Here is a 57,671-nt window from a genome sequence, read left to right on the forward strand (position 1 = left end):
TCCTCACTCGCTTGCTTTATGCCGATTTGGCAACTTTGTGCAAATCTACTCATTCCCAACTGTTTACGTTCCAACCTCTCTTATTCTCCTTTGGCTGCTTTAGAGCTTTATGTTAAAAATCCTAACTCATAGCTTCTTCCCCCGCAACTCTATGACTTATGCCCCGCAAAGCACAGAGACGGGGAAAAAAGAGCGAGGGGTTAACAGGTTAACAGTTAACACCCCAAAAATGCATGGTCCCCCCACACACATATAAAAATAAGTATATATATATTATATTATAATAAGGTACGCGCGAGGGGGAGTATCGAAAAAACAGCTGTTAACTGTTAACTCTGTTAACCCCCAGGCATAAAAAGGCAGAAAGCCTCTCAGCAAAACGATACTGAGAGGCTTTCTGCCTTTTTTATTTGAGACTCTATAAAACTTCCATTTCATTTCTCTTCATAATAAGAGGATAACGCTCAGGATGCTTTAAACTCTCTATTTCTAAATCTACATCCAGTTTAGGCCACTCTATGGCATTCCTTCCACTCATCTGCACATCAAGAGCATCAGAAATACATGCATTCTTCATCCAAGGAATCCGATTATAAGATATGAAATAATCGTTTCCTTTCACAGAAAGCATAATGCCTTTATCATTTATCATCAAGACGCTTACCTGTGTGTCTTGCGAATTTGATTTTAAAATCGTCTCCATAATCTTTAAGTATTTTTTCTATAAAACTTAATTCTTTAGTATTGAATCCGAAATTTTCTGCTAGTTCAATATTGGGTTCAAGCCAATACTTAGCTTCATTTTCGGCCTTAACGACATGAATATGCATTCTCTTTTCCTCATTGGAATAGATCTTGAACACAAAGCCATTTATTTCTTTAAATTTAGGACTCATATCCTCTTTATTTAAGAAGTTATATTTCTGCGGGCAAAGTTACGATATTTTTATGAAACTTCCAAGAAAAAAGACATAAAAAAAGCACTCCAAGGAGCGTGAACTCCTCAAAGTGCCCTGATCATAATTATATTTCTAATATTGGTTTTTACGCAATAAAGAAGTCATTGATTACTCAATAACTACGGTTGTCCAACCATGCTTGTCCTCGATGGTACCATACTGCATTCCGCGGAGCGTATCATAGAGGTGCTTAGAGATAGGACCTGGCTTCTCACCGAAGTTGTAGCGCTTGCCTGTATCCAAGTCATCAATGTAGCTGATAGGACTGATTACGGCAGCAGTACCGCAAGCACCAGCCTCCTCGAAAGTATCCAGCTCATCCTCAGGAATCTGACGGCGCTCCACCTTCATACCGAGATCCTCAGCCAACTGCATCAGACTCTTGTTGGTGATAGAAGGGAGGATAGATGTACTCTTAGGAGTAACGTATGTATTATTCTTGATTCCGAAGAAGTTGGCAGCACCACACTCATCCATGTATTTCTTCTCCTTGGCGTCGAGATAGAACTCGCATGCATAACCCTTCTCGTGAGCGATATTGTTGGCTCTGAGAGAAGCAGCATAGTTTCCACCAACCTTATAGATACCTGTTCCGAGAGGAGCAGAGCGGTCGAAATCACGGATGATGACGTATGGGTTGGTAGAGAATCCACCCTTGAAGTATGGACCTACTGGAGTTACGAAGATAAGGAAGCAATACTCCTTAGAAGGATGAACACCCACCTGAGCACTTGTACCGATGAGCAGCGGACGGATATAGAGCGTAGCACCACTCTCGTAGGTAGGAATCCACTCCTGGTTGAGGCGAACCACCTTCTTCACCATTTCCTCGAACATTTCTGTAGGCACCTCTGGCATCAGAATGCCGCGACATGTGCTCTGCAAGCGCTTAGCGTTCTCGTCCATACGGAACACGCGCACCTTACCGTCTGGGCAACGATAAGCTTTCAAGCCCTCGAATGCCTCCTGGCCATAGTGCAGACAGGTTGCAGCCATGTGCAATTTCAAATACTCATCAGAGCAAACTTCTATTTCGCCCCATTTGCCGTCGCGATAGTAACAGCGAACATTGTAGTCAGTCTGGCGATAGCCAAATGACAAATTAGACCAATCTAAGTCTTTCATAACATCTATATTTTTAATGTTCTACTAATATTTTAGATGCAAAAGTACAAAATAATCTATTAATCTGCAACTCTTTTATAATATTTTTAATGAAAACGTTATCTTTTTATTCATTTCTGCCATTTTGAGGCATCATTTTACCATTTTAGGGGGTTCTTTTATTGTAATTGAGAGATTGTATTTCTGAAAATGAAAAAGCTGCACCCATTCTTCGCAAACAGGATGCAGCTTACTAACTAACATTAACTTTAAATCAACTATTCTTTAAACCTATCATCTTATATTGCTATATAACCAATAGGGGAAGCGGGGTTAACGGGTGTATTCCTCGGGAATCTGAGGCATCGCTCCATTCTGGGTACAAACGTAGGCACTTACCTTTACGGCAAGTTCGTGAGCCTCCTGAATACTCTTGCCCTTCAGAATGCTGGCACAGAAAGTACCGGTGAAGCTATCGCCTGCACCTACGGTATCAGCCACCTCAACCTTTGGAGTCTCCTGGAATGATTTCACGCCTGGAGCGAAGACATAACTGCCGTTTACACCGCAGGTCAACACAAGCATATCGAGATTATACTTGCCGAGAATCAGCCAGCACTTGTTCTCGATATCCAAACCTGGATAACCAAAGAGACGTCCGATGGTAATCAACTCCTCATCGTTAATCTTCAACACATTGCAGCGCTTCAAGCTCTCGGTAATCACCTCAGGAGTATAGAAGTTCTGACGGAGATTGATGTCGAAAATCTTCAGACAATCCTCTGGAGTATGGTCGAGGAACTGATAGATGCTCTTACGGCTAACCTCACTGCGCTGAGCCAGAGAACCCCAGCATACAGCACCTGCATTGGTAGCAATCTCCCTGATATCACTGGTGAACGGGATATTATCCCAAGCCACACCCTGCTTGATATCGTAAGTAGGAACGCCCTCCTTGTCGAGCTGCACCTGAACTGTACCGGTAGGATAATCTACTTCAGGCATTACATACTTCAACTTCTTCTCATCGAGAATGCGAAGGGCTGTTTCGCCCAAGGCATCCTTACCCACAGCACTCACGGCTACAGAATGCAAACCATGCTGACCTGCGTGGTAAGCGAAGTTGGCAGGAGCACCGCCGAGTTGAGAACCACTAGGGAGAACGTCAAAGAGGATTTCGCCCAAACCTACACAATATTTTGTATTTAAATTCTTTGTTTCCATAATTACATCTTATTATATACGATATAAACGATTGCGGATGATTTATATTATAACTTGCGGATATAAGTGAAGAGATAAAGTACACCAACTGCCATGACAGCCACAGCACCAGCCTGACCCCAAGTATCGCTGGCAAAGCCCATAATCAACGGGAAGACGGTACCACCGAAGAGTCCCATGATCATCAGTCCACTCACCTCGTTCTTCTTGTCAGGCATGGCAAGAAGTGCCTGAGAGAAAATCATGGAGAAGACGTTTGAGTTGCCGTATCCCACGAGGGCGATGGCGATATAAAGCATCGTCTTGCTCTCGCCTACCCACATGCCTATCATACTCAGAGCCATCATCACTACGCTGATGACGAAGAAAGTGCGGGTCTTCATCATGCGGAGGAAAACAGTACCGGTGAAACATCCGATGGTACGGAAGATGAAGTAGAGCGATGTAGCGAAGGCAGCCTCGTTCAGCGTCCATCCCAGACGCTCCATCAGAATTTTAGGAGCTGTGGTATTGGTACCTACATCAATGCCTACATGGCACATGATACCGATGAAGGAAAGCAGCACGATAGGTTTGCCAAGCAACTTGAAGCACTCGCCAAAGCCGGAAGCCTTACCCTCGTTCTTCTCCTCCTCGATAGGTGTACCAGCCAGGAAGAAGGTAGCTGCGATTCCGATAACCATATAGATTGGGAAGAGAATTCTCCAGCCTAAACCAAAGGTAGGAATGCTTGCCATGGCGCCCCACATAGCGATGTATGGAGCCAGGAAGGAAGCTATCGCCTTGACAAACTGACCGAAGGTCAATGTGGATGCCAGGTTCTGACCTGATGTCACCACCGAAACCAGAGGGTTCAGGGATGTCTGCATCAAGGCATTTCCGATGCCGAGCAATGAGAACGACACGAGCATCAGCTCAAAGTTTTCGCCAAAGATGGGCAAAAGGAGTGAGATAACGGTAACGAGCAAAGACAGGAGTACTGTCTTCTTTCTACCTATCTTATTCATCAGGATTCCCGTAGGAACCGAGAAGATGAGAAACCAGAAGAATACCAGCGATGGGAACAGATTGGCTGTTGCATCATTGAGGTTGAGATCTTCCTTTACGTAGTTGGAGGCGATACCTACCAAATCTACAAATCCCATGGCGAAGAAACAGAGCATCACCGGGATGATTGATAACTTTGATGATTTATTCATAATTGTTAGCGTTATTGTTTCTATTTTGCTGGTGCAAAGGTAGCGATAAACGATACAATATATCATAAAATATCGTTCATCGGCTACCATTTATGTTGCATTGTTACATCAGTAACACTCTTAGAAACAATAGTGTTATAGATTCAGTTCTTAACAGATGAGGTTACTTGATGTCGTAAACCTGATACTTACCCTTTCCCTTTACAGTAACCTTGTTGTAAGGCTTGCTTGGGAACACGAGATTGGTCATAGACATCTTGCCGTCAGCATCCAGTGCCTCGATGCTGCTCTTGTCAATGAAGATGCGCAGCTGGCTGATCTTGCCATAGGTTGGAGCCTTGGTGACTGCAGCGAAGTCCTTGCTGAAATCTACCTTACCGCTCTTGGTTCTATCCATTGAGAAGGTTTCTGCCTTGGCATCGTAGTTCATCACTACCTTCTCGCCCTTGTCGTTGCTCAAAGTGATAGTAGCATTTCCCTTCAGATTCACTACCATCTCGCAAGATTCTGTGAGTTTCTTGCCAGCCTTCTTGCTTCTTGCCGCAGTCATCTCTGGAGATGGAACCACGCTGCAATAAGTTTCACCCTTATACTCGAAGAGACCTAAATCGCGAGGAATAGAGTTGCCTGAACGGTACTGCTGGGTAGGAACCTGATTAGCATACTGCCAGTTGCTCATCCAAGCGATAGCCACACGGCGACCTTCTGGTGCGTTATCAAAAGTAACTGTAGCATAATGATCCTTTCCGTAATCCATCCACTTGGTTACCTCAGGCTTGCTCTCGCAAGTAAACTTATAACCATCGAAATCGCCTACGAAATACTGGGTTGCTGAACCACCGGATGGACCACCAGGATTGATGTTGCAGATGAGCATCCACTTCTCCTTATCGGTGCCACGAACCTTCAGCTTCATCAGGTCTGGGCATTCCCAAACACCGCCGTGGTTACCATACTTCTCACCAAAAGAGCTTTCGTATTTCCAGTCCTTCAAGTTATCTGAAGAATAGATTTCCATGTGCTGACCGGCAGCCAGAATCATATTCCACTTCTTGATGTCCTCGTTCCAGAACATGTGAGGGTCACGGAAATCAGGCACAGTGCTGGTGATGATCGGATTTCCCTCATATTTGGTAAAGGTCTTGCCGTTATCTGTACTGTAAGCCATGCTCTGGGTCTGGTTTTCTGCAGCAGAAGTATAAAGTGCAACCACAGCATCCTTTCCGAAACCCGAGGTATTGTTCTTGTCAACCACGGCAGAACCGCTGAAGATGGTACCTACAGCATCTGGCTGGATAGGAGTACCCTGGAACTTCCAGTGAACCAGGTCGGTGGAAGTAGAATGTCCCCAGGTCATATTCTCCCACTGTGATCCGTAAGGATTATACTGGAAATAGAGATTCCATACACCATCCTTATAGAACATACCGTTAGGGTCGTTCATCCATCCGTAAGCAGGAGTGTGATGGAAATCCGGACGATACTGTTCGCGATTCTTCATATCGAAAGCATCAGAGAACTTCATCTCCTTCCAGCAAGTGAGGGCATTCAGTCCTTCCTTACTATAATCGCCATTGACATGGATATCGAGAGCCAGGCCTTTCAAGCCAGCAAACTCATCCATATAGAGAGGTACGTAATAATCTACGTGGTCTTTAGCCAACTTCACATTGAGGGCTTTCACCTGCTTGTTGTTGGCAATCACCTTAATATTGGCTATCTCTGCATTTTCCTGCACAGGAAGCAAGAGACACTTTTTGCCCTGATTCTCTACGCTAATGCGATAAAGGCAATGGTTATTGCTCAAGAAGGAAGCCTGCTGGGCATAACTGGCGGTGAAACCGCAAAGAGCGACAAGCGCTGAAATAAATATCTTTTTCATTGTCTAAGTGTCTGAAATTATTATCTAAAAATACCGATAGGTAATTACTCATATCCCTTGTTCTGCTTATAAAGACCAGGAATGTAATACAGCTGGTTATATGGAACCGGATAGAACTCGTTCTTGCCAGGAGTAAACTTGGCATCCTTCAGGTATTGAGCGTATGTCTGCTCTCCATACTGATCTTTCTTCTCAGATTCGAAATACTTGTTCAATGTCTCAGAAGCAATGCCCCAGCGGCGCAGATCGAAGAAACGGCCGTTCTCCATCGCCATCTCCAGGCGACGTTCCCAGCGCAGGCACTTTCTTGCGGTCTCCTTATTCTGGAAATAAGACTCCGGATAAAGGGCTATATCACATTGATCCTTGGCATATTCAATATGCTTATCCACAGAATTCTTGGCTCTCTGACGGATATCGTTGATGATGGTACGAGCCTCAGCCAGACGGCCCAACTCTATCAAAGCCTCAGCGCGCATCAACATGATGTCGCTATAACGGAGCACATAGTCGTTCATGGCAAACGCCTGCCAAGAGCCATTGAAAGTTTCACCCTTAGAACGCTGTGGTACTTCCTTCAGAGAGGTATAGTAACCATAAACGTTTGGTGTACGAGAGTTGGCCGTAGTCATCGTGTATCCTGACTCATATTTATATGGGAAGGTAGGCATTCCTACTGTATGGAACAAACGTGGATCCCATTTCTGACTATTAGGCTCACCATTTACAGGATAATCACAAGTCTTGTTGTAGTCATCAAACTCAGGAAGTCCGTTCTTGGTCTTGAAGGCATTCACCAAGTTCTGTGAAGGCTTGTGGAAATCCCATCCGCAAGACCACATACCCCAACAGCCATTCAGCACGTTAGACCAGTTGCCACGTCCGAAGGTGGTATGGTCCTCGCTATAGTCGGAAGCCTGGACAGCAAAAACTGACTCCTTGCTGTTCTTATTGTCAGGCAGGAAGATGTCGCCGAAGTCTGCCATGTAACCATAGTCTGAATTCTTCACCACATCAGTATAGTCGACAACCTTCTGCATATACTCCTTATTAATATGGTCAACACCATCGGTTGCCTCATATCCATCACCCCAGGCAATGGTAAGATAACACTTAGCCAGATAACCTGCGGCAGCAATCTTGTTGACACGACCGCCATCCTTCTGCTTAGCAGGAAGTACATCGTATGCTGCCTGGAAGTCAGCTATCACCTTCTGCCACAATTCCTCGTAAGTAAACTGAGTGTTTGATGTGCTCTCTGTTGTTTTATCCTCATAAACCTTCTCGTCTATCCAAGGAATCTGACGATACATGCTAAGTAACTTGAAATAGAAATGAGCACGGAGGAAGCGAACCTCAGCCTCACGCTGCTTGGTTACCTCAGCACCCAGTGTGCTCTCACCATTCTGCTGTAAAGAAACCAAAGCACGGTTGCAACGGGAAACGGCACAATAGAGACGATACCATAACTCGTCGAGTTCGCCCTTAGTAGAGGTCAAGGTACTCCAGATCTCCACATCGTGATAACCGGTGTCACCGGTGCCACCGCCACCCTTCAAGCAATCGTCTGAAGAAAGGTCACCGTATGGCCAAAGGTTGAATGGGTAAGAATACCAACAGTCGCCCAACATCGCATAGGCACTGTTTACCATCTTGTCTGGCTCGCTGAAAGCCTTGTCTTCATCAACCACAGCTGTTGGGGTGTAATCCAGGAAATCATCACAACTGGTGAATGTTCCTACCAGTGCTGCTGCAAGCACCATTGTATATAACTTTTTCATCTTAGAATTCTCTTTAAAAATATGAAACATTTTAGAAACCTACCTGAAGTCCGAATGATACGGATGTTGAAAGCGGATAGTTCCAGTTTGGATTCTCTGGGTCTGAACAGGTCAGGCTATTGCTCTTGATGGTCAAAAGATTCTGACCTGAGAGATAGACACGGGCACTTGTCATCTTCAACTTAGAGAGGATGCTGCTTGGGATGGTGTAACCCACCTGCAAGGTACGCAACTTCAAGTAAGATCCATTCTCAACGTAGTAAGAGGAAGCACGACCCTCATCGGCTGTGTTCATGGTGCTCAGACGTGGGATAGAAGAACCGGTATTGTTGGTATTCCAAGCATCGAGCAAACGGGTTCCCTTGTTAGAACCACCATCAGTAATAGCCCAGAAGTCGGTCTGGAACTTTTGGTTGTTATACACATCCTGGTCATAGACACCCTGCCAGAACATACTGAAATCAAAGCCCTTGTAGTTGAGAGCAATATTCAAACCATAAGAGAAGGCTGGCACAGGGTCGCAAATCCAAGTCTGGTCATCTGAAGTAATTCCATTTTTACCATCTAAGTCCTTGTATTTCAATCCACCGACACGTGCGTTTGGCTGTCCAGACTTATCTACTTCTTCCTGATTCTGGAAAATTCCATCGGCTACATAACCTACGATAGAACCATATGACTTGCCACTCTGCACCAGGTTTTCCGTAGATGTGTGAGCGTAAGCACCTGTTGTTGTTGCTGGCAAATAAGTAACCTTGTTGCGGAAGAAATCCAGATTGCCGTTCACGTCGATGCCAAGTCCATTAGCCAAGGTCTTGCGATAGCCCACGGTGAACTCCATACCCCAGTTGCGGAGCGAAGGACCATTCTGCCATGAATTTCCACCTTCACCAGTTGCACCCAGATAAGCAGGATTAATCAACATATCCTTTACATTCTTTATATAGGCATCCACTGTACCATAGAGGGTGTTGCCAAACAGGGTGTAATCCAAACCTACGTTATACTGGGTAGCAGCCTCCCATTTCAAGTTAGGGTTAGCCAACTGTGTGGCACGATAACCAGAAGGGAAGGTACCTGAACCTTGCAGGAAGAGGTCGTATGCAGTAGAGGTTACACGGTCTAATCCGTAATCCACTACATAAAGACCAAACTGTGCATTGTTGTCGATAGCCTGGTTACCTGTCTGACCCCAAGAGAGTCGCAACTTGGCATCATCCAACCAATCCTTCTTCAGGAGATTAGAGAATCTGAAACCGAGTGATGCAGCAGGGAAAGTACCCCAGCGATGTGCCTTACCGAAACGTGATGAACCATCATGACGGATGGTGAAGGAAGCCAGGAGGAGATCATCCCAGTTGTAGTTCACCTTTCCGAAGAAAGAAGCCAGGCGATAGCCTACCTTTGCACCCGAGTTACGCATCGTTCCTGTTGCAGCATTTGGCCACATATAATCTTTATCTTCCAGCGCATAGCCTTCTGAATAGGCTGAGAAATCGATAACCGACTGCTTGGAAAATTCCATACCACCGAGTACATCAATGTTGTGCTTGCCTATCTGGGTAACATACTGGGCGGTGTTAGACCATGTCCAGTTAGTCTCATTGTTATTCGAGAGCGTAGTCTTGGCGATGTCATTGTTGACAATATCGGAATGATAAGTATTCGTCATCGCATTGATAAACGATGTCTTGAAATCCAGACCGAAGTTAGAACGCAGGGTCAATCCCTTGACAGGTTTCAATTCTACGAAGGCATTACCGAAGATGCGCCAGTAGTCGAGGTGGTTATTGCGGTTCTGATACTGCTCACGACAAGGGTTCTGACGGTCGGCCATACTTCCTACAGGACCAGCGAAGGTCTTGCCATCTTCTTCGTAAACCGGAACGATGGAAGGCATCTTCAAGGCATTCTCCATCGGATGGCAATCTACCTGAGAGGTATAAGTCAATGTCACATTCTCACCTACGGTAACAATCTTGTTCAAATTCCAAGAGGTATTCAAACGAGCTGAGATATTCTCAAAGTCGGTATATTTCAAGACTCCCTCATTGTTCTTGTATCCCAAGGAGAACATAGCGCTATGCTTGTCATTGGCATGAGATACTGAGAGGTCGTAGTTCTGAGAGAAACCTGTGCGAGAGATTTCATCGAGCCAGTCGGTATCTGAGAATCGCATGGTCTTCTTGGCATTGATGTAGCCATCATATCGACCATTGATAGTATAGTTCTGATACTGGTTGGTAGCAGGATTCCAAACGGTGATTGGAGTACCAGAGGCCGCATTCAAGTCGATGCCGTAGTTGGCAGCATAAGCTACAGGATCGAGTCCATCGTTCAGGGCTGCCTGAGCCATCGCAGTAGCATACTGGCTGGAGTTCATCAGCTTCATCTTCGACTGGTTGGAATAGAACTGTGCAGTGAGGTTGGCAGAGAAGTCAACAGCAACCTTGCTACCCTTCTTACCTTTCTTGGTGGTGATGATGATGACACCATTCGATGCACGGGAACCATAGATAGAAGCCGAAGCGGCATCCTTCAAAACCTGCATACTCTCAATATCATTTGTATTGAGGGTATTCAAAGCCATATTGGTAGGCACCCCATCTATGATATAAAGCGGATCCTGAGAAGAGTTGAAAGAACCGATACCACGAATACGCACGGTTCCTGAACCAATAGGAGAACCATCGGTAGTAACAGTCATACCAGGAACACGACCCTGCAAAGCACGCATCGGGTCAGTCTCTGAACTTGTCTTCAGGTTCTTGGTTGAAACCACAGCCACGGAACCGGTCAAGTCAGCCTTCTTCTGAGTGGTATAACCTGTTACAACTACTTCCTGCAAGTCGTTGGCATCTTCCTGAAGTGTTACCTCCATATTGTCTGAAGCCTTTACTTCTTGCGTCTTATATCCAATATAAGATATAACAAGTGTGGAACCAGGAGCACATTCTACATGAAAGTTACCATCAAAGTCGGTAACAGTACCAGTCTTTGTGCCTTTCACCATGACAGATGCACCAATGACTGTCTCACCAGCAGCATCTTTCACAATGCCATTTACATTTACCTGTTGTGCACTAGCTACGGTGCAAACAGTACAGAGCGCAGAGCTCATCAGTAATCTTGAAAGATTGTTCATACTATTATAACGTTTTAAGTTTCAAAATTGTTTTATTTTAATTTCTGCCGCAAAATTAGGCAAAGATTGGATATGAGAATAAAAAAAATCGTTCCTGCAACAATAATTATGTTACATGAAACGATTTTCTTATCTTTTGCTAAGATTTTAAAGTACTTATTTTAAAGGAGTTAGAAAACTATTTCTTTTTAGATGCCTGTTCATTTCTAAAATCGGTAGGAAGAACTCCAAACTGCTTCTTGAAACAGGAAGAGAAATAGCCCGGTAACGCAAAGCCTACTTCTGCCGAAACTTCAGAGATTGTCTTGTCTGTTTGCTGCAAGAGGGTATAGGCTCTCTGCAGGCGCATCTCTTTCAAGAGCTCGGCAGGCGTTTTTCCTGTCATAGCCTTCACCTTGCGATAGAGCTGCACCTTGCTCAACAGCATCTGGGCTCCCAAATCATCCATCTTCATATCAGCATTGCCCATATTTTCAAGGATCTTCTTCTTGAAACGGTCCATGAAGTAACGATCACTCTCATCCAGATGATTCAGTTCAGCAACCCAACCCTCCTTGTTCTCGATGAAGCCACGAGCCACGGTTTTCTGTTTCTGCAGCTTCTTTCTATATACCTTATATATATAGTAGATGACAAAGAGCAGAACCAATACGATGACGATGGCAACAATAATCATCCATTTCTGAATACGGGAAACCTCTGAATAAGAATCAAGACTGTCAGAAATCTGATCCAGATTCTTCATCTTGGCTTCCAAATCCTGATATTGTAGAGCGATGGCATCGCAATTTTCAGGGGTAGCAAGAAATGATTTCATCACATTATCCTTCTTATAGGGTTTACCCTGAAGGATATTCATAGCCAATTCCATAATCTTTTCGCCCTGGGTAGGATAGACATAAGAAGCAGCAAAATGCCCCCTCTTCACTCTATCCACTCCTTCCCAGATACCAGGCAATCCATCAATGCCCACTATCAGCATCTGCTTGTATATTCCTCGTCTCTCTGCTTCCTGAAAGGCTCCTATGGCACTGAGGTCATTATGTCCGAACACACCATCCGCATGTCCGCCTTTATCCAGATATTGTTTCATCAACTCCTGGGCACGCTCCATCTTCCAGTTACTGTCCAGGGTAACCACCTTGATTCCCGGATAATTCTTCATCACCTCGTGGAAACCACGATGGCGCTCAATGACAGGGGAAGCATCCTTCAAGCCCGTAATCTCAACAACGGTACCTTTTCCATCCAGTTTACTGGCAAGAAAACGGGCTACTTCCCTACCCGCTTCTACATTATCACCACCGATGGAAGCTGTATAATGGGGTGTCTTTACCTTTCTGTCGAAGAGGATAACCGGGATATGCGCACGATAAGCTCGCTCGATGGCAGGAGTTACATCATTCACATTATCAGGAGCCACAACGATTAAATCTACCTTCCTGGCTATCATGCTGTCTATCTGGCGAGCCTGGCGCTGCCCGTCATTCTCTCCCGTGGAAAACAGCAGATCAACATTCTTATATTGATACTGCGCCAGTCGCATCTCATTATTCACCTTCTCGCGCCAAACTCCGCCGCAACATTGCGACACACCAATCACCATCTTCTTCTGGGTGCATGAATCCAGAAGAAGAAGCATACTACTAAGTAATACTATTAAGATAATATAGAGTCGTTTCATTGATTTCATACTTCTTCCATCCGTTTAAGTTCCCACCCCTCAAACTGCATGATGATGAGATGGAGTTTTGTGCCTTGGCGCAAAGCCTCAACCCTTGGAGCCTCAGCATATCGATGAATCTGTTCTACAGCCTCACGCCACTGTTTCTCTGCCTTGGTCATAGGCTTGCCATCTTCCGTAAACTCACCTTCAACTATCGCAGAGAAATCTTTCTTAGAAAGAACCTTCAATTCCAGAATGTAGCTATGCTGACTGGCATAATGGGTAAGGTCTGGCAAAAGGAAGAAATCACAATAGCCATGATTCAACTCCAACTCTGGAGCCGTGATATAATAATCATTCAGATTCAGATAAGCCATGAAGAATCCCTGCAGGTTTCGCTCAGCCTCAATGCCATCACGCACCGATGAAACCTTGGCATAGGCATCTGCCATGAAGCGCAATCCTTCTTCCCACTTACCATCGTATGCCATGTCATAATAGTAATCGGTGAGCTGGTTGACATCCACATAAGCCTTTGCCTGATACTCCTCTTCCAGATAACCATAATACTGCTTGCGGACATTATTGTTTGGAATGCCCAGAATGAGCTTGGAGCCACGAGTTCCCTTGATGGTCAACATGCCATAATAGAACAGAAGACTTGGGAATATCTCTGCCTTTGGAATCTGATACGCAGAAAACGACTCATAAAGCTGGGTAACAATCTGCTCCTCTTCTGCTATCTTGCGGATAATGCCCTTACGCTCTCCATCCAGCTTGTCAAACTGCAAGAGTTTCTTCATCTTGCCGTAATCGGTACGGGTATTCGGGTCAATCATCTCTTCAGGCGGACATCCGGCATCCATATAATTGCGAAGGTAATAAAGAACCATATCACAATTAAACATACGAGTTTTCTTCTTCAATGCCTGTTTAGCAAAGCAATAATTATCATACCATGGCTTCATATCATTGACGATGGCATCAATATCACTATCGGCAGGAATACTACCATGTTCTTTATAATAGGTAAACATCTCCACCACATCAGTGGTAGAGAAGCCCAGCATCTCATCAAACTCCGGCTTGATAGAAATGTTCCAACCTATATTGAATCCACTCGTCACATCATCCAGGGTTACAGGGCTCACACCCATCATGAAGATACGCTCAAAATTACCCTTGAACTTTTTGAAGACATCACGATAAAAGCCGTCGGCATGGGTAATCGCATGATACACATTCTCACCACGTTCGTTGAGTATGACATTCGTGAAGTTGTCATACTCATCGATGATGAGATACAGATGATACTGGTGCGCCTTGGCAGCCTTGAATATCAGTTCCATCTTTTCCTCGAAATCTTCCTGCGCCAGGATTTCTTCCATCTCTGCCTGATAATATTCTGAGTATTGACGGACAAAAGCATCGAGGTTGATGCTGAGATAAGAATTAAACTTCGTCTCAAGCTTGTCGATATTACCCGTAATCTGGGAGAAATCGAGGAACAGCACCTGATACTTTCCCTGCAAAGGAGTAGGATGCTGGCCTATCCACAGATTTCCAAAAAGACTCTGGAACTTATGGCTCTGCGTACAGTCATAGTAAGAATAGAGCATACTCAAGAATATGCTCTTACCAAAACGACGAGGACGGATGAAGAAGAGATTGCGAGGCTGCTTCTCCAGCTCCGGGATAAACATCGTCTTATCCACATAATATAGATTCTGCTCTATTACCGTAACAAAATCTGCCACCCCATAAGGTAGTAGTTTTACTTGCTGTTCCATCATGATCTATCTTTAAAAACACTATCTGTGTGCAAAGATAGCATAAAAAAACGAAAAAGCCACAGTTTGCTTTTACAAACTGCGGCTTTTATTATATTTTATCCGAAACACACGTTCCTACCATACGACTTTCTTGTTGCCCATAATATAAATGTGTCCTTTTTGTGGCACAAGGACTTTTCTTCCCGAGAGGTCGAACAGAGTACCCTTGCCAATTCGCAAGGCGAGGTATGTGATGAGGAAGAGGCTATCTATTACACCTTCGGACCTGGGAAGGCGCAGAAAGTTACAGATGTCATCAAGAAAAAAAGTCCTGAGACATCATAAGAAAATGCTTCATTACCAAAATAAACGTCTCCAAAAGTGCGTTTCTCAAATTTTATTTGTACTTTTGCCGTGTCATTCAGAACTTTGTTTTATTTTTGCAGCACGATAATAAACAAAATGTCTGGATATGGCAAGCATCCCAGTGCACCAACAGAGTAGCTTAGGTACTCTGATAAAGAAGATAAATGATAGTGCTGCGTTAATTAAATAAATCAGATTCAACATGTCGTTTCTAACTCGAACATATCCTTTTAAACAGAGTAAACACTTGCTAAAAGATAGTAGCATCTTTGGCTTCATCATTTGGGTAATTTTATATTTTCTGCAGCCATTTGGACTCTGCTTATATCAAGGTAACAAATGCTTTGTTGCTACATTATTCGGACTGGTAACTTTTGGATGCCACATAACATACGCTGCAACGATATTGAAGTATTTGCATCAAACTATCAAGCCCTGGCGTATCTGGCATGAAGGAGTAGCTATACTCGGACTGATTTTCATCATTGCCTTCGGTAATTTCCTCCTATTCTCGTACTTGTTTCATTATACGATTACATTCAGTCTGTTTCTCTTGTTTCTAAATTGGACTATTATCATAGGCATATTTCTTACGACATTATCTATCGGAATGCAATACAACAGAACATTACGAGAGAGAATGGAAGAGTTGTTGCGCAATACAACAAAGGAACAGGAAGAAGTATCTATTACCATCCATGATACTAACGTAAGAGGAAACGATCTGTCGATTGCCATCAACGATCTACTTTATATCGAAGCACAGAAAAACAATGTATCCGTCTGTTTTCTAAAAGAAGGTAATGTTGTTGCTGTTGATATCCATACAACTCTAACCCATGCTCTTGAAGAGTTGAAAGAGTTTGAGAACATTTTCCAATGTCACCGTTCTTTTGCTGTCAATGTGAATAATATCACTTCGGCACGAGGCAACTCAAATGGTTATCAACTGACTCTCGGAAATTGCACAAACATCATACCCGTTTCCCGAAAATTTGTGCCCAAGTTAAAGACTTATCTTACATAGTTATTTGTCCTTCAACTTAGTTATTCGGCATCTTAACTAGCTTTCTATCATAAGTTTTAGTTGTATATCCTAAGAATTTGGTAACTCCAGTTTCATGCAGTATCTTTGCGGCATGAAACATCGAATAATACATATCGCATTGCTGCTGACTTCAGTCTGCAACCTGGCTGCACAGACCATCATATCAGGCATGGTAAAAAGCGGTCAGGAACCGCTTGCTGGTGCCAATGTTTTCATCATGGGCACAATTGATGGATGCCTGACAGATTCTCTGGGCAGGTTTTCCTTTTCCACATCAAAAACCGGAGAAGCGTCTATCAAGATTACCATGATTGGTTTTGAAGAATATATGCAGACTGCAGATGCCTGCAAGTTACATAATCTTTCTATCCAAATGAAAGAAAAAGCTACGGCAATCCAAGAAGTTGTAATATCTGCCAGCACTTACAGTTTCGGGAAAAGTGACAACTTCAAGACTATGGATGCCTTAGATGTTGTGATGGCAGGTAATTCATGCGGGGACATTGTTGCAGCCCTGCAAACTTTACCCGGCACTCAAAAAGTGGGAGAAAACGGAAAGCTCTATGTCCGTGGTGGAGAAAGCGAAGAATGCCAGACTTTCATTAACGGAATGCACGTCCTTGTTCCATATAGTACAAACACAGAAAATACTGATGTACGTGGACGATTCTCTCCTTTTATATTTAAAGGTATCAACTTTTCTCTTGGTGGATATAGCGGAGAATATGGACAAGCACTTTCCTCCGTTCTCCCTATGGAAACATCAGATGCTGCAACAAGTGACAAATATGGAGTCAGCGCATCATTGGTTGACTGGAACATCGGTGGCACCAAGGCATATTCCCACAGCAGCTTATCCTTTAATGCCGCACTAACAAGTTTGGGAATCTACAATCAGTTATTTTCAGAAAGGCTTGATTTCAACAAGCCTTATCTAAAACTTTCTGGCGAATCACAATACAAGAATGAGTTCCGAAATGCCGGAATATTGAAAACATACGTTGGCTATGATTTTACATCTGTAGGACAGCATATAGACAACCAAAACCTTTCGCTCAAAGAGAATAATATCTATGCCAACACAACCTATAAGGCACAGTGGGGTGCTGGCTACACGCTCTTTTGTGGTATGGCAAGCTCATCGGTATTCAACGATATAGAAGATGCGAAGATTGCTGGTGACCGATATTACAACTTCAGGAATGAGATACATCTGAAAACAGGAATACGCAAAATTTGCTCGGATGCACTAAAAATATCGGCAGGAATGGAGGACTATCAGCGAAACAGCCTCATGGAGTACGAAAACGATTGCTACAAGTTGGATTATAATATTCTTGCTGCTCATATTGATGCCCAATGGAGGATGATGCCCCATGTGTTCCTGAATATTTCGACAAGGACAGAATATATGGCTCATGCCAACTGGCTGTTTATGCCAAGGGCTACACTATGTTATATTCCTAACAAGAATTTTCAGCTTTCATTTGCTACCGGTCGGTATAGCCAGATTCCAGAAGATGACTATCTTGCAACAAACAAGAAATCTCTTGGACAAAGTACGGCAGATCATGCTATCCTATCCATACAATATAAGTCGCCTGGTACACTCATACGAATAGAACCCTACTGGAAAAAATATCAGCGATTGCCTTTATGGGAAAAGGGTATTTACCAACCGAAAGGATATGGAAAGAGTAAAGGTATAGACATTTTTGTAGAAGAGCATTCGCTTTTCAAACATCTGACCACAGCATTTTCATATTCCTACAACGATTCCAAGCGATTCTATCACGAATACACAGAAGAGCGAATACCTGACTACGCCTCAAGGCATAATCTGAGATTGACAGCAAAATATTCATTCGGCAAAGCAATCATTGGGCTGACTGAATCGTATGCAAGCGGACGTCATTTTCTGATTGGCAAGACACCACATTATAATAGCGTAGATATAAACCTTACTTATCTGCTAAGTCCCAAGGTCATTATCTATTCTTCTCTGAACAACATCCTCGGCCGTACAAACATTTTCGGATATAATACTAACGGACGTTCGATAGTTCCTTCTAGAGACAGATTTTTATATATAGGCATATTTGTTTCACTTAAAAATAATAAAGCATATGACATTTCAAACTTTTAAACGATTCGTATTGATGTCTGTCTTCTTCATGACAACATCTGTAGTTATCTATGCCCAGCAATCCACAATGCAGGGGCTTATCGGACAGTCGCTTGCAAAACTTCAGCAACCGACATCAGAGAGCATACTTAATTGTATTGCAGAGATGAAGCGTATTGATGATATGTTTCCTGATAGCATCCAGCCCAAGTTTCAGATAGTTTTGCAAAGTCTCAATTATTCCGTGATGAATCCGCATGCTCCACAAACAGAAAATCTTCTAAAAGAGACTGAAGAAACTATTGCCAAGATGGAGAATATAAAGCATGCTGACCCGTCTGACATCTGTACCCTTCGCGGTTTTCTCTATATGGTACGCATCGTACAGAATCCTGGACAAAACGGTCAACGCTATTATCTGGAAGTGATGCAGGATTACGAGAAAGCTCTCAAACTCAACCCAGATAATCAACTGGCCAAACAATTGCAGCAAAAGTTTTTTGAGGGAATGAAACAGCAAACCGGTAAATAAGAAACAGAGGTTGTTTTATCCACGGACAATCTCCCCTGAACCGAAAAAAAGAGTCGCAACCTAAAATATTATCAGGTTGCGACTCATTACTATTTACATTTAAACCTACAATTCGACTATACAATATCTACATGATTACAAACCAAGTTTATGAACCTTCAGGTTCTTGAACTCAGCCTTGCCATCCTGGGTGTAGAGCTTCACATTCTCGTATGGAGCTACAGGGAACACGAGATTGGTCATGGCGATACGGCCGCCATCTACGAAGAGTTCTACAGATGACTTATCTACGAAAATATCAACATGATAGGTCTTCTTGCTATCCTCGCAAAGACTCAATGGAGCCCAGGTAGCCAGAGCGAAATCGTTCTTGTAGTTGATGGAGTTGGCAATGCGGGCAGGCTCCTTGCCTTCAGCTGCACGCTGCTTGTCCCAAGCCAACTCGATATCGTGAGGAACTGCCTGCTTGCCGAAATCGGTCAAACCACTCTCAGTTCTATCCATTACCACCTTGCCCTGCTTCATATCGAAGTAAATCAGGGTGCGCTCACGCTTGTTGTTTGAAATCTCAATACCGGCAATGCCGTTGGCATCTGGAGTTACATCGGCCTCGATTTCGAAAGCACCATTCATATTGGCAGCAACACCCTTCTGCTCCTTGGCATCAGCAACAGAAGCATCAGCCAAATCCTTGGTTTCTTTTCTCAAAGCATATACTTCAGGAGCTACATTCTCAGAAACATAATACTTGCCATTCTTCTCGTAAAGTTTCAACTCTCTTGGCAAACCGTTGGCACCACGGTTCTGCTTGAACGGAGTAAGGTTGGCATACTGCCAGTTGCTCATCCAGGTGATACCCAATACTCGGTCGCCTGTGTTTGAGAAGGTAACGGTAGCATAGTGATCCTTACCCCAATCGAGCCACTTCACATCGTGGGCATCAGGACAAGTAAACTTCTTGCCATCGAAATCGCCTACGAAATACTCGGTTGCACTGCCACCAAACCAGCAACCTGGATTGATATTCATGGTCATCACCCACTTCATGTTCTTCTTATCACCATTTACAGGCAACTGGAAGAAGTCTGGGCACTCATACTGGCATGGCTGCTGACCCAAACCCTTACCAAAGGCACTCACGTAAGTCCATTTCTTGAGATTCTTTGACTTGTAGAAGCGGGTCTCCTTATCAGCAGAAACAATCATATACCAGCATTTTCCCTTCTCATACCAGAACACCTTAGGGTCACGGAAGTCCTTCAAGCCATCGAATGGAGTCAACACTGGGTTGCCCTCGTACTTGGTAAAGGTACGACCATTGTCATTGCTATAAGCGATGCACTGCACCTCATCATGGTTTACACTACTGTTGTTGGTATAGATGGCGATGATGGCATTCTTGCCGAAACCTGCCGTATTCTTCTTATCCACAACCGAACTACCAGAGAAGATATGACCTACAGGGTCGCGGGCGATGGCTGGATCGAGATGCTCCCAATGAACTAGGTCCTTGCTTACGGCATGTCCCCAGTGCATATTGCCCCACTTGCTTCCGTATGGGTTATACTGGAAATAGAGATGATACTCACCATCCTTATACACCATTCCGTTAGGGTCGTTCATCCAGCCGTAGAGCGGAGTGAAGTGATAAGATGGACGATAGTAATCGGTGTTGGTAGTATCGAATGTATCGCTAAGTTTGAGCAAGTTGAGTGCCAAAGCATCCTTCTTCAAACCGAGAATCTTGACTGTAGCAGTCTTACCCTTGCCCAAAGCGAAAGGCACATAGTAATCAGAACCATTCTGAGCCAGGCGAACGTCCATCCAGGTATCATCCTTAGAACCTGTATCAAGCAAAACCTGAGCCTCATCCTTCTCTTCCTGGATAGGGAGAAGAAGATACTTGGTAGGATTCTCCACCTTGATGATAGTAGTATCACCCTTGTGTTCGATGTTCATCTTCTGTGCAAAGGCAGAAGTTGTAGCTGATGCCATCAACATGAGGCAGGCAGCCTTGGTAATCATTGAATTGGATTTCATGATCGTTTTCTTTTTAAATTGTTAGCATTATTGTTTAAATCTGCTGCAAAGATAAGAATAAAGCAGGAATTATCATATAAATCTCGTTTCATCCGATACAAAAAATCGTTCATGCAACATCTTTTGCAGTACATGAACGATTCTTTTCCTCACATCTCCTTGGAGACAACAAGACTATACTTCCCCCATCAGCCATTTCAACGCATTGATTCGCTTGATACCATCATAATCTGCCGTCGGGTCTTCATCGAGCGTCAAGATATACTTGGGATATTGGTCCTTGATTTGCTGAAGCGAAGCGAGTTCGCGCTTCAAGGTCTTCTCATCCCTTACCGTTGCAGCTACCTGATAATAGGTGATGTCATCCTCGTCAATAGCAACAAAATCAACCTCCAAGTTATCCATCTTGCCTATATACACTTTCTTCTGCCGACGCAAGAGTTCCAGAAAAACGATATTTTCCAAAATGCGCCCTGCATCAAAAGAGCGAGAGCCAAGCAACATACGTCGCAAACCAATATCCACCAGATAGTATTTTCCCAAAGTTTTGAGGAGTTGCTTACCCTTGATGTTATATCGCTTCACTTCATACAAGAAGAAAGACTCGCAAAGGGTTGACAGGTATTTCTCCACGGTCTTTTGGTCAATCTTTCGCCCATCAGCCGACATCAAGTCTGCAATACGTTTCGTCGAGAGAATATTGCCGATATTATCTGCCGTGAAACGTATCACGCTCTCCAACATCATCACATCGGAAAGTTTATTTCGACTCATGATGTCCTTTACCACTATCGTATTGTAAACAGCATTCAAGTAATCGCTAATCTCATTAGCCGTATCCAACTCCAATGTATATGGGAAACTGCTCTTGCTCACATATTCTATATATGTCTGTGAAAGATGGTCCGTACCACCGATACCTTCCGCATACTCCTTGAAAGACAACGGAAGCATCGCAATCTCTACATACCTGCCAGACAAGAGTGTAGCTATCTCGCTAGAAAGCATGTAGGCATTCGAACCCGTCACATATAAATCAACTGTTGGCTTCAAATTAAGACTATTGATGATATCCGGAAAATCCGTGACATGCTGTATCTCATCAAAAAAGATGTAAGTCATCTTATCTTGCTGTATCAAAGGTTTGACATAAGAATACAGTTTTCTTGGGTCTCGCAATTCAAAATAGTCATAGTCCTCAAAATTGAGATAGATGATTTGCTCTTGCATTACTCCATGAGCTATCAGCCAGTCACGATAAATCTCCATAATGGTCGATTTACCACAACGGCGGATGCCTGTTATCACCTTGATAAGCTTTTTATCCTTGAAAGCTATCAGCTTTTGCAGATAGTTATGTCGTTCTATTCTCTTCATTTTTGTATTTTTACATGTCATGCTGCAAATATACATATTTTTTAGGAATCTACATACTAAAAGTACGATTATTTAGAAAGTTTTAGGAATTGATTCCTAAAACTTCTCTTTTACGGACGTTTTTAGGAAGACAAGCACTAAAACTTCTCCATTTTATTAATCATGACTGATAAAAACACTCTTTTCACCTATTTTATTATGGAAAACAGCGTTTTCTCCAAAGTTCAAAACCCAAACAAGAAAAAGGCAGCACTATACATTATTATATAGTACTGCCTTATCTTATTATGTTTGAACTAATTAGAACTTCAGCGAAGCTGTGAATTCTACTGTGAATGGACGAAGATAGCTACCCGTCATAATCTGATTCTTGATTCCCTTAGCCTCATCCTTGGTAATCAGCTCGGCACCTGCGATACTACCCTTGGCACCAGTCTGGTTGAGGAAGTTGACTACGGTGCAGCCGAGAGCCAGACGCTTGGTTGCCTGCCAGTTCAAACCTCCGAAAGTCTCCCAGTGACCGTTGAAGTAATATGCCTCGTTGATGTTGGCGTAGGTCTTGCTGAAGTAACGGAAACTGGTCCAGAGCTTAATGTCCTTGGTAATCATGTAGCTAGGATCCAACTCGATGAGAATCTGAGGAATCTCTGCTACGATATTGCCAGTGGCGTTGATTTTGCCAACATAGCCATCGCTGAAGGTGATGCTGGTTTCATACTTCTTGTAAGTTGGCTTCTGATAAGTGAAGAGGAAGTGGAAATCGAATCCCTTGAATGGATGAGCCACAGCGTCGGTTGTCCATCCCCATGTCTGGATATCGTAAGTCAAAGGAGCTGCCTTGATCTCACTGCCATGCTGCAAATTCAGAGTTGAGTTGTTGTTGGTCTTTGATATGTAAGAGAACAACGATGTCAAACTCAACCATGAGTTATTGTAGTAGATACCTGCACGACCGAGTGGCACAGAAATCTTATCCGTATTCGGCAATGTAGCTGGGGCAAAAGCCTCAAACTTTGGATGCTGAACGATGTAAGTGAAATCGCCAGTGAAGCCGAAATTGTCGGTCAACTTATAAGTTGCTGCTACAGAGAAATCGTAGTTCAACCAGTTGTAACTCAAGTCTGCCGGAGCAATCTTAGTAGTCTTATCTGGTGCCGTAGCACCGAGATAGTAATCGACAAAACGGCCTACGAATTCACCCTTTGCATTCTTCACTGCTGCGTTTTCACCCTTCAGCTTCTGCCACTCCAGACGGGCACCATAGTAGAGATTCAACTTGTTGGTGACATCCCAATCGTGAGTGAAGTAGAGAGCCAGCTTGTTTTCGCTTCCCTTGTAATACTCAGAGGCGTTCTTGTTGAAATCATAGAAATAGCCGGTGCGCTGGTTGGCATCCCAAACTCGCAAGGCATAATTGCCATCTGCAGGAACACTCTGGTCATACATGGTTGTATTTGAGCAATAATCGATATGGTAGAACCACTCATTCACGCCAAGACGGAAGGTGGAAGTACTGAATTTCTTGCTGAGCTCGGTGGTGAAGAGAGCCTCATCAATCTTACCGGCATTGAGACAAGACATACGGGTCTGAACATACTGACCATTGTAAGCCTTGGTCTGTCCGTTGATGTCGCGATACATATAATTATATACGCCCTGATTGGCAGCGCTCTTCAAATCGATGATAGACATTGGAGACTGGTAAACCATCGCACCACGTGAGTGATCGTACTTCAAGGTAGCCTTCCAGTTCAAACCGTTGTCAAAACGATAGTTGTTCATCAGGGTTACCTCGCTTGTCTTGTTCAGGCAGGCATCATAGAGAGAAGTCTGCTTCAACTCACCAGTACGCATATCACGATAGGTCATATCATTATCTACAGGAAGATAAGAAGTAGTTCCGAGCTTAAAATCTCCATACTCCTTCACGCTTCCATCGCCTACATAGATAAATGGAGCACTCTGGGTAGCATAGCTATACACGTTATGGCTATTGGCATACTTATACATGGCAGTGAACTCACCACGATTGCCGTTATACTTCTTGGTGAGGAGTGCCTTGTAAATCTGAGTACGGTCCTGATAAGGAGTAGACTTAATCTTGAAGGTTCCCGGATCGAAATCCTGATACATATTAAAGCTGTAGTACCAGTCCTTACCCAAATCACCATTCATATTCAGAGAGAATTCCTGCAATCCGAAATGATTGCTCTTATAGTTCAGCGTACCATTGAATCCTTTCTGTCCCTTCTGGGTGAAAGAGTTCACGGCATAACCGATATTACCGGTAGTGATGGCAGTCTCGGCAATCTTGAGCAAACCCTGATGGCTCAAACTTGCATCACCACGCCAGATAGTATTGACAGAATGAGGATTGGTAGCGTAAGTAACAGGCAGACCATTCTCCAACACGTTGACATCGGCAGAAGGCAAGCCTATCTGAATCTCACGAGGACCATTCGCACTGGCTGCATTGAGCATCACATTACGATTACCCTCTTCCTTAGCACTTGAATTATCATCCTGTGCAAAAGCTGCTGTAACATTTACCAATGAAAGTGCAAGCATCATAGCTGCGCTCTTTCCATTTAAAAAGTTGTTCATACTTTAAATGTTTAATTTGTTAGCGTTAATGTTTTGATTTCTGCTGCAAAAATACATAAAGGTCTGAACAGCGGCTTAAAAAATCATTTCATCGAATAAAAAATTCCGTTCATTGTAACATAATTGCTATTACATGAACGGAATTTCACACTTTTCTGCTATTTTCTACGTCTTAACTAACTCTTTTCTATTTCAGATAAAGGGAGTCATATAGATCACTACAGACTATTAAGAGCGTGTCATGATGTACTTGAGTTAATAAGTTCAAGTGCTTGAATCAGTGAGGTCAAGTGCTTGAGTTTATGAGTTCAAGTACTTGAGTTAATGAGGTCAAGTGCTTAAATCAGTGAGGTCAAGTGTTTGGTTCAGCTTACTCAAGTGGTTCCGTAAGCTATCGGAGACGACTCAGGAAGCAGACGCAGATAGCTTCGTTGACTAACGCAAGTACTTGAGTTGGCTAACGCAAGTACTTGCGATGCTCAACGCAGCCTGTTTCGATGGACCATGTAGGCTAATACCCGAAAACGTTAACGAACAATAAAAAACAGCTTAGATTTTGTGGAAACGCATCTTTTTTGTACTTTTGGAAAAAATAAGGCAGGAATGACTGAGCGAAAGATCATACATATCGACATGGATGCCTTCTTTGCTGCGGTAGAGCAAAGAGACAATCCGGAACTTCGGGGCAAACCGGTAGCGGTTGGCTTCGACGGACCTCGTGGTGTGGTTTCTACAGCCAGCTATGAGGCAAGGAAGTATGGCGTTCACTCGGCGCAATCCATCGCTCAAGCCAAGCAGCGCTGCCCTAACCTCATCATCGTGCCCTGCCGGCATGATTATTATGCTAAAATATCCCATCAGATACATCAGATATTCCAGGAATATACAGACCTCATCGAACCCATCTCCATAGATGAAGCCTTTCTTGATGTAACGCAGAATAAGAAAGGGATAGAACTGGCGGTGGATATTGCCAAAGAAATCAAAACCCGTATCAAGGAGGCAACCGGACTCACCGCCTCGGCTGGCATCAGCTACTGCAAGTTTCTCGCCAAAGTGGCTTCAGATTACCGCAAACCCGACGGCATCTGCACCATTCATCCCGACAAGGCGCTTGATTTCATCGCCCAGCTTCCTGTAGAGGATTTCTGGGGTGTGGGCAAGAAAACCTTGCAAAAGATGCATTTCATGGGTATCTTCAACGGAGCTGACCTGAGGAAAGTATCCGAAGAACATCTGGTAGAAGTGTTCGGAAAAGCCGGACACATCTTCTATGATTTCGCAAGGGGGATAGATGAACGACCTGTCATCACCTACCGGGAACGGAAATCGGTAGGCTGCGAACAGACTTTCCTGGAAGATATCTATCTAAAAACGGCTGTGATTATCGAACTGTACCATACTGTACTCGAACTGCTGGAGCGCATCGCCAAAAGCGGTTTCGAAGGAAGAACCCTGACGCTGAAGGTGAAGTTTGCCGATTTTACCCAGATAACAAGAAGTATCTCGCAAGAAAAGGTTCTGAAAAAGAAGGATGATATTCTACCTCTTGCCAAACGGCTGCTGAAACAGGTAGATTACTCCTCGGCGCATCCCATCCGCCTGCTTGGTCTGTCCGTAAGCAACGCCTCATCAGAAGAAGCCAGGAAGCAAGATAAGGAGAACAGCAGTTTCAAACCCGAATACAAGGAACTGGAACTGGAATTCGAAGATTGGGAATAAGCCCCTTTAAAAAGCTATAGTATGCCGCTTAAAAAGAAACAAACCATAATACGCGAAAAGCAGCTGTCAGACATCCCGTCTACAGCTGCTTTCTCTCATTACTAGTTATTTCCCAAAACAAAACTTTTAACCTTAAAGAAAACTACTTACCTTAATGAATACTCAATCCTATAACCTTAAAACATAAAACCTAAACCTATGAAAATGCAACTACTTCTGCATGAAACAATTTATAAACTTCTAAATTCTGGTGCAAAGATAGTAAGTTTCAGCGAACAGCAGGTACAATTATCGTTCAAATAGTGATAAAAATGATACAATGTACCTTTTATGCTAGGAAATGAACGATTTTTATCCATACATTCACAGATTTTATACTTCAGGTATAGCGTATTCCTCTCTATTTCAATACATTACCTACATCACCAGGTAACATGCCATACTCATCCTTGAAACATTTTGTGAAGTAAGACGGCGCTGAGAAGCCCACTTCATAGGCTACTTCAGAGACACTCATGCTCCGGGTTTCGAGCAAACGCCTAGCTTTGGCAAGGCGAGCCTTACGGAGTAAGTCAACAACAGAAGAGCCTGTCATCGCCTTCACCTTGCGATAGAGCTGCACACGGCTTAAGCCAATCTGCTGTCCCATATTCTCAACTCCAAACTCGCTATCAGAAAGATTCTTCAGGATAATGGCTTGAAGCTGCTTGAGGAACTGCTTGTCACGATCTTCCAGATGAGCCTCAGAAATCTCCTTCTCAGCCTCTTTAGAACCTTGATAAAGATTCTTCAGGAGCTGACGCTGTCGCAAGAGATTCTCAATACGGGCGAGAAGCACCTTGCTGTGGAATGGTTTGGTAATATAGGAATCTGCTCCATGCTCATAACCCTCTGCGCGATGCTCCTCCAGGTTCTTCGCCGTAAGCATAATAACAGGGATATGAGAGGTAGCCGTATTCGTCTTCAACTGTTTAGTAAACTCCAATCCGTCCATAACAGGCATCATCACATCGCAAATCACCAGGTCAGGCACCTCTTTCAAGGCGACAGCCAGACCCTCTTTACCATCGGCGGCCTCAAGAACAATATACTCATCCTGCAAAAGAGTACGCTCATACTGACGGATATCGGTATTATCATCAATAACCAGAACAGTAGGACGATTGGTATTCTCGCTTACCAGCTGCTGAACTTTTCCATGACTTCTGTCTCCATCGTCAATATATTGCAAAACAGATTCATCTACAACATTCTTACCAGTTGATGCAGAAGCATTTACTGAGTTATCCACAATATCCACATCATTGTGGATAACTTGTGAATCACCCTCCTGCTCACGAGGAATGACAACGATAAAATCAGAGCCCTTTCCCGGTTCACTTTCTACCCTAGCCTCACCATGATGCAACTCTACAAATGATTTCACCAGAGCCAGACCGATACCCGTACCGCTGGCAGCACCCTTAGCCTGGAAGAAGCGTTCAAAGATCTTATCAGCCTCATCCTGCGAGATACCCTTGCCCGTATCTCTCACGTCAAGACGTAGATTGGCACCTTCATCTTTCAACGAAACAAAGATTTCGCCACCAGCAGGCGTATATTTCAAGGCATTGCTCAACAGATTGAACACGATACGGGAAATCTTCTCCTGATCGGCAATCATTTCATGGCTGCCTTTCAAGTCATCAACATCCAGATGCAGTCTGATCTGCTTGCGCTCGGCAGTAAGCTGGAAGTCGCCCACCCACATCGTCAAGGTCTTCACAATGTCGAAGCGATAGAGTTTCAGTTCCATCTTGCCATTCTGAATCTTACGGAAATCAAGAATGTTACTTACCAACTGTTGGAGAGCAAGGGCGTTACGCTGCACCATTTTCAAGAGTTCGCGGCTCTTGCCCTTGATGCCGGCATCTTCAAGCAGCATCTCTACCGGGTCGGCTATCAGGGTTAAAGGCGTGCGAAGTTCATGACTGATATTGGTAAAGAATACCAGACGGGAATGAGTGAGTTCCAAGACCTCCTCATTCAATCGTTTCAATTCTCCATTCTTTTCACCCAATTCTACATTCAGTCGCTTCAGTTCGCCATTTGTCTTAGCCAATGTTTCGTTCAGTTTCACCTTTATCAGATAACCTCTGAAAATTAAAGCCGCAGCTGCGAGGCAAACAAAGAGGAACAGACACAGACCTATGAGCATGACTTTCTGTGAGTTATAATCAGACAGATACTGATTTACCTGCTTATGCAAAGTCTTCAGATTGTGCGTCTGACGCTCGGCATCTCTAGCCTCCATCAATGTAAGGGCAGCATTTGCCTGGGTTATGATAGAAGTGCTCAGATAATTGTCGCGTTCATAAGGCTGATGCTTCAATATCTTCATGGCAAGCGCTATGACCTCGTCACCCTTGGTAGGATAAAGATAAGAGGCTTCGAAAATACCATCGCGCACAAGTTCCAAACCACCACCTTCGGTAGCCATGCCGTCTACTCCGGTATACTTATAGTTACGCTTTACCCTCATCTGGCGGGCAGCCACATAAGCTCCCCAGGCAAGACAGTCATTATGGGCAAAGACATAATCAAAGTCCTGTGTCTGTTTCAATATGCGTTTCATCGCCTGGATTCCACCCTCTTCTTTCCAGTTTCCTCCCTCAGAGGCTACAACCTGTAACCCAGGATAAGGCTTGATAGCATCCATAAAACCACGATGACGCTCCAAAGCAGGCGAAGAGCCCTCTAAGCCTCTGATTTCAACGATGCGGCCCTTTCCCTGAAGCTGCTGGGCGATAAAAGTTCCCATCGATTTACCTATCGTATAGTTATCGCAGCCGATAAATGCCGTATACTTGTCAGAATTGGTCTTCCTGTCATAGAGAATCACAGGAATACCTTTATCGTAAGCACGCTCTACAGCCTTGGATATAGCACTCAGCTGATTAGGAGATACGATAAGCAAATCTACACCCTCATCGATAAACTGGTTAACTTGCTTATTCTGCAACATATTATCATCGTTGGAAGAAGCCAGTTTCACGATAAGCGAATCGTTGAGATACTCGCCCATCTTCAGTTCATCATTCAGTTTATCGCGCCAGGTATCTTCCGAACACTGGGATACGCCAATGACATACTTCCTAGGCTGCTGAGCACAACCGGTCAGCAACACAATAATCGCTACATATATAATAAGGTGTAATTTTCGTTTCATACAGCTTATACAATTTCTATGTTTATAAAGAAGAGGCAGTCAACAAATGCCTAAAAATAAAACTTACCGCTGCAAATATACAACTTTTTTTTGTATTTTAGCCCCATTGGTCAGTTTTTTACAAATATTTTATTCTGAGAACACCAAGAAAAACATAGGAAAATCTTTCATATTTATCTTTTCCACAACAGTTACCAACAGGAAAAACATCTGATAACCAACGGAATAACATAGTTATCAACACATATGTGGATAACTTTTCTATGAGAAGTGAATAAGTGTGGAAAAGTTTAGAGCATAAAAAAGACATCAACTAAAAAGTTGATGTCTCTCATCTTGTAGCGGGAGGGGGCCACGATCCCTCGACCTCCGGATTATGAATCCGACGCTCTAACCAGCTGAGCTATCCCGCCATCCAAGCAATTGATTTCTCATTTGCGGGTGCAAAGGTAATACATTTATTTGAATTGAACAAATTTTTCGGCAGAAATTTTCAAAAAAAGTTTTATTTTCTCATTTTTCTCACATTCCAGCCCCACTTTCACCTAATTATATATATAAAAAAAACGAAAAATAAAGGTTTTCTTATTTTTTTATATTACCTTTGCACGCTGAATAACAGACCTGCTATTATTTTAAATAAAGAAAAGGTCTGAAACAACAGAATATTGAAATGCTTAGAATTAAGAAATTAGACATATTTATTGCCAAACAGTTTGGTCTCCTTTTCATGGGAACTTTCTTCATCTGCCAGTTTGTGCTGATGATGCAGTTCTTATGGAGATATATTGATGATCTCATCGGTAAGGGACTCACGATGGACGTGATGGCTCAATTTTTCTGGTACATGGGTCTGATGCTCGTACCACAGGCCCTGCCTTTGGCTATTCTCCTGTCTTCACTCATGACGTTCGGTAATCTCGGCGAGAGTTCGGAACTTACAGCCATCAAGGCTGCCGGCATTTCACTGATGCAAGCTTTCCGCTCACTCATCGTCATCACCATCATCATCATGTTTGGCTCATTCTATTTCCAGAACAATGTGGGACCTAAGTCGAACATGAAACTGGCACAACTTCTGATTTCCATGAAACAGAAAAGCCCGGAACTGGAAATTCCGGAAGGAATCTTCTATGATGGTATTCCAAACTGCAACCTTTATGTGCAGAAGAAGGATTTGAAAACCGGAAAACTTTACGGCATCATGATTTACCGCATGACCGATAGCTATGAAGATGCCGCAATCATATTGGCAGATTCCGGCATGCTCCAGAGTACAGCAGAAAAGAAGCATCTTGTTCTGAGTCTCTACAGCGGAGAATGGTTTGAGAACATGCAAAGCAGTGCACTTGCCAATACTGCTGCCGTACCATACAGACGAGAGACTTTCGTTTCCAAGAAAATCATTCTCGACTTTGATGGAGACTTCAGTATGACCGATGCAGCTTCGCTTTCAGGAAATGCAAAGGGTAAAAGTCTGGAGAAAATCAACCACGACATCGATTCGCTCAACCAATTATATGATTCAATCGGAAGAATCTACCTGAACGAAGCCAACGTGAGATTCTATGGAGGTGCACAGCGCATCAACAAGAAGGACTCTCTCAAAGAAATCAAGAAGGGCGAAAACCTCAATTTCGACACCTTATATAATAAGTTGCCACAGGACAAGAAACTCATGGCGGTAAACCAGGCACAGTCTACCGTACAACAGGAGCTTTCTGACCTTGATTTCAAATCGATGTCAACGAGCGATGCTGACTACATGATAAGACAGCACAAGATTGAGGCTATCAACAAGTTCACCCTAGCCCTTTCGTGTCTCATCTTCTTCTTTATCGGAGCGCCACTAGGAGCCATCATCCGAAAGGGAGGTCTGGGTTTCCCTGTCGTCATCTCCGTACTTGTGTTCATCGTCTTCTTCATCCTCGACAATACAGGATACAGAATGTCAAGAAGCGGAATGTGGGCCATCTGGTTCGGCAAAGGTCTTGCACCGGCAGTATTGACGCCTTTGGCTATCTTCGTAACCTACAAGGCAACCAATGACTCTTCCGTATTCAATATGGATGTTTACAAAGAGTTCTTCATGAAACTGCTCGGTTTACGACAGAAACGCCATTACTTCGGCAAGGAAGTCATAATCACCGACCCGGATTATCAGACGGATGCAGAGAAACTGGAAAGAATAAACCAAGACATCACCTTATATAATAAGGAACACAAACTGGTTCATCTTCCAAACGTCATCAATGTATTCTTCAAATACGAGCCTGATCATGAGATAGAAAGAATCAATGCAGAATTGGAAGAGGTAATAGAAGATTTGACCAACACCGCCAACAAGTATATCCTGCACGACATGAACCAATATCCGGTTCTTTCTGTCAAGGCACATACACGCCCATTCGAGCGGAAATGGCTCAACATCATTGCAGCCATCATTTTCCCAGTGGGCACACTGCTATATTTAAGAATGTGGCGATTCCGACTGCGCTTGTTCCGTGACCTCAAGGTCATCAGTCAGACCAATACGGACATCATCCAACGGATTAAAGAACAAAAAAAGTAAAATGTAACTATATAATAAGGTATCAAACATGTCAGAAATCAAATTAAATAGCATCGAAGATGCAGTAAAAGACTTCAAGGAAGGAAAGTTCGTCATTGTTGTTGATGACGAAGACCGCGAAAACGAAGGCGACCTCATCATTGCCGCAGAGAAAATAGACGCAGAAAAAGTAAACTTCATGCTGAAACATGCAAGAGGTGTACTCTGTGCCCCTATCACCCTGAGCCGCTGCGATGAACTCGACTTGCCTCATCAGGTTTCAGAGAACACCTCTGTATTGGGAACACCATTCACCATAACCGTAGATAAACTGGAAGGCTGCTCTACCGGTGTTTCTGCACACGACCGTGCCGAAACCATCAAAGCACTTGCCGACCCGAATTCTACCCCACAGACTTTCGGCAGACCGGGTCACATCAATCCGCTCTACGCACAAGATAACGGAGTATTAAGAAGAAGCGGACACACAGAAGCAGCCATCGATCTTTGTAAAATGGCAGGCCTCTATCCAGCAGGCGCACTTATGGAAATCATGAATGAAGACGGCACCATGGCACGTCTGCCAGAACTGATGAAGATGGCACAGGAATGGAACCTCAAGGTTATTTCTATTAAAGACATGATAGAATACCGACTCAAGAAAGAATCACTCATCGAAGTGGGCGAAGAGGTTGACATGCCTACAGAATACGGCCACTTCCGCCTCATTCCGTTCCGCCAGTCTAGCAATGGTCTGGAACACATGGCACTCATCAAGGGAGAATGGAAAGAAGACGAGCCTATCCTGGTCCGTGTTCACTCTTCTTGCGCTACAGGCGACATCCTGGGCAGCAAACGTTGCGACTGCGGTCAGCAGCTCCACAAGGCAATGCAGATGATAGACGAGGCAGGAAAGGGGGTTGTTGTCTACATGCAGCAGGAAGGACGCGGCATCGGTCTGATGAACAAGATTGCAGCCTACAAACTCCAGGAAGAAGGCTATGATACCGTTGACGCCAATACTCATCTCGGTTTCAAGCCAGACGAGCGCGACTATGGTTGCGGTGCACAGATGCTCCGTCATCTCGGTGTACACAAAATGCGTCTGCTCACCAACAATCCGGTAAAGCGCGTAGGTCTCGAAGCGTACGGTTTGGAAATCGTAGAAAATGTACCTATCGAAGTTGTACCAAACAAGTACAATGAGCGCTATCTCAAGACCAAGAGAGACCGCATGGGGCATACTTTGCACCTCGGATAATAAAATTATGTTATTATTTCAATACAAAACATGAAATAATGCTCAATTTTCTTCCGAAAAAGAAATAATTTGCTTACTTTTGCACACGATAAACAAATATAAGAATAAAATTATGGCACAATTATCTGATCGTTTAAACAGATTGGCACCTTCAGCAACGCTGGCGATGTCACAGAAGAGTAGTGAAATGAAAGCTCAAGGTATTGATGTAATCAACATGAGCGTAGGTGAACCAGACTTCAACACTCCTGACAATATCAAACAGGCAGCAAAGAAGGCTATTGACGAGAACTATTCCCGTTATTCACCAGTACCAGGTTATCCTGACTTGCGAAAAGCAATTGTAGCCAAATTAAAGAACGAGAATGGTTTGGAGTACACTACCAATGAAGTAATCGTTGGTACGGGTGGTAAGCAGTGCGTCTGCAACGCAGTATTGGCACTCGTAAATCCAGGCGACGAGGTTATCATTCCTGCACCATATTGGGTAAGTTATCCACAGATGGTGAAATTGGCAGGAGGTACTCCGGTCATTGTAAATGCCGGTTTCGACCAGGACTTTAAGATGACCGCAGAGCAGTTGGAGAATGCCATTACAGAGAAGACCAAGATGCTCATTCTCTGTTCTCCAAGCAACCCTACCGGTAGCGTATACTCTAAGGAAGAACTGGCTGCACTGGCAGAAGTACTCAAGAAGCATCCTGAAGTATTTGTGTTGGCAGATGAAATCTACGAACACATCAATTATATCGGCAAGCACCATAGCATTGCTCAGGAACCGGGCATGAAGGAGCAGGTTATCATTGCCAATGGTGTATCTAAGGCTTACGCCATGACAGGATGGAGAATCGGTTTCCTGGCTGGTCCGGAATGGATCATCAAGGGCTGCAACAAGCTCCAGGGACAGTATACCAGCGGTACATGTTCTGTCAGCCAGAAGGCAGCAGAAGCAGCCTACACACTCGACCAGAGTGCAGTAGAGGAAATGCGCGTAGCTTTCGAGCGCCGACGCAACCTGATTGTTAAGTTGGCTAAAGAGGTTCCAGGTCTTGAGGTAAACATGCCACAGGGTGCCTTCTATCTCTTCCCTAAGTGCAACAGCTACTTTGGCAAGAGCAATGGTGAGAAGACCATCAACAATTCAACCGACTTTGCCATGTACCTTCTCGAGGAAGCACATGTAGCCACCGTAGGTGGTGACGCATTCGGTGATCCAGACTGTTTCCGCATGAGCTATGCAACAAGCGACGAGAACATCGTTGAAGCTATCAAGCGCATCAAGGAAGCTTTGGGTAAGTTGAAATAAAAAATGGCTTAAAGACCATTTTCAAGGGGCAAAATGTAAGAAAAAAGCGAGATATTGGTATAAAATAAGCCAATATCTCGTTAAAACTTCTTAATTAGGCTGATAGTAAACTTTAATTTATTATCTTTGCCAATGCAAAATAGATAACCCAACTGTGTTTATTGACAAACGACACATTCAAGGTCTACGAAGCGAGAAAGAAAAAAAAGAAAATATTAATAATTTATTAACTAATAATTTAAAAAAAGTAAAATTATGGCAACTACAAAACAAGCAGCCCCAGCTAAGAAGTCTGAGGGCTTTCAGGGAGTAAGAGGCGCATTCTGGATCATCGTGGTATGTGCTATCATCGCATTCACATTGTTCTTCACATGGTTCGGTAATGACATGCACTTCCAGGATCCAGGTGTACAGGATCACCCAGCAGACATTTGGGGTACTATCTACAAAGGTGGTGTAATCGTACCAGTTATCCACACATTGTTGCTCACAGTGTTGGCTATGACAATCGAGCGTTGGTTGGCTCTTAAGACCGCTACAGGTACAGGTGCTCTTCCTAAGTTCGTTGCAAACATCAAGGCAGCTTTGAACGCAAATGATTTCGCTAAGGCTGAGCAGCTCTGCAACAAGCAGCGCGGTACAGTAGCTAACGTTGTTATGGCTTCTTTGAACGCTTACAAGTCTATGGAGTCTGGTGCTAACGCATCTTTGAAGAAGGCTCAGAAGGTAGCTAAGATCCAGCAGGCTCACGAGGAGGCAACTCAGTTGGAGATGCCAACTTTGACAATGAACTTGCCTATCATCGCTACAATCGTAACACTTGGTACTTTGACAGGTCTTCTCGGTACTGTAACCGGTATGATCAAGTCATTCCAGGCCATGGGTGAAGGTGGTGGCGCTGACTCAGCAGCACTTTCTGTAGGTATTTCTGAGGCGTTGATCAACACCGCATTCGGTATCTTGACATCATGGTGTGCCGTTGTATCTTACAACACATTCACCAACAAGGTAGATAAGTTGACATACGCACTCGACGAGGTAGGTTACTCAATTGCTCAGACATACGAAGCTAACCACGCAGAAGAGGCTTAATTTTTGCTAACCCTTTAAAATTTTATCGCTATGGGTAAAGTAAAAATTAAGAAGAGTGACATCTGGATCGACATGACGCCTATGTCAGACGTTATGACCCTGCTGCTTACCTTCTTCATGCTCACCTCTACTTTCGTAAAGAATGAGCCAGTTAAGGTAAATACACCAGGTTCTGTGTCTGAGATTAAGGTGCCAGAGAACGGTGTCTTGACCATCTTGGTTAGTCCTGAAAAGGACAAGGCTGGTAATCCTACCGGCGAGGGCCAAGTATTTATGAGTATTGATAATACTGATCAGTTGGGAGCTACACTGAGCACAATGACAGGAGCATTCGGCGTGTCATTGAACCCAAAACAGATTGAGACATTCAAGAGCGAAGGTACGTTCGGCGTACCTATGGGCGACTTGAGTACTTATCTGACAATGAACGCTTCTAAGCGTCCACAGTATCTCCAGACTAAAGGTATTCCTCTCGACAGTATTAAGGGCGGTATGAGCGAGTTCCAGCAGTGGGTAGACGCAGCTCGTAACGTAAACGAAGACATCAAGATTGCCCTGAAGGCAGATGCTTCTACACCTTACAAGACCGTTAAGAGAGTGATGAACGAACTCCAGGATATGGACGAGAGTCATTACTATATGATTACACAGTTAAAAAAACAGGGGGACGAATAAATGGCAAAGAAAGAAAGCAAACAAAAGAAAATGAATGTCCGCGTAGACTTTACGCCTATGGTGGATATGCTCATGCTGCTTATCACGTTCTTCATGCTGTGTACATCTTTGAGCAAACCTCAGACTATGGAGCTGACTATGCCAAGTAATGATGAGAATACTCAAGATGATCAGAAGAACGAAGCTAAGGCTTCTGAAACTGTGACACTCTACGTAACAGCAGACAACAAGATTTATTATGGTGCAGGTATTCCTAAGTACGATGACCCATCATGGATCAAGGAAACTACATGGGGAAGCCAGGGCATCCGTAAGGTCTTGAGAGAGCACGCTACAGAAAACGGCACACGTCCTGTAGAAAGAATCGCACTTGCTGTCAAGGAGTTGAACATGGACCGTCAGAAGAATCCTAAGCAGTATCCTGATAGCATCTATCAGAAGAAGTTGAGCGATTTGAAGGCTGGTAACTTGAAGGACGGAAAGATTCCTACTCTTACCATCGTCATCAAGCCTACCGACAACGCTTCTTACAAGAATATGGTTGACGCTCTCGACGAAATGCAGATTTCAAACATTGGTACTTACGTCATCGATAAGATTAACGCAGACGACGAGAAACTTCTCAAGTCTAGAAACGTTAAGATGTAAGATGAGTAACAAACAATTTTAAACAAGAAAGAAATGGCAAAAATAGATCTTTACGATCCTAAATGGGTCGATATGGTTTTCGCCGGAAAGAACAAGGAGTATGGTGCATACCAGCTCCGCAAGGGTACTTCTGGCCGAAACATCAAGGCTCTTCTGATCTTGGTCATTGCTGCAGCTCTCGTGGGTGGATTCTTGGCTTGGAAAGTCATCGAACAGAAACAGGCCGAAGAACAGCAGGCATATATGGAAGCTATGGAGTTGGCTAAACTCCAGCAGCAGGCTAAGAAGGAAGAAAAGAAGAAAGAGCCAGTGAAGCCAAAGATTGAACCAAAGAAGGAGATACCTGTGGCTCGCGAAACTCAGAAGTTTACCGCACCTGTCATTAAGAAGGATGAACTCGTAAAAGAGGAAAACCAGGTTAAGCAGATGGATAAACTGGATGAAAAAGTTGCAGTCGGTACTGAAAACAAGGAAGGTGTGAAGGACCGTAATGTTGAAGCTGTAAGAAATGATATTGCAACGGTAGCTCCACCTCCACCACCAGCACCAAAACCTGAAGTTTCTACTAAGGTCTTCGATGTTGTAGAGGAGATGCCTTCATTCCCTGGTGGAAATGGAGCTTTGATGTCTTACCTTGCAAGCAACATCAAGTATCCTGTCGTTGCACAGGAGAATGGTGTACAGGGTCGTGTTATCGTATCATTCGTGGTAGAACGTGATGGTTCTATCTCTGATGTTAGGGTAGCTCGTTCCGTAGACCCTTCACTTGACCGTGAAGCACAGCGTGTCGTTAAGAGCATGCCTAGGTGGAAACCTGGTAAGCAAAACGGTTCTGCTGTACGTGTTAAGTATACTGTACCAGTTGTATTTAGATTGCAGTAATAGAATGAAAAGAACATCTTATATTTTTTTAGGTATAGGATTAACAGTACTATCAATGGCTTTCTTCTCGTCATGTGGCGAGAAGAAAGCCAAAGATGGTAGAACTGATACTCCTACTTCAGGCACAATTGAATTTGTGGCTGACGAGAGTTTGAGTCCTATCATTGACGAAGAAAGAAGTCAGTTTGAGTATGAGTTCCCGAAAGCTAAACTCAAGCCGAAGTATACAGATGAAGTCACCGGACTTCAGATGATTAAAGATTTCAAAACAGCGCTCTTGTTCACTACACGTAATTTGAAAGATAGTGAAATAGCCTACTTGAAGTCTAAAAGCAATGTAATTCCTTCTGTTTTTCCTATCGGTTACGATGGATTGGCATTTATTGTAAACAAGCAAAACAATGATACTTGTATTACGGTAAAAGATATCAAACGTATCCTTACGGGTAAGGCAACAAAATGGAGTGATATTGTGAAAGGTTCTAAGAGAGGTGACATCGAAGTTATTTTCGATAATACCCGCTCTGCAACAACCAATTATGTAGTAGACTCTGTACTGCACGGAGCTAAAATGGGTGCAAAAATCATGGCCGCAAAAACTAGTAAAGAGGTTATCGACTATGTGGATCAGAACCCAGGCTCAATCGGTGTAATTGGATCTAACTGGCTCAACGACCGCCGTGATTCAACCAACACTACATTTAAGAAGAATATTCATGTCATGCGAGTATCTATCAAAGATGTGGCAACACCATATAACAGCTGGCAACCATATCAGGCATACTTGCTGGATGGAAGATATCCGTTCGTGAGAACATTATATGCTATTGTAGTTGACCCTCACAGGGCATTGCCTTGGAGCTTCGCAAACTACATTTCAGGCCCAAGAGGTCAGCTCATACTGTTCAAAACCGGATTACTTCCATACAGAGGTGACATCACTATAAAGACCGTTAATGTAAAACGCTAAAGAAAAAGCTAAGAAAGAGACACATATAAAAAAGTAGAATTATGAAAGCAATTAAATATTTAGTAGCAGGTTTGCTCGTCATGGGTTTGGCAGCACCTGCAATGGCACAGGATGTCAACTATAAGGACATGCTGAAGCCTATAGAGACTACATTGAAGGCTGGTAATGCAGATCCTAAGGCTTTTGCCAAGGAAATCAAGGAATACCAGAAGGAGTTCAAAAAGGATCCTAAGGCATTGGTAGCTTTGGGTAACCTTCTTGCAATGAACAAGAGCTATGATCAAGCTAATGCCGTTGCTGATGCTGTCATCGCTAAGTTCAAGAACTATGGTGACGCTTACATTCTGAAAGGCGACATCTATGCAATGCAGGACAATGGTGGTGAGGCTGCTACATGGTATGGTCAGTGTATGACAATGGATCCTAAGAATCCTCAGGGATACATCAGCTATTCTAACGTGTACCGTAAGATTGACCCACAGGCTAGTGCGGAAGCTTTGAACAAACTGAGAGAAATCAACCCTAACTACCCTATCGAGGCAGAAGCAGGTCACAACTTCTTCAGCGCTGGCAACTACGAGAAGGCTTATGAGTATTTCTCAAAGGCTAAGCCAAACACACTTGAAGAGTATACTCAGTACGAATATGCTTTCACAGCTTATATCGTTGGAAAGAAGGAAGAAAGTTTGAGCCTTTGCGAAAGTGGTATCCAGAAGTTCCCTAAGGATGCAGCTATGCAGGTTTTGGCTATGCGCGCTGCTGTTGACGTAAAGAACTTTGAATCTGCTCTCAAGCATGCAAACATCGTAATGAATACCGATTCTATCCAGAAAAATGCTAGTATCGTTGCTTATTACGGTTTGGCTTTGGCTGGCAACAAGCAGTATAATGAGGCTATTGCTCAGTACCAGAAGGCATTGGAGATGAAGGCTGACGATCCTAAGCCATTGCAGTATATCTCTGAGGCTTACAAGGAGTTGGGCGATGAAGACAAGGCATTGGAGTACAACCAGCAGTACATGGATAAGAATCCAAATGCTGCTCCTACAGACTTCATGAAGCTTGCTGAAATCTATGTAAACAAGGCTAAGAAAGATCCAGCCAAGAAGATTGAGAACATTGACAAGGCTATCAGCGTATACGCTAAGTTAGCAGAGAAGTATCCTACATTGAAGCCATTTGCTAAGCTTCAGGAGGGTAACACTGCTTTCCAGAACGAGTTGGACGACAAGGCTATTGCTGCTTATACAGAAGTAATCAATGAGCTGGAAGCAAAGCAGTGTGATGAAGATGAGCTCAGCTACCTGAAGACATCTTACCAGTATATGGGCTTCATCTATACCTACGACAAGCAGGACTTCGATACAGCTAAGCCATACTGGGATAAGCTTCTGAAGCTTGATCCACAGAACAAGTTGGCTAACGATGCTTACGAGAAGGCAGGCCTCAAGCCAGGCGAATAAGCATAACATTATTAACTACAACATATTGGGGATTGCATCAGATATTGATACAATCCCCTTTTAGTTTGTATGATTTGTACTATAAGCAAATAAAAGGATATAACGATAAAACAAAATCTTTAAACAATAGAAAAAGAAAAGAGCGATTCCAAAGGAACCGCTCTCAATGTTTTATGTAACTAAAAGTATCTATCCTTATAGATTAAGGAAGACTGATTGCCTCGTTAGGGCAAACATCAGCACAAGTGCCACACTCTGTGCAGAGGTCTGGGTTGATTGAATACTTATCGCCCTCAGAGATTGCACCTGATGGACACTCATCAATACATGTACCGCAAGCGATACAATCGTCACCAATTACGTATGCCATAATTATTAATGTTTAAATGTTTATAATGTTTTTGTATAATATGCTTTTAATTTGTCTTACTTCATAACATCAGGTATATTACCTAATAATTATGGTGCAAAGATAATAATAATTTCTGAAATACCTACAATTAGGTATAAGAATTTTCAAGAATTAGATTAATTTATACATAATCGAAATAAAACGGAAAGCAATATGAAGAGGAATATTCCGTTATAAATATATGAAACAGAAACTATTGACATTCATCATAAGCCTTGCCATCACAATCCAGGCTGGCGCACAGGAAAGAACGGTAGAAAACCGTCCTTATACCGATTTGCGCCCATTCCACTTCGGTGTATTAGTAGGCACCCACTTCCAGGATATAGAATTCCAGAATGCAGGACCGGTGACTTATCATGATGCTGACGGCATTGAGCAGCAAAGCTGTGTAACAGTAGACCAGGACAGATGGGATACTGGATTTACAGTAGGTGTACTAGGAGAATTCCGCCTCAACACCCACTTCCAGCTACGCATAGCACCAGCCATGTATTTCGGTACCCGACATCTCTCCTTCTACAACATGCTGGAAAAAGATGGAGCCGGTAATCCGATCCAACAGAAACAGGAGATGAAGACGGCTTACATTTCCAGTGCCCTCGACCTGATATTTGCAGCACAGAGATTCAACAATCACCGCCCATACATCATGGCAGGAATCAACCCAATGATGAATCTGAACAGCAAGAACGAAGATTATATCAAACTGAAGAAAACAGATCTGTTCCTAGAACTGGGATTGGGGTGTGATTTCTATCTGCCTTATTTCAAACTTCGCCCAGAACTGAAGTTTATGTATGGAATAACAGATACATACGATAAGAATCACATCAAAAATATAAAAGACAAGAGTACACTTCCATATACACTATCAGCTAAGTCAGCACATAGCAAGATGATAGCTCTCACATTCTATTTCGAATAATCGAACAATATCACATAAGAAAAAGAGGCAGACTCCCCACAGCGAGAGTCTGCCTCTTTGAATTTTTTAAGAACATATCTTTATTCAACAACTTCCCATGTAAAAACACATCCGTTCTTCATACCGGCGTCAGCTCCCTGGAAATCTGCAGAATAAGGACTTCCATCCACAGGATTCTTACCCACATAACGCTGAGTCTTCAGAGAAAGCAGCATACAGCGGTTATAAAGCATATCCTGCCATACAAACTCCTCTGCCTTGGAAGAGTCGAAAGTCAGACGAACATCACCAGATAAACCTGCACCAGCAATATAAACATATCGTCCGTCAGCCGTCTTCAAAGCAATCTTTCCCTTACCTCTATCCTCCACAACAAACTTCACCTGATTTCTCATGTCCTTTCGGTTACTAGAACTATGCATCAATCCATGTCTGGTAGCATCCATCAGACTGCCATCAGCGAGATTAGAGAATCTTATGGTCTTTCCGATAGGCAAATTGGCTGTTCTGTCAGCCATCGGCTCCTCTACCATGAAATCATCGAAATCAGCCACACCGCCATTCAATTCCTTCTTGTTGAAAGCATAAAGTGCCACACGAACACCCTGGAAGGTCTTCAACTGATAAGGTGAAAGCATCTGCTCACCGATATTCTCCCAGTTCTTACCATCCAGAGAATAGGAATATTGCAACTGGCTCTTGTCATAATCACCCCAAAGTCGCAACCATACTACCTTACTTTTAGCCAACGGCTTCCACACTTCCTTGTTGGTATTCTGGTCATAACATCTCAAGTTCACCCCCTTATCCGTCTTGACAACGCCCAATGAAGCGTATGGCGTATTGATGGCACCCAAACCAGCCTCATCACCTACCTTCAAGCGAGAAGCATCCAACTTTACAGATGTATAAGATACCGGTCCGATGGCACGCTGCGTCAATGTATTCTTTGCCCAAAGCAGTTGCTTGGCAGGCATGGAATGCAAACGGAGCCATCCTTTTCGTTCCTTATTCAGCGACCACATCTTGTCATTCGGATTATGATTCCATTGCCAAACCGCTTTAAAAGTTTTACCCGAGAAATCATCACATCTGTCGTATGGAGCCTGTGGTGTCTTTACCATATCATTCGGTTTGAACCAGGTACGAGGCGAGCGTCCCAGGTTCTTCTCCAGTCCGAAGTAAGGCCAGCCGTCAACCCAAGTGATAGGCGACAGGCACACCGTTCTTCCCACGGCATTGAAGTCCTGCATCGAAACGCCCCACCATTTCCCGTCAGGAGCCTGCACGATGCCGCCCTGATGAATGGTAGCACAGCCCAGGTTCAGACCATTAGGCTTGTTGTTCTGGAAATTGAAACCATCTTCCGGCAAAGGCCGACCGATTCCCATGTTACCTACACTCCATCCTGCAGCATAACCATACGATTCGCGCTCGCTAATTACGCAAGTTTCATAAGGTCCCCAAATGCTCTTGCTTCGGGCACACTGCATGCGGCCCATCGGTGAATAATCTGCTGAGAGGATATAGTACATACCATTGATTTTATACACATGATGTCCCTCACCCATCGCATTGCCTTCAGGAATCACCACCTTGCTGCTGCCCTCTACCGGACCGCTCAAATCGGGCATCAACTCCGTAACGGTCACGTTGCCATACTTGTGCACGGCATAAATCTTGCCATCCTCATCGAAGAGCACAGAGAGGTCGTAGATATCGCCATTAACTTTATGATGCGTCCAAGGCCCCTTGGCACTGTCCGAGATATACACCTGCAAGCCATGCCCGTTGATATTGGAGAAGATATAGAACTTTCCGTTATGATATCGGATGGCAGGCGCCCAGATACCCTGTCCGTAAGCCTCCTTGCTATTACGGAGATTGAAATCATCAGAATCATCAAAGCGGTCGAAGCAATAGGAAGAGAATTCCCAATTTACGAGATCCTTGGAATGGAGAACCACCAGTCCCGGCACACTGTGCATCGTGGTACCCGCCAGATAGTAATCCTCCCCTACTCTGATAATATCAGGGTCAGAAAACTCATCGTAAAACAATGGATTGGTAAAGGTACCATTACCGTTATCAGCCGACCAAGACTTCCCTTTCAAAGTCTGTGTCAGAACATTCTTGGTTGCAGATTTTTTCTGCGCCGCAGCTCCCAAAGAACCGCTCAAAAAAGCGATGCAACAGGTTGCAAATAATAATTTCTTCATTCTCATTGATAGGTCTAAAAGATTATTATAAAAAATATTGCCACAAAAGTACGAATAATTATCCAACCTGAGGTGGACAAAATGATACTTTTATGGCAACAAATGTAATTTTAGGACATTATTTAATCAGATAAGTTTTTCCTGGTTCTGTTTCCAAGTCATATTCATATACGTCAGGAATAGGAACCTTCACTCCTTCTGCTATCCGATGCTGTTCCATTACAGGCTTCACTTCTGCAGATGCAAAAAGGATATTGGGACATGTTCCTTCTGCCTTCTTCAGATTCTTCGCCTTCAGCGGAACGTAGGAGCGGAGACGCAGGATGCCTCCGATGGTGGAACGAATCTTCGCCTTCATCAGTCTGCCATTCTTCCAGTCTATATCCACCACAAAGCCGCCACGGGCACGAAGTCCCTTTACGCTTCCTTCTTTCCAGGCATCAGGCAAGGCTGGCAAGAGATGCACGGCTCCATCATGACTTTGCAGGAGCATTTCGGCGATACCGGCTGTTACTCCGAAGTTACCATCAATCTGGAATGGCGGATGGGCATCGAAGAGATTCGGATAGGTTCTGCCCTCAAGATACTCCTTTACCTGCGCATCAGATGGCAACAGGCGAAGCATATTACTGATGATTCTGAAAGCATGATTGCCATCAAGCATGCGTGCCCAGAAGTTCGTTTTCCAACCCAGACTCCAGCCCGTAGCCTGGTCGCCACGATGCTTCAGAGTAGTGGCTGCGGCATGGAACAGTTCCGGATGAGAGAAAGGAGAAATCTGATTGGATGGATACAAACCATAGAGATGCGAGATATGGCGATGCTCATTCTTCGGATCATCCGCATCCACAAGCCACTCCTGCAACTGTCCGTACTTTCCTATCTGCATCGGCGGAATCTGCGAAACCAGCTGCTGCATGTCCTTGCGCTCAGCCTCATCAACACCCAATATTTCAGAAGCCTTCACAGCACTGGTCAGAGCATCGAAGGCTATCTGGTTATCCATCGTGCAACCAGCCGTTACGGCAGTTCTCTTACCCATAGGTCCCTGTTCCGGACTCACCGACGGCACGGTTACCTTCCATTCGGTGCCCGGCAACTTCTGCATATAGTCAAGATAGAACTCTGCAGCACCTTTTATTACCGGATACCACTGCTTGAGGAAAGCCTTGTCGCCCGTATAGAGATAATGCTGCCAGAGATGGGTGGTGAGCCAGGCTCCGCCATTCGGGAACATGCCCCACTGCGCACCGTCCACCGGACCTGCTATGCGCCAGATATCGGTGTTATGATGTGCCATCCAGCCACGACAGCCATACATTTCCCTAGCCGTCTGTGCTCCCGTTACGCTCAAATCCTTAATCAGCGAATACAGAGGTTCCGTGGTGTTACCGAGATTTGTTACCTCGGCAGGCCAGTAGTTCATCTCCGTATTGATGTTGATGGTATATTTACTGTCCCAAGGTGCATTTTTGCTGTCGTTCCAAACGCCCTGCAGGTTTGCCGCCTGTCCACCAGGCTGGGAAGAGGAGATGAGCAGATAGCGACCATAGTTATACATCAGTGCCACCATCGCCATATCCTTGCTGCCCGCAAATTTCTCCAGACGCTGGTTGGTAGGCAACGAAGCATTGACATCGGTTGGCAAAATCAGAGAAGAAGTAGCGAACTGCTTCTGGTAAGCCTCCACATGGCGTTTCTCCAACTGTGCATAGCTCATCAGTTTCACCTTATTTATATAGTCAGCATTGCGCTGGGCTGCATTGCCCGACACATCATGATAGTTCACAAAATTGGTGGCTGCACTCACGATGATGGTTGCCTCGGTGCCATCCGTCCTTACATCTGCCACACATTCGGCAGTGAGAGCCGCCTTGATGCCTTCCTGGTCTTGTCCCTTCACCTTCAGCATAACCCCTGAAGGCGTTTTCAGAGTCTGATGTTCAAAAGGCGAATCCAGGGTAACATCGATATTCAAAGCCCCCTTTCTACTCGCCTTGATGTGGCAAACGATAACGCCATCAGCCAGCGAAGCAAAGGTAGTACGAGTATATCTTACGCCATCCATCACGAAAGAAGTCGTAGCAATCGCCCTCTTCAAATCCAAGTCGCGCACAAACTGCTCAGCCTTTCCCTGATTCTTCATGGCGATATGCAGATTTGCCATTGGCAGGAAGCGCATGCCATGAGGTCCAGGGATGAAGGTTTGGTTGATGAGAGCAGCCGCCTCCTCTTCCCTTCCATTGAAGATGAGTTCCCTCACCTGTGGCAGATTCTCCAGGGACTTCCTGCTATTGTTGTTATGAGGACCGCCACTCCAGAAAGTCTCCTCATTCAACTGGATATTCTCATCCGTGGTTCCGCCATACACCATACCTCCCAGATGAGAGTTTCCGATAGGCAGAGCCTCCAGCCACTGCTGGGCTGGGGCGTTATACCAAAGCAGAGTACTATTATCTGTGCAACTTGTCTTAGCCATCATCTCTATCGGAAACAATAGTCCCAAGACCCAAGCCCCCAAAATCATCTTATTTCTGTTCATAAAATCAGCATTGATTAGTTATTAAAAACGGCACAAAGATAAGGAAACTTTTTGATTTTCCTTCACTTTGTGCCGTTAAAATTAAAAAAAGCTCAAACTTTAAACCTATTTTCTTTTAGAATACTCAAAAGAATCAACATCCACATATCCGCCAGCAGCCTTTGTGGCATAGTTATAGATGGCGATACGGGTACCCATGAAGAAGCGGCGATAATCATACTGCATCTTGAAATCCTTGATGGCAGGAATCCAGGTCTTGCCGTCTATACTATATAATAAGGTGGCGAGATCCTGATGAAGACGGAAATCGCAACTCATCTTCAGATAGATGATACTTGATTTCGTTGCCTTATCCTGCTTCAGATTCAAAGGCTGGCGATAAACCACCTCACGCTTCACATCAGTCACTGCCTTTTCCTTTTCAGTCAAAGCTACACTCTCCTTGGTACCTACCACAAAGAGTTTCTTACCTTCCTTTACGATAGAAAGCAGGGCTGCATCACCTTGGAAGGCTGACAAGCCAGCCACATCGCCATCTTTCATCTTGCTCACATCCATCTTGATGATTCCCTCGCAGGTTGGTCCTTCGGTACGGGTACTGATGGTATTAGGAGCCAGGAAGATGTTAGGAACTATACGGGATGTCTTCAGGCGGAGCCAGCCCTTGCGCTCTGTGAGCGACCAGGCATTATCCACAGGATTGTGGTTCCACTGCCACTGCAATTCCAGTTTATCCTTCGAGAAATCGTCGCTATACACGAGTCCCTTGCCATCGTAGCCCAGCACAGGCTTCTGCATCTCGGCAGGAATATTGCCCTTCTCATCGGTCAGCATAGGCCATCCGTCCTTCCAGGTACATGGCTCCAGCGTGAGCACTCTGCCCACACCACCACGGTCTTGGAATACGATGCCATACCAGTTGCCATCCTTATCATCTACAATCGTACCTTGTCCCACGCCATTGAATCCGGCAAACTCCGTTTCCAGAATCACCTTCTTTTCGTAAGGCCCCGTTATCTTATCAGCACGATAACAAACCTCACGACGAGGATGTCCCTGTGGCCACGAAATCATCAGGAGATAATACTTGCCGTTGTGCTTGATCATGCGGGAACCTTCGAGCAAACCCGTTTCATCAGCATCACGCTCAAAGAGTTTACGATGGCTACCCGGCACCACATCCGTCAGGTCGGTATTCAGCTGCACCATCTCTCCCGTTCCATAAACCACGTATGCCTTATCGTCGTCATCGAAGAAGAGAGCGGCATCATGGAAATGCTGCAAACGGCTGTGGATAGTCCATTTGCCCTCGATATCATCGGCTGTACAGATATAAGTCTCTCCACCGGGATTATCATTCGGAGCAAAGAGCGCATAGAACTTGCCACGATGATACTGCAGCGAAGTGGCCCACTGACCACGACCATACACCGTACCCTCCTTCATGTCATACTTAGGCGAATCGGTAAGTTTAGGGAAGATATAGTTCACGGTTTCCCAGTTCACCAGATCCTTCGATTTCATGATAGGCGCACCCGGCATCAGATGCATGGTGGTGCTTACCATATAGAAGCTGTCGCCCACACGGATTACATCCACATCAGGCACATCAGCCCAAACCACAGGATTGGCGAAATTTTTCTCAAACTTCCACCAGTCGAAATTGAAGAGTTTGCTTCCCTTCAATCCCTTGAACACGAAGTATATATCATGCTTTCCTGTCACTTTCTTTAGCATTTGTGCCGAGAAAGTCTTCCACTTTTCCCAGCCACCCGTCTTGGTAACATCAAGTTTTGCCACCAGTTCGCCATCTTCCTTATCGAGATGAACCTCCAGCGAACCTCCAAGCGAAGAGCATGCCGCTGAGATGGCAAATGCATCCGGACTCTCATTTCCGAAATCCACCTCACGTACCTTGATATAATCACCTGTATGGATTTCTGAGATATAAACACCCGTATCATCGGTCTGCTCCGACTTCACTCCCTTAGAGAAAGCGATGGTTTCAGCCTCCTGACGCTTGTAAGGATTGAGGGTTGCGATAGGAGCCACTCCTTCCTGGGTATGATGGATAATTGGGAATGTGCCGTCGGCGTTATATTTGAATTCTTCCACAGCCACACTGCGTCCGAATCCGCCACCCAGTTTACCCGTATGATAGAAGAAATAAGACTTGCCCTTGAAGTCGGTCACACCGCAATGGTTAGTAAAAGAACCCGTATCTTCCAATGGCATGATTTCGCCCATATACTTCCATGGTCCGAAAGGCTTCTTGCTCATGGAATAAGCGATATGTTCAGGCACTCCACCTGCAGCATAAAGCATATAATAGTTCTTGCCACGCTTCATGAACCAAGGTCCCTCTGTGTAGCAATCCTTATATTTTCGGGTAGAATCACGCTTCTCCACGTCAGGCGAACCGAATCCCTCCTCAGTCATCACGATTCTGCCCACTTCACGCTTTTCATCAACAGCTGCCTTAGCATCTATACCACCCTTGAAGCTGATCATATCTTTATTCAGTTTGGCATAGTAAAGATGTGGATTACCCCAATAGAGATAAGCCTGACCATCCTCATCCATCCAAACGGTAGGGTCGATATTGTCCCAACTTCCGTTATCGAAAAGCGGTTTGCCCAACGCATCCTTGAACGGACCAGTAGGAGAATCTGCCACAGCTACGCCGATAGCCATTCCGCCCGTCAGTTTAGAGTGCGCACAGATATACCAGTAATACTTACCATTACGTTCGATGGTCTGTGCTGCCCAGGCACGGTCATCTGCCCAGGAAAAAGAACTGAGGTCGAGCGGTGAACCATGGTCTGTCCAGTTCACCATATCCTTGGTGGAATACACACGCCATTCATTCATCCAGAAGAAGTCGGCCTTATCTTCATCATGACCGGTATATACATAGAGACGGTCTCCGACAACCAGAGGTGCTGGGTCGGTAGTTAACTGTGTTTGTACGATTGGGTTCTGTGCATAGGTAGCACCCTGCATGGCAAGCAGCCATGCGCTTATCAGTAACGGCTTTCTGAGAGCCAAGTTTTTCGTTGTATTCATCATTATGATTGTTTATTCGTTTAACGCTGCAAAATTACGAAAAAACAATCATAATGACTTTATCGAATGTTTCAAAAACTTTATTAAGTTTATCTTACTCCCCAAACTTCCACCAATCCAGGAAGAAGAGGTTCTGCTTCTGGATGTCGCCTCCCTTGAAGACGAAGTAGAGGTCGTGTACACCCTTTACCTTCTTCACCCGGGTAGAGAAGGTTTTGTATTCGTCCTTGGTGTTGCTGATATCCACCTTGCCGATGCATTGGCCGTTTACCCCATCAAGACGGATTTCGATGCAGCCGCCAAACATGTGGCAAGAGGCAGAAACCTCAAACTTACTTGCACCCTTCTTGAAGTCAACACCCTTCACAAGTATATACTTTCCCTCATCAACATTCGTAACCACCTGGTTCCATCTGTTCTTCTGCGCCCATTCGTTCTTAGGCTGCGTCTTCAATCCATAGCCCCAAGCCATCGTCTCAGCCTCAACCTGGCGATAAGGGTTGAACCATTCTATCTGCTCCAACTTGCAATCCTGGAAGTATGGCAACTCCTGGATGGTTCCGTCAGGATTGTAAGTCATTTCGGCCGCAGAAACAGAACGCTGCTCGGCATGACGCCCCGTCTTCAAACGGAAGATGTCATAATTCAAGCCGAAGCAGTAGCTCTTGCCCTTATAGTCGATGATGCCCGGATGATTGCCACGAGTGCGAGGCGTATGGTTCATGATATGTCCCTTATATTCCCACGGTCCGAGCGGATTCTTGCTCATCGCATAACCGATGCCCTCAGGACAGCAGGTAGAAGCATAAGCCAGATAATAATTGCCATTGCGTTTCCAGAACCAAGGACCTTCCTGATAATCCTGAATCTTCGGGAAGTGCATGATGGAATCAGAATAAGAAATCATGTCCTCGTTCAGTTTCACTGCCTTCAACTCCGGGTTGCCCCAATACATGTAAGCCTGGTTATCATCATCAATCCATACGGTAGGGTCGATGTCGAACCAGTCTCCCTCCCATGCCAGAGGCTTTCCGATAGGATCCTTAAACGGTCCGAATGGACTATCAGCTACCAGCACTCCGATGCCATGACCGTGGATTGGGCAATACATATACCATTTGCCATTGCGCTCGATGACCTGCTCTGCCCAGGCACCATTCTCGCCCTTGAACCACTTGAAGTCTTTCAATGAAGCCACGGCACCGCGGTCTTGCCAGTTTACCATATCCGTAGAGGTATAGAGTAGCCAGTCTTTCATCAGAAACCCTTCAGCCCCATCCTCATCGTGGGTGGTATAGAGATAAACCGTATCGTTGTGCACATAAGGTGCAGGATCGGCTGTGTACTTGGTCTGGATGATTGGCAAGTTGATGTTCTGTGCTGTTGCAGCAGTTCCCATGCCAGCCAAAAGCAGGGATAAAATCATTCTGTATCTAGTCATTTTATGATTTAAATTAATTATTAGTTGATTAAATTGTTATTTATGGATGCAAAGGTAAGCAAAAAAGCAGATTTCTACTTTATCACATGTATCAAATACTTAATATGATGTAACACATAAGAAAAAGGTGCGTCATAAAATGATGCCACACCCTCTTTTGTTTTTAGCCTTTACATTATATTATATAGCAAAAAGCAAAAATGAGACTTCTCGGTTTTAGTGCTGGGAAGTCTCATTGATGTATCAGGGAAGTCTCATTTAATATTCTATCTCAAAACCACCTTCTTGCCATTATGGATATAGATACCCTTGGTTGGGTGTTCTACCCGCTGCCCCTGAAGCGTGTACCAGCCGGAGTTCTGTCTGGTCTCCTGACCGCTGATATTCTCAGCACTCTCAACCTGCCCGATGCCCGTAGTGCCATCATTCCAACCGCCATCGATGCTTCTTGAACGGAAAGCACTGGTCATGGAAATCTTCAGATGACCTACCACTACCTCAAGCCATGAACCACTGCCACCCCAGCTGTTTGCCACAGGAGTGAAGCGGAAGTGATAGCAACCCGTGTGGGAAGCGGTGAATCGTACCTGACCACTATTGCTGCCATAAGTATTTGCACCGGTGTTCTTGTTCACATTCTTGGTACACTGGATAATCTGAGAACCCAGCACGTTGTTGCTCTCGTCGAGAACCTCACACTTCAGATAAGGAGACCCCGACCACGCCACGGCATTATAAGAGAATACATAGCTGCCCTGCTTCAACGAGAAGCCATAGCCCCAAGTAGAACCAAACTCAGCGTAGCCTGCCTTGCGGGCATCGCTCTGACGGATGTAAAGACCCGTAGAAAAATCACCACCGGCAAACTTGAAGATACGTGGACCTATGCCAGCTGCACCAGCAGCCTTCTGCTCTCCGGCATCAACAATCTTCCATCCGGCAGGAACCTGTCCCACGGCATTCAGTGCCAGCGGATTGCCCTTGAAGTAAAGAGCCACATTGCCTACCAGAGCCTCAACCCAGGCACCACCTGTGCCCTTGGCATCTGCCACAGGGGTGAAACGTACACGGTAATTGCCCTTAATCATGGAATAGAACGAGAGAGAAACCCTGGTGGTACCCGAGAGATAAGCCCCCATATTGCCATTGGCATTGCCATTTGCCTTGACGATGGTAGAAGCAAGAACGGCATTCTGAGGGTCGAACACCTCTACCTTCATGTATGGAGCACCCTTCCAGGCAGCTACATTGCAGCTCAGCTCATACTCGCCATATACCAGAGGCAGGGTATAACCGTTGGTATTACCATATTCTATATAGCCAGCCTTATCGGCAGAAACACTTCTCACATAGAAAGCATTCTTGAAATCACCAGAGAAATTCATGATGCGAGGACCTCTCGACTTATTGCCGGCATAAACCTGACTGCCATTATCTGCCACCGTCCAGCCCGAAGGAACGAATCCGCTGCCATTGCCCCACGACTTGATGATGTTCTCGCCCTGGGTATTGGCAGAAGTAGAAGGCTGAGTATTCTGGTTAGAAGAAGACGTACCAGCAGACTTATGAGCATAGTCTTTCTTAGAATACTCATAATACCAGTAGAAACAGGTCAGACCGCATGCCTCAGGGTTAGCCTCCAAGCCTGCCTTGATTTGACCAGTTTTCAGGAAGTTGTCGATATCAAGATAATCATCAGTACTGGTCAGCGTCATGCTGATGTTTCCGAAATGATCCATCACCTTCTTCCAGGCATTGCCCCATTTGCTGGTAGTAGCAGTTCCCCATGAACCCAGGTTGCTGGCCACCCACTGTCCAAACTCATTATACTTACCTGTACCAGGTTTCTCCGGACTCCAGTCTATCTCAGAAACAAGAATCGGTTTATTTTTTACCACAGGCACCTGCTTCTGGAAATTATAGATGAAAGCATTGGAATCATAGCTGGTATCACTTGCCCCATACCATCCCGGATACACATGCACGGCATAGCCGAAGTTGCTGTCGGAAACAGGATAAGAGGCATAATTCTCATACTGGCTCTGATAGCCCGTGCCAGGAATCCAGATAATACCCTTGAAGCCATTCTTACGAATCACATCAACCACTGGTTGGAAATAATCTCGCATGGCTGTGGCAGAACTCTGACCATACCTATTATATATATGAACAGGCTCGTTGGCAAGTTCCAGGGATACGATGCCTGAATTATTCTTCACCCAACTGTTGCTGGAAACAATGTTCCACACCGTTTTAAGATAATTCTGATAAGCATCTCCTACCTTCAAATCCTTAGGACATACGCCTGGAGGACGAATCACCACATACAAGCCATGATTGATGGCCTTCTGCGCAATAGGCAGATAAAGGGCATCAAGATACTTCTGCAAACGGGTAGCACTGAAACGCGATATATTAGCCTCTCCAGTATCAGAACCCGTTGACTTCTTGTTGGGATCATTGGTCCAGCCTGGTTCGAGATGAAGACGGAAGATATTACAATAGGTACCTTTGGCAGGATTCTGGAGTGCTCCAAAAATCTTGTCATAATAGCTTATGCATGCCGAGATGTTATTGTCGGTACAGCTATAACCCCAACGATATTTGTTGAAGTAAGGACTCGGTGTATCCATCACACCATGCAAAACCACTTTGTTGCCATAGGCATCATTCAACTGATTGCCATTCACATGAAGCGGCGAAACCACTCCAAACTGGGCGAACAGACATGACGGTAGCAACACAGCCGCCAATATCGCCAAAAATCTCTTTTTCATTTGTTTTTAGGTTGAAATATAAAAGTTTAAAATTGTTATGATGCCGATGATTTTCACCGGCTTTCTTTATTAAAGCTGTTAAAACGACGCAAAAATAGCGATTTATTCGATTCATTACTTTATCTCATGTAACAAATACTTTGTTATGGTTTTCATGTCGAATAATTATCTAAGAGTGTCTGTTTTATAAAACAGAAAAGATGACCCCGCATTTTGCGAGGCCATCTTTTCTGTTGCTACTCCCCAAACTTCCACCAATCCAGGAAGAAGAGGTTCTGCTACCAAGGGAACTATTTTGCCCAATCCAATACAATCGTCTTATCTTCATCAATCATAAAGTTCATACCAATCTTTTCCACGTTTTTGCCTTTTAGGGCAAAAGCATCAGCATAATGCTTGTTGTTGATTTGGTCAAGAGCCTCTTGTGCCGACTTATTAAATTTCAGTTCTATCACATAGATGGTATCCTTTGTTTCCATCGTAATGTCTGTTCTTCCCCGGAAAGTATGCTGTTCCACCAATATTCGGAAATTCGTAAGCAGGGCAAAGATGATATACATTGTCTGCTGATAATGCCCCTCATAATCGGTATTATCGCAATAAGGTACCGTCTCCCAGAACGTTTTCAATAGCTGAAGAGCACCATCCATGTTACCCTTATTGATAAGAGCAGACATCTTGGCCACGGTCGTATTGCACATTGCAGACTTTGCCGCCAAATAATGCGGCAACATACTGCGAAACAAACCTATCCTCACTTCTTTGTTAGGCAGAGCCAAGGTATAGAGTTCCGTTTCCGGATCATAATTCTTGATTGTGATATAACCACTCTGATAAAGTAAAGGCATGATAGTAGTCATCGTCTCAGTGGCTGCATCGAAATCATCCTTTGATGCATCCATCTGTTCACCCAGGTCAATCGGTGTAAAGTCATATTTCCGCATCATATTAAGGAGATAAGTAGGAGTGCCTGAGCCAAACCAATAGGAATCAACCTTTCGCTTTGAAAAGCAAGTGAGCAAGCTATATGGATTGAATATGTCAGAAGAAGGCCAAGCGAAATGATAGCCATCATAATTTTCCTTCAACTTTTCCAAAGTTTTATCATACGACAAGCCCAACACATCTGCCATCTGCTGAATATCTTCATGCATTTCTGTCACAAGTTCCTCCTTGGTAATGCCGCAAATGCCAGCATATTCTGTATCCATACTCACATTTGTGATATTATTGAGTTCACTGAAGATACTAAGTTGCGAGAACTTGGTGATGCCTGTCAAGAAGACGAAACGCAGCATTCGGTCGCTATCCTTTAGGGGACTATAGAAATTGCGCATCACCTCTCTCAATATATCCAAGCTAGTATCCTCATGTACCACATCGAGCAAAGGAGCATCGTATTCATCGATGAGCACAACGACCTTCTGCCCAGTCTGCTCATATACCGTTTTTATTAAATTAAGCATACGGACATTCGGGTCAGGAGAATCATTGACGATGCCAAATTTTTCTTCATTTACCTTTAATATATATAAGAGATAGCGCACCAATTGGTCTTTCTCCATGTGCTTTCCACCTGCCAAACTAAAATGAAGCACAGGATATTCCGTCCAATCTTTTTCTAGCTTTTCGATGGCAAGCCCCTTAAAGAGTTCCTTCTTTCCCTCGAAATAGCTCTGCATAGTAGAGACGAGGAGTGACTTTCCGAAACGACGTGGACGCGCCAGGAAGAAATACTTTCCACTCGTATGAGTCATACGATAGATGTACTCCGTCTTATCTACATAGAGAAAGTCCTCCTCTCGAATCTCAGAGAAGGTCTGCATGCCTATTGGATATAACTTCGTTGCCATATTATCAACTATTTACTATTTACGTTGGCAAAGATAAGTAAAAATCCCGAAACCGCCAAGCGATTTCGGGATTTATTATGTATTCAACTGTGCACCCAATACCTTGAAGGGGATTTTATCAGTATTCTTACTATCTGTTCAGTTCCTTGATGATTTTCTCCAGATTGTCAAGCTGGCGGGCATCCACTTTCACATCTACCAGATTTCCTTCCTTGTCGAAGAGACAATAGGATGGGAAGGAGCGAATGTTGAGATAGTTCTCGATGGCACTCTGCTGAGCCGCTGGCAAATTGTAGTGGGCGATATTGTCGCCAACCAGATTATTCAGTCTGATGATATTTTTCCATGACTCTTCCGGACTTCTGCTTGCCATGTATAGATATACCACATCGTATGGTGCCAAGCGTTCGAACTCTTCCTTCGAATGGGCAAGAGCCTCCTTGCAAGGGGCACACCAGGTTCCCCAGACATCCAGCAATACAAGCTTTCCCTTATAAGGTTCCAATATATGGCGAAGAAGTTTCTCACCATCGCTCATACCCTGCGGAGCTGTCATGATACTGGCAGTAATGTCCCTGTTCTGCAAAGACAGGTACTTACGGTGTTCTGCCAATACTTTCTCCCTGAGAACTTCAGAACTGATGCTGTGTTCTGCCAGGTCAAGCCCATAACTATTGAGTGGCATGGCTAGTCTTTCCAACATCTTAAGAAGGGCTTTGGAGATGATGACATCTTTCTGCTGGCTGCATCCCATGCTATCAGCTATATGCTGGGCATAATATACTTCGAGGAGAGGAGTCTCATCCTTAAGCATCTTGGCAATATCTTCTCTACCAATGATAGCCGTAGCGCGCTTGTCAAGGACTGAGTTGGAAAAAGCTTTTACTATTTTCTCCTGCTCCCTGGCATCTGTCGTCTGATATTGCTTGATAGTTATGGCATCTAGATTCTTAGCCCATTGTTCCACCGTAGCAATTTCTGAATCGGTTATCGCAATATCCCCCAGAGCCTTGTGCTTTCTCAACAGTTCCGGATAAGAATTGGTGGATAAGAATCCATAGGTCCTTCCCATGGGGGTACTGTACTTTAACCTTCTTTCCTGGCCGATGAGATCATTAGTCAGTATACTATAGTCACGAAACTGAGTATAAGGCTGCGGAATCTCCTTCCATATTTTTTCCACTTGGCTCACATATTCCTGAGGGAAAACATTGTCTTTTACGCTATATGCTCCTTGTAAGATTGATGATGCATAATTACAGAGAAGATATCGGGCAGTATAGTCCTGATAACATTTGGAGATAGATTCCGATTCATCTATCTGTTTTCGTAAGTTCCCTTCAGCCTCCTTATATCTGGATTCAAGAATCTGCATCATCTCCTGGGCTGGAACCTTATTCTCATCCTTACCTGCATAGTCTGCGTTAATCATTGGGATAGGATGCGCCAGCAGTTCGTTTTGCAAGCGACAGTTCTTGCCCATGAAGATGGAATGTCCAGACTTGAAGTCATAGAGCAGATAATAGGTCTCACCTGGCTCCAATACCGTGTTGATATAAGTATGTTTCCAGTCCATGAAAACCTCGGTAGAGTTGATGAGAGGCACTTTGATCTCAAATCTGCCAAGAGAATCGAGCTTGCTACAATTGCTCAATTCCGTGAATGTGGAAAAGAGATCATAATACTGCACACTATACTCCTGCCCTCTATCCCAAAATTCCTTAGGCATATTTCTGAGCCATCCCACAACAATAGCCGTATCGGGCTTGTTATGAGTATCCTTCAGACTTGTGGTCTCATCTTTCTGCGGATAATCCGGAAGGGTGGAAGT

The 57,671-nt window shown here is 44.3% G+C and carries 37 protein-coding genes and 1 tRNA gene (1 of these 38 running past the window's edge); 15 read left to right on the plus strand and 23 right to left on the minus strand.

Annotated elements, in window-relative coordinates; translation table 11 throughout:
• Positions 1 to 418 precede the first annotated feature (418 nt).
• The 10 genes from NNC77_RS09875 to NNC77_RS09920 all read right to left on the minus strand — a co-directional run bounded on the left by NNC77_RS09875 (position 419) and on the right by NNC77_RS09920 (position 14,750).
• Positions 419 to 703 (minus strand): DUF2442 domain-containing protein, encoded by a 285-nt coding sequence (locus NNC77_RS09875; protein WP_228121585.1) that lies wholly within the window; start codon positions 701 to 703, stop codon positions 419 to 421.
• On the minus strand, positions 642 to 896 hold the full coding sequence (locus tag NNC77_RS09880; protein WP_117586454.1) for a DUF4160 domain-containing protein: 255 nt from the start codon (positions 894 to 896) through the stop codon (positions 642 to 644). The genes NNC77_RS09875 and NNC77_RS09880 overlap by 62 nt, the downstream gene beginning before the upstream one ends.
• Before the next feature lie 171 nt (positions 897 to 1,067).
• Positions 1,068 to 2,084 carry a branched-chain amino acid aminotransferase gene (locus NNC77_RS09885; RefSeq protein WP_254970766.1) on the minus strand — a complete coding sequence of 339 codons (1,017 nt, stop codon included), beginning with the start codon at positions 2,082 to 2,084 and terminating at the stop codon, positions 1,068 to 1,070.
• 312 nt (positions 2,085 to 2,396) lie between these two features.
• Positions 2,397 to 3,287: a carbohydrate kinase family protein gene (locus NNC77_RS09890; protein WP_254970763.1), complete on the minus strand. Its 891-nt coding sequence runs from the start codon at positions 3,285 to 3,287 to the stop codon at positions 2,397 to 2,399.
• Between the two features lie 47 nt (positions 3,288 to 3,334).
• A complete protein-coding gene (locus NNC77_RS09895; protein ID WP_118079346.1) occupies positions 3,335 to 4,486 on the minus strand; it encodes an MFS transporter in 1,152 nt (383 codons plus the stop codon).
• Between the two features lie 163 nt (positions 4,487 to 4,649).
• Positions 4,650 to 6,368, minus strand: a complete 1,719-nt coding sequence (locus NNC77_RS09900) for a DUF4980 domain-containing protein (protein ID WP_254970758.1) — start codon at positions 6,366 to 6,368, stop codon at positions 4,650 to 4,652.
• 44 nt (positions 6,369 to 6,412) lie between these two features.
• Entirely contained in the window at positions 6,413 to 8,149 is a 1,737-nt protein-coding gene (locus NNC77_RS09905; RefSeq protein WP_254970756.1) for a RagB/SusD family nutrient uptake outer membrane protein, read from the minus strand.
• A 31-nt stretch (positions 8,150 to 8,180) separates the two neighbouring features.
• A complete protein-coding gene (locus NNC77_RS09910; RefSeq protein WP_254970755.1) occupies positions 8,181 to 11,294 on the minus strand; it encodes a SusC/RagA family TonB-linked outer membrane protein in 3,114 nt (1,037 codons plus the stop codon).
• Positions 11,295 to 11,472: 178 nt separating this feature from the next.
• Positions 11,473 to 12,987, minus strand: a complete 1,515-nt coding sequence (locus NNC77_RS09915; RefSeq protein ID WP_254970754.1) for an AraC family transcriptional regulator — start codon at positions 12,985 to 12,987, stop codon at positions 11,473 to 11,475.
• Positions 12,984 to 14,750: an ATP-binding protein gene (locus NNC77_RS09920; RefSeq protein ID WP_254970772.1), complete on the minus strand. Its 1,767-nt coding sequence runs from the start codon at positions 14,748 to 14,750 to the stop codon at positions 12,984 to 12,986. Before NNC77_RS09920 ends, NNC77_RS09915 begins: the two co-directional genes overlap by 4 nt.
• Positions 14,751 to 14,912: 162 nt before the next feature.
• Between NNC77_RS09920 and NNC77_RS09925 the strand changes: the two genes are divergently transcribed.
• The 4 genes from NNC77_RS09925 (at position 14,913) to NNC77_RS09940 (ending at position 18,803) form a co-directional block, all read left to right on the plus strand.
• Complete coding sequence (locus NNC77_RS09925) at positions 14,913 to 15,077, plus strand: hypothetical protein (protein ID WP_254986878.1); 165 nt, start codon at positions 14,913 to 14,915, stop codon at positions 15,075 to 15,077.
• A 661-nt stretch (positions 15,078 to 15,738) separates the two neighbouring features.
• Entirely contained in the window at positions 15,739 to 16,125 is a 387-nt protein-coding gene (locus tag NNC77_RS09930) for a LytTR family DNA-binding domain-containing protein (protein ID WP_254970749.1), read from the plus strand.
• Between the two features lie 112 nt (positions 16,126 to 16,237).
• Positions 16,238 to 18,292 (plus strand): TonB-dependent receptor, encoded by a 2,055-nt coding sequence (locus NNC77_RS09935; protein ID WP_254970748.1) that lies wholly within the window; start codon positions 16,238 to 16,240, stop codon positions 18,290 to 18,292.
• Entirely contained in the window at positions 18,273 to 18,803 is a 531-nt protein-coding gene (locus NNC77_RS09940; RefSeq protein WP_254970746.1) for a hypothetical protein, read from the plus strand. The genes NNC77_RS09935 and NNC77_RS09940 overlap by 20 nt, the downstream gene beginning before the upstream one ends.
• 135 nt (positions 18,804 to 18,938) lie before the next feature.
• On the opposite strand, the gene NNC77_RS09945 is transcribed toward NNC77_RS09940, so the two are convergent.
• The 3 genes from NNC77_RS09945 to NNC77_RS09955 all read right to left on the minus strand — a co-directional run bounded on the left by NNC77_RS09945 (position 18,939) and on the right by NNC77_RS09955 (position 24,824).
• Positions 18,939 to 20,843 (minus strand): GH32 C-terminal domain-containing protein, encoded by a 1,905-nt coding sequence (locus NNC77_RS09945; protein ID WP_254970744.1) that lies wholly within the window; start codon positions 20,841 to 20,843, stop codon positions 18,939 to 18,941.
• Positions 20,844 to 21,017: 174 nt separating this feature from the next.
• The gene (locus NNC77_RS09950) at positions 21,018 to 22,220 is read right to left on the minus strand and encodes an ATP-binding protein (RefSeq protein ID WP_254970743.1); all 1,203 of its coding nucleotides are present in this window, start codon (positions 22,218 to 22,220) and stop codon (positions 21,018 to 21,020) included.
• Between the two features lie 300 nt (positions 22,221 to 22,520).
• Positions 22,521 to 24,824 (minus strand): TonB-dependent receptor, encoded by a 2,304-nt coding sequence (locus NNC77_RS09955; protein ID WP_203055153.1) that lies wholly within the window; start codon positions 24,822 to 24,824, stop codon positions 22,521 to 22,523.
• Between the two features lie 603 nt (positions 24,825 to 25,427).
• Here NNC77_RS09955 and dinB point away from each other — a divergent pair.
• The gene (gene dinB / locus NNC77_RS09960; RefSeq protein ID WP_117727160.1) at positions 25,428 to 26,546 is read left to right on the plus strand and encodes a DNA polymerase IV; all 1,119 of its coding nucleotides are present in this window, start codon (positions 25,428 to 25,430) and stop codon (positions 26,544 to 26,546) included.
• Positions 26,547 to 26,946: 400 nt separating this feature from the next.
• On the opposite strand, the gene NNC77_RS09965 is transcribed toward dinB, so the two are convergent.
• Positions 26,947 to 29,754, minus strand: a complete 2,808-nt coding sequence (locus tag NNC77_RS09965; protein ID WP_203055152.1) for a substrate-binding domain-containing protein — start codon at positions 29,752 to 29,754, stop codon at positions 26,947 to 26,949.
• A gap of 339 nt (positions 29,755 to 30,093) precedes the next feature.
• Positions 30,094 to 30,167: transfer RNA gene (locus NNC77_RS09970), tRNA-Met, on the minus strand.
• A 260-nt stretch (positions 30,168 to 30,427) separates the two neighbouring features.
• Here NNC77_RS09970 and NNC77_RS09975 point away from each other — a divergent pair.
• The 9 genes from NNC77_RS09975 (at position 30,428) to NNC77_RS10015 (ending at position 40,602) form a co-directional block, all read left to right on the plus strand.
• Positions 30,428 to 32,326 carry an LptF/LptG family permease gene (locus tag NNC77_RS09975; protein WP_203055151.1) on the plus strand — a complete coding sequence of 633 codons (1,899 nt, stop codon included), beginning with the start codon at positions 30,428 to 30,430 and terminating at the stop codon, positions 32,324 to 32,326.
• A gap of 28 nt (positions 32,327 to 32,354) precedes the next feature.
• Positions 32,355 to 33,566 carry a bifunctional 3,4-dihydroxy-2-butanone-4-phosphate synthase/GTP cyclohydrolase II gene (locus NNC77_RS09980; RefSeq protein ID WP_022120097.1) on the plus strand — a complete coding sequence of 404 codons (1,212 nt, stop codon included), beginning with the start codon at positions 32,355 to 32,357 and terminating at the stop codon, positions 33,564 to 33,566.
• A 112-nt stretch (positions 33,567 to 33,678) separates the two neighbouring features.
• Positions 33,679 to 34,872, plus strand: a complete 1,194-nt coding sequence (locus NNC77_RS09985) for a pyridoxal phosphate-dependent aminotransferase (RefSeq protein ID WP_006849146.1) — start codon at positions 33,679 to 33,681, stop codon at positions 34,870 to 34,872.
• Positions 34,873 to 35,127: 255 nt separating this feature from the next.
• Positions 35,128 to 35,964, plus strand: coding sequence for a MotA/TolQ/ExbB proton channel family protein (locus NNC77_RS09990; protein ID WP_006849145.1), 837 nt, complete (start codon positions 35,128 to 35,130; stop codon positions 35,962 to 35,964).
• 30 nt (positions 35,965 to 35,994) lie between these two features.
• Positions 35,995 to 36,639, plus strand: a complete 645-nt coding sequence (locus NNC77_RS09995) for a biopolymer transporter ExbD (RefSeq protein ID WP_153093769.1) — start codon at positions 35,995 to 35,997, stop codon at positions 36,637 to 36,639.
• Positions 36,640 to 37,287, plus strand: a complete 648-nt coding sequence (locus NNC77_RS10000; RefSeq protein ID WP_118079374.1) for an ExbD/TolR family protein — start codon at positions 36,640 to 36,642, stop codon at positions 37,285 to 37,287.
• Between the two features lie 33 nt (positions 37,288 to 37,320).
• Positions 37,321 to 38,169: an energy transducer TonB gene (locus NNC77_RS10005; protein ID WP_254970738.1), complete on the plus strand. Its 849-nt coding sequence runs from the start codon at positions 37,321 to 37,323 to the stop codon at positions 38,167 to 38,169.
• A 4-nt stretch (positions 38,170 to 38,173) separates the two neighbouring features.
• Complete coding sequence (locus NNC77_RS10010) at positions 38,174 to 39,139, plus strand: PstS family phosphate ABC transporter substrate-binding protein (RefSeq protein WP_118200629.1); 966 nt, start codon at positions 38,174 to 38,176, stop codon at positions 39,137 to 39,139.
• Positions 39,140 to 39,180: 41 nt separating this feature from the next.
• Positions 39,181 to 40,602, plus strand: coding sequence for a tetratricopeptide repeat protein (locus tag NNC77_RS10015; RefSeq protein ID WP_254970736.1), 1,422 nt, complete (start codon positions 39,181 to 39,183; stop codon positions 40,600 to 40,602).
• Between the two features lie 202 nt (positions 40,603 to 40,804).
• On the opposite strand, the gene NNC77_RS10020 is transcribed toward NNC77_RS10015, so the two are convergent.
• Positions 40,805 to 40,972 carry a 4Fe-4S binding protein gene (locus NNC77_RS10020; protein ID WP_022120089.1) on the minus strand — a complete coding sequence of 56 codons (168 nt, stop codon included), beginning with the start codon at positions 40,970 to 40,972 and terminating at the stop codon, positions 40,805 to 40,807.
• Between the two features lie 223 nt (positions 40,973 to 41,195).
• On the opposite strand from NNC77_RS10020, the gene NNC77_RS10025 reads away from it, so the two are divergent.
• Positions 41,196 to 41,942: a porin family protein gene (locus NNC77_RS10025; RefSeq protein WP_254970734.1), complete on the plus strand. Its 747-nt coding sequence runs from the start codon at positions 41,196 to 41,198 to the stop codon at positions 41,940 to 41,942.
• 80 nt (positions 41,943 to 42,022) lie between these two features.
• Here NNC77_RS10025 and NNC77_RS10030 read toward each other — a convergent pair whose 3' ends face one another.
• The 7 genes from NNC77_RS10030 to NNC77_RS10060 form a co-directional block, all read right to left on the minus strand.
• Complete coding sequence (locus NNC77_RS10030) at positions 42,023 to 44,161, minus strand: family 43 glycosylhydrolase (protein ID WP_254970732.1); 2,139 nt, start codon at positions 44,159 to 44,161, stop codon at positions 42,023 to 42,025.
• A 118-nt stretch (positions 44,162 to 44,279) separates the two neighbouring features.
• Complete coding sequence (locus NNC77_RS10035) at positions 44,280 to 46,703, minus strand: glycosyl hydrolase family 95 catalytic domain-containing protein (protein ID WP_437183281.1); 2,424 nt, start codon at positions 46,701 to 46,703, stop codon at positions 44,280 to 44,282.
• A gap of 105 nt (positions 46,704 to 46,808) precedes the next feature.
• Positions 46,809 to 49,769: a family 43 glycosylhydrolase gene (locus tag NNC77_RS10040; protein WP_437183284.1), complete on the minus strand. Its 2,961-nt coding sequence runs from the start codon at positions 49,767 to 49,769 to the stop codon at positions 46,809 to 46,811.
• 94 nt (positions 49,770 to 49,863) lie between these two features.
• Positions 49,864 to 51,195, minus strand: coding sequence for a glycoside hydrolase family 43 protein (locus NNC77_RS10045; RefSeq protein WP_437183283.1), 1,332 nt, complete (start codon positions 51,193 to 51,195; stop codon positions 49,864 to 49,866).
• 281 nt (positions 51,196 to 51,476) lie between these two features.
• Entirely contained in the window at positions 51,477 to 53,987 is a 2,511-nt protein-coding gene (locus tag NNC77_RS10050; protein ID WP_254970728.1) for a cellulase family glycosylhydrolase, read from the minus strand.
• A 290-nt stretch (positions 53,988 to 54,277) separates the two neighbouring features.
• Positions 54,278 to 55,840, minus strand: coding sequence for an ATP-binding protein (locus NNC77_RS10055; protein WP_254970727.1), 1,563 nt, complete (start codon positions 55,838 to 55,840; stop codon positions 54,278 to 54,280).
• 130 nt (positions 55,841 to 55,970) lie between these two features.
• Positions 55,971 to 57,671, minus strand: the 3' portion of a protein-coding gene (locus NNC77_RS10060) for a TlpA family protein disulfide reductase (RefSeq protein WP_254970726.1). The gene runs 693 nt beyond the window's last position; only the last 1,701 of its 2,394 coding nucleotides appear in the window; the start codon falls outside the window, past its right edge; the stop codon is at positions 55,971 to 55,973.

It is taken from the genome of Segatella copri (genome assembly GCF_024330485.1).
GTDB lineage: Bacteria > Bacteroidota > Bacteroidia > Bacteroidales > Bacteroidaceae > Prevotella > Prevotella copri_L.

Coding starts and splice junctions, on each gene's coding strand:
- NNC77_RS09900 (WP_254970758.1), bottom strand. CDS start 6,368: ATGAAAAAGATATTTATTTCAGCGCTTGTCGCTCTTTGCGGTTTCACC.
- NNC77_RS09975 (WP_203055151.1), top strand. CDS start 30,428: ATGCTTAGAATTAAGAAATTAGACATATTTATTGCCAAACAGTTTGGT.
- NNC77_RS09910 (WP_254970755.1), bottom strand. CDS start 11,294: ATGAACAATCTTTCAAGATTACTGATGAGCTCTGCGCTCTGTACTGTT.
- NNC77_RS09940 (WP_254970746.1), top strand. CDS start 18,273: ATGACATTTCAAACTTTTAAACGATTCGTATTGATGTCTGTCTTCTTC.
- NNC77_RS09920 (WP_254970772.1), bottom strand. CDS start 14,750: ATGGAACAGCAAGTAAAACTACTACCTTATGGGGTGGCAGATTTTGTT.
- NNC77_RS09945 (WP_254970744.1), bottom strand. CDS start 20,843: ATGAAATCCAATTCAATGATTACCAAGGCTGCCTGCCTCATGTTGATG.
- NNC77_RS09985 (WP_006849146.1), top strand. CDS start 33,679: ATGGCACAATTATCTGATCGTTTAAACAGATTGGCACCTTCAGCAACG.
- NNC77_RS10005 (WP_254970738.1), top strand. CDS start 37,321: ATGGCAAAAATAGATCTTTACGATCCTAAATGGGTCGATATGGTTTTC.
- NNC77_RS09915 (WP_254970754.1), bottom strand. CDS start 12,987: ATGAAATCAATGAAACGACTCTATATTATCTTAATAGTATTACTTAGT.
- NNC77_RS09965 (WP_203055152.1), bottom strand. CDS start 29,754: ATGAAACGAAAATTACACCTTATTATATATGTAGCGATTATTGTGTTG.
- NNC77_RS10040 (WP_437183284.1), bottom strand. CDS start 49,769: ATGAATACAACGAAAAACTTGGCTCTCAGAAAGCCGTTACTGATAAGC.
- NNC77_RS09990 (WP_006849145.1), top strand. CDS start 35,128: ATGGCAACTACAAAACAAGCAGCCCCAGCTAAGAAGTCTGAGGGCTTT.
- NNC77_RS09880 (WP_117586454.1), bottom strand. CDS start 896: ATGAGTCCTAAATTTAAAGAAATAAATGGCTTTGTGTTCAAGATCTAT.
- NNC77_RS09935 (WP_254970748.1), top strand. CDS start 16,238: ATGAAACATCGAATAATACATATCGCATTGCTGCTGACTTCAGTCTGC.
- NNC77_RS09980 (WP_022120097.1), top strand. CDS start 32,355: ATGTCAGAAATCAAATTAAATAGCATCGAAGATGCAGTAAAAGACTTC.
- NNC77_RS09875 (WP_228121585.1), bottom strand. CDS start 703: ATGGAGACGATTTTAAAATCAAATTCGCAAGACACACAGGTAAGCGTC.
- NNC77_RS10050 (WP_254970728.1), bottom strand. CDS start 53,987: ATGAAAAAGAGATTTTTGGCGATATTGGCGGCTGTGTTGCTACCGTCA.
- NNC77_RS10055 (WP_254970727.1), bottom strand. CDS start 55,840: ATGGCAACGAAGTTATATCCAATAGGCATGCAGACCTTCTCTGAGATT.
- NNC77_RS10025 (WP_254970734.1), top strand. CDS start 41,196: ATGAAACAGAAACTATTGACATTCATCATAAGCCTTGCCATCACAATC.
- NNC77_RS10045 (WP_437183283.1), bottom strand. CDS start 51,195: ATGATTTTATCCCTGCTTTTGGCTGGCATGGGAACTGCTGCAACAGCA.
- NNC77_RS09890 (WP_254970763.1), bottom strand. CDS start 3,287: ATGGAAACAAAGAATTTAAATACAAAATATTGTGTAGGTTTGGGCGAA.
- NNC77_RS10010 (WP_118200629.1), top strand. CDS start 38,174: ATGAAAAGAACATCTTATATTTTTTTAGGTATAGGATTAACAGTACTA.
- NNC77_RS10000 (WP_118079374.1), top strand. CDS start 36,640: ATGGCAAAGAAAGAAAGCAAACAAAAGAAAATGAATGTCCGCGTAGAC.
- NNC77_RS09950 (WP_254970743.1), bottom strand. CDS start 22,220: ATGAAGAGAATAGAACGACATAACTATCTGCAAAAGCTGATAGCTTTC.
- NNC77_RS09930 (WP_254970749.1), top strand. CDS start 15,739: ATGGAAGAGTTGTTGCGCAATACAACAAAGGAACAGGAAGAAGTATCT.
- NNC77_RS09905 (WP_254970756.1), bottom strand. CDS start 8,149: ATGAAAAAGTTATATACAATGGTGCTTGCAGCAGCACTGGTAGGAACA.
- NNC77_RS10035 (WP_437183281.1), bottom strand. CDS start 46,703: ATGAACAGAAATAAGATGATTTTGGGGGCTTGGGTCTTGGGACTATTG.
- NNC77_RS10030 (WP_254970732.1), bottom strand. CDS start 44,161: ATGAAGAAATTATTATTTGCAACCTGTTGCATCGCTTTTTTGAGCGGT.
- NNC77_RS09885 (WP_254970766.1), bottom strand. CDS start 2,084: ATGAAAGACTTAGATTGGTCTAATTTGTCATTTGGCTATCGCCAGACT.
- NNC77_RS09895 (WP_118079346.1), bottom strand. CDS start 4,486: ATGAATAAATCATCAAAGTTATCAATCATCCCGGTGATGCTCTGTTTC.
- NNC77_RS09995 (WP_153093769.1), top strand. CDS start 35,995: ATGGGTAAAGTAAAAATTAAGAAGAGTGACATCTGGATCGACATGACG.
- NNC77_RS10020 (WP_022120089.1), bottom strand. CDS start 40,972: ATGGCATACGTAATTGGTGACGATTGTATCGCTTGCGGTACATGTATT.
- NNC77_RS10015 (WP_254970736.1), top strand. CDS start 39,181: ATGAAAGCAATTAAATATTTAGTAGCAGGTTTGCTCGTCATGGGTTTG.
- NNC77_RS09955 (WP_203055153.1), bottom strand. CDS start 24,824: ATGAACAACTTTTTAAATGGAAAGAGCGCAGCTATGATGCTTGCACTT.
- dinB (WP_117727160.1), top strand. CDS start 25,428: ATGACTGAGCGAAAGATCATACATATCGACATGGATGCCTTCTTTGCT.